The sequence below is a fragment of the Pseudonocardia acidicola genome (assembly GCF_012911935.1).
Classification (GTDB): Bacteria; Actinomycetota; Actinomycetes; order Mycobacteriales; family Pseudonocardiaceae; genus Pseudonocardia; species Pseudonocardia acidicola.
Map to the genome: position 1 here is coordinate 1 of NZ_JAAXLA010000038.1, position 56169 is coordinate 56169.

The 56169-nt window shown below is 72.5% G+C and carries 55 protein-coding genes and 1 tRNA gene; 23 read left to right on the forward strand and 33 right to left on the reverse strand.

The window, feature by feature from the left end; genetic code table 11:
• Positions 1 to 230: 230 nt before the first annotated feature.
• Together HF526_RS19765 and HF526_RS19770 are read left to right on the forward strand one after the other, a co-directional pair.
• Positions 231 to 1199 (forward strand): threonine ammonia-lyase, encoded by a 969-nt coding sequence (locus HF526_RS19765; protein ID WP_338051606.1) that lies wholly within the window; start codon positions 231 to 233, stop codon positions 1197 to 1199.
• 72 nt (positions 1200 to 1271) lie between these two features.
• A complete protein-coding gene (locus HF526_RS19770) occupies positions 1272 to 2393 on the forward strand; it encodes an NAD(P)-binding domain-containing protein (RefSeq protein WP_169383021.1) in 1122 nt (373 codons plus the stop codon).
• Here HF526_RS19770 and HF526_RS19775 read toward each other — a convergent pair.
• The 9 genes from HF526_RS19775 to HF526_RS19815 all read right to left on the reverse strand — a co-directional run bounded on the left by HF526_RS19775 (position 2332) and on the right by HF526_RS19815 (position 10070).
• A complete protein-coding gene (locus HF526_RS19775) occupies positions 2332 to 2832 on the reverse strand; it encodes a DUF2127 domain-containing protein (protein WP_169383022.1) in 501 nt (166 codons plus the stop codon). The genes HF526_RS19770 and HF526_RS19775 overlap by 62 nt on opposite strands.
• Positions 2829 to 4028, reverse strand: coding sequence for a YncE family protein (locus HF526_RS19780; protein WP_338051607.1), 1200 nt, complete (start codon positions 4026 to 4028; stop codon positions 2829 to 2831). Before HF526_RS19780 ends, HF526_RS19775 begins: the two co-directional genes overlap by 4 nt.
• A 13-nt stretch (positions 4029 to 4041) precedes the next feature.
• A complete protein-coding gene (locus tag HF526_RS19785; protein ID WP_169383023.1) occupies positions 4042 to 4818 on the reverse strand; it encodes a polysaccharide deacetylase family protein in 777 nt (258 codons plus the stop codon).
• Positions 4819 to 4858: 40 nt separating this feature from the next.
• Positions 4859 to 6415, reverse strand: a complete 1557-nt coding sequence (locus tag HF526_RS19790) for an AMP-binding protein (RefSeq protein WP_169383024.1) — start codon at positions 6413 to 6415, stop codon at positions 4859 to 4861.
• Between the two features lie 79 nt (positions 6416 to 6494).
• Entirely contained in the window at positions 6495 to 6986 is a 492-nt protein-coding gene (locus HF526_RS19795) for a GNAT family N-acetyltransferase (RefSeq protein WP_338051608.1), read from the reverse strand.
• A 347-nt stretch (positions 6987 to 7333) separates the two neighbouring features.
• Entirely contained in the window at positions 7334 to 7618 is a 285-nt protein-coding gene (locus HF526_RS19800; protein ID WP_169383026.1) for a YciI family protein, read from the reverse strand.
• Entirely contained in the window at positions 7618 to 8478 is an 861-nt protein-coding gene (locus HF526_RS19805) for an alpha/beta fold hydrolase (RefSeq protein WP_169383027.1), read from the reverse strand. The genes HF526_RS19800 and HF526_RS19805 overlap by 1 nt, the downstream gene beginning before the upstream one ends.
• Positions 8475 to 9089, reverse strand: a complete 615-nt coding sequence (locus HF526_RS19810) for a cysteine hydrolase family protein (RefSeq protein ID WP_169383028.1) — start codon at positions 9087 to 9089, stop codon at positions 8475 to 8477. Before HF526_RS19810 ends, HF526_RS19805 begins: the two co-directional genes overlap by 4 nt.
• Positions 9090 to 9125: 36 nt before the next feature.
• On the reverse strand, positions 9126 to 10070 hold the full coding sequence (locus tag HF526_RS19815) for a 3-carboxyethylcatechol 2,3-dioxygenase (RefSeq protein ID WP_169383029.1): 945 nt from the start codon (positions 10068 to 10070) through the stop codon (positions 9126 to 9128).
• Between the two features lie 116 nt (positions 10071 to 10186).
• Between HF526_RS19815 and HF526_RS19820 the strand changes: the two genes are divergently transcribed.
• On the forward strand, positions 10187 to 10927 hold the full coding sequence (locus HF526_RS19820) for a GntR family transcriptional regulator (RefSeq protein WP_169383030.1): 741 nt from the start codon (positions 10187 to 10189) through the stop codon (positions 10925 to 10927).
• Positions 10928 to 10945: 18 nt separating this feature from the next.
• Here HF526_RS19820 and HF526_RS19825 read toward each other — a convergent pair whose 3' ends face one another.
• Genes HF526_RS19825 through HF526_RS19835 form a run of 3 tightly spaced genes read right to left on the reverse strand, consistent with a single transcriptional unit; the run spans position 10946 to position 14216 of the window.
• Positions 10946 to 11812, reverse strand: a complete 867-nt coding sequence (locus HF526_RS19825; RefSeq protein ID WP_169383031.1) for an LLM class flavin-dependent oxidoreductase — start codon at positions 11810 to 11812, stop codon at positions 10946 to 10948.
• Positions 11805 to 12896 carry an LLM class flavin-dependent oxidoreductase gene (locus tag HF526_RS19830; protein ID WP_169383032.1) on the reverse strand — a complete coding sequence of 364 codons (1092 nt, stop codon included), beginning with the start codon at positions 12894 to 12896 and terminating at the stop codon, positions 11805 to 11807. The genes HF526_RS19825 and HF526_RS19830 overlap by 8 nt, the downstream gene beginning before the upstream one ends.
• 48 nt (positions 12897 to 12944) lie before the next feature.
• Positions 12945 to 14216 carry an LLM class flavin-dependent oxidoreductase gene (locus tag HF526_RS19835; RefSeq protein ID WP_169383033.1) on the reverse strand — a complete coding sequence of 424 codons (1272 nt, stop codon included), beginning with the start codon at positions 14214 to 14216 and terminating at the stop codon, positions 12945 to 12947.
• 161 nt (positions 14217 to 14377) lie between these two features.
• Between HF526_RS19835 and HF526_RS19840 the strand changes: the two genes are divergently transcribed.
• Positions 14378 to 16096 carry an MFS transporter gene (locus tag HF526_RS19840; protein ID WP_169383034.1) on the forward strand — a complete coding sequence of 573 codons (1719 nt, stop codon included), beginning with the start codon at positions 14378 to 14380 and terminating at the stop codon, positions 16094 to 16096.
• A gap of 58 nt (positions 16097 to 16154) precedes the next feature.
• Entirely contained in the window at positions 16155 to 17378 is a 1224-nt protein-coding gene (locus HF526_RS36465) for an alpha/beta hydrolase-fold protein (protein WP_169383035.1), read from the forward strand.
• Positions 17379 to 17393: 15 nt separating this feature from the next.
• On the opposite strand, the gene gndA is transcribed toward HF526_RS36465, so the two are convergent.
• Positions 17394 to 18854 carry an NADP-dependent phosphogluconate dehydrogenase gene (gndA, locus tag HF526_RS19850; protein WP_169383036.1) on the reverse strand — a complete coding sequence of 487 codons (1461 nt, stop codon included), beginning with the start codon at positions 18852 to 18854 and terminating at the stop codon, positions 17394 to 17396.
• A 129-nt stretch (positions 18855 to 18983) separates the two neighbouring features.
• Between gndA and HF526_RS36470 the strand changes: the two genes are divergently transcribed.
• From HF526_RS36470 to HF526_RS19885, 7 genes are all read left to right on the forward strand, one after another.
• Positions 18984 to 19610, forward strand: coding sequence for a methyltransferase (locus HF526_RS36470; protein ID WP_169383037.1), 627 nt, complete (start codon positions 18984 to 18986; stop codon positions 19608 to 19610).
• The gene (locus HF526_RS36475; RefSeq protein WP_169383038.1) at positions 19607 to 19855 is read left to right on the forward strand and encodes a methyltransferase; all 249 of its coding nucleotides are present in this window, start codon (positions 19607 to 19609) and stop codon (positions 19853 to 19855) included. The genes HF526_RS36470 and HF526_RS36475 overlap by 4 nt, the downstream gene beginning before the upstream one ends.
• A 124-nt stretch (positions 19856 to 19979) precedes the next feature.
• Positions 19980 to 20813 (forward strand): polysaccharide deacetylase family protein, encoded by an 834-nt coding sequence (locus HF526_RS19865; RefSeq protein ID WP_169383039.1) that lies wholly within the window; start codon positions 19980 to 19982, stop codon positions 20811 to 20813.
• Between the two features lie 171 nt (positions 20814 to 20984).
• Positions 20985 to 22445: a 4-hydroxyphenylacetate 3-monooxygenase, oxygenase component gene (gene hpaB / locus HF526_RS19870; RefSeq protein WP_169383040.1), complete on the forward strand. Its 1461-nt coding sequence runs from the start codon at positions 20985 to 20987 to the stop codon at positions 22443 to 22445.
• Positions 22442 to 22972, forward strand: coding sequence for a flavin reductase family protein (locus HF526_RS19875; RefSeq protein WP_169383041.1), 531 nt, complete (start codon positions 22442 to 22444; stop codon positions 22970 to 22972). The genes hpaB and HF526_RS19875 overlap by 4 nt, the downstream gene beginning before the upstream one ends.
• A gap of 34 nt (positions 22973 to 23006) precedes the next feature.
• Complete coding sequence (locus HF526_RS19880; RefSeq protein ID WP_169383042.1) at positions 23007 to 24080, forward strand: LLM class flavin-dependent oxidoreductase; 1074 nt, start codon at positions 23007 to 23009, stop codon at positions 24078 to 24080.
• Between the two features lie 102 nt (positions 24081 to 24182).
• Complete coding sequence (locus HF526_RS19885; protein WP_169383043.1) at positions 24183 to 24974, forward strand: histidine phosphatase family protein; 792 nt, start codon at positions 24183 to 24185, stop codon at positions 24972 to 24974.
• Between the two features lie 5 nt (positions 24975 to 24979).
• Here HF526_RS19885 and ygiD read toward each other — a convergent pair whose 3' ends face one another.
• The 6 genes from ygiD to HF526_RS19915 all read right to left on the reverse strand — a co-directional run bounded on the left by ygiD (position 24980) and on the right by HF526_RS19915 (position 29408).
• Complete coding sequence (gene ygiD / locus HF526_RS19890) at positions 24980 to 25837, reverse strand: 4,5-DOPA-extradiol-dioxygenase (RefSeq protein ID WP_338051609.1); 858 nt, start codon at positions 25835 to 25837, stop codon at positions 24980 to 24982.
• Positions 25838 to 25846: 9 nt separating this feature from the next.
• The gene (locus HF526_RS19895; protein WP_169383044.1) at positions 25847 to 26206 is read right to left on the reverse strand and encodes a DoxX family protein; all 360 of its coding nucleotides are present in this window, start codon (positions 26204 to 26206) and stop codon (positions 25847 to 25849) included.
• A gap of 226 nt (positions 26207 to 26432) precedes the next feature.
• Entirely contained in the window at positions 26433 to 27227 is a 795-nt protein-coding gene (locus HF526_RS19900; RefSeq protein ID WP_169383045.1) for an SCO1664 family protein, read from the reverse strand.
• 9 nt (positions 27228 to 27236) lie between these two features.
• Positions 27237 to 27806, reverse strand: a complete 570-nt coding sequence (locus HF526_RS19905) for a DUF3090 domain-containing protein (protein WP_169383046.1) — start codon at positions 27804 to 27806, stop codon at positions 27237 to 27239.
• Between the two features lie 56 nt (positions 27807 to 27862).
• Positions 27863 to 28561, reverse strand: coding sequence for an MSMEG_4193 family putative phosphomutase (locus HF526_RS19910; RefSeq protein WP_169383047.1), 699 nt, complete (start codon positions 28559 to 28561; stop codon positions 27863 to 27865).
• Positions 28562 to 28586: 25 nt separating this feature from the next.
• Complete coding sequence (locus HF526_RS19915; RefSeq protein ID WP_338051611.1) at positions 28587 to 29408, reverse strand: undecaprenyl-diphosphate phosphatase; 822 nt, start codon at positions 29406 to 29408, stop codon at positions 28587 to 28589.
• A gap of 82 nt (positions 29409 to 29490) precedes the next feature.
• Between HF526_RS19915 and HF526_RS19920 the strand changes: the two genes are divergently transcribed.
• Together HF526_RS19920 and HF526_RS19925 are read left to right on the forward strand one after the other, a co-directional pair.
• Positions 29491 to 30435, forward strand: coding sequence for an aldo/keto reductase (locus HF526_RS19920; protein ID WP_169383049.1), 945 nt, complete (start codon positions 29491 to 29493; stop codon positions 30433 to 30435).
• A 168-nt stretch (positions 30436 to 30603) separates the two neighbouring features.
• The gene (locus HF526_RS19925) at positions 30604 to 30834 is read left to right on the forward strand and encodes a DUF5703 family protein (protein ID WP_420821645.1); all 231 of its coding nucleotides are present in this window, start codon (positions 30604 to 30606) and stop codon (positions 30832 to 30834) included.
• A 69-nt stretch (positions 30835 to 30903) separates the two neighbouring features.
• Here the strand turns inward: HF526_RS19925 and HF526_RS19930 are convergent, their stop codons facing one another.
• Genes HF526_RS19930 through HF526_RS19940 form a run of 3 tightly spaced genes read right to left on the reverse strand, consistent with a single transcriptional unit; the run spans position 30904 to position 33988 of the window.
• Positions 30904 to 31887: an NADPH:quinone oxidoreductase family protein gene (locus tag HF526_RS19930; RefSeq protein ID WP_169383050.1), complete on the reverse strand. Its 984-nt coding sequence runs from the start codon at positions 31885 to 31887 to the stop codon at positions 30904 to 30906.
• Positions 31887 to 32657 carry an SDR family oxidoreductase gene (locus HF526_RS19935; protein ID WP_338051612.1) on the reverse strand — a complete coding sequence of 257 codons (771 nt, stop codon included), beginning with the start codon at positions 32655 to 32657 and terminating at the stop codon, positions 31887 to 31889. The genes HF526_RS19930 and HF526_RS19935 overlap by 1 nt, the downstream gene beginning before the upstream one ends.
• A gap of 14 nt (positions 32658 to 32671) precedes the next feature.
• On the reverse strand, positions 32672 to 33988 hold the full coding sequence (locus HF526_RS19940) for a M20/M25/M40 family metallo-hydrolase (RefSeq protein WP_169383051.1): 1317 nt from the start codon (positions 33986 to 33988) through the stop codon (positions 32672 to 32674).
• 88 nt (positions 33989 to 34076) lie between these two features.
• Between HF526_RS19940 and HF526_RS19945 the strand changes: the two genes are divergently transcribed.
• Positions 34077 to 34160 (forward strand) — tRNA-Leu (locus HF526_RS19945).
• A 47-nt stretch (positions 34161 to 34207) separates the two neighbouring features.
• On the opposite strand, the gene HF526_RS19950 is transcribed toward HF526_RS19945, so the two are convergent.
• Entirely contained in the window at positions 34208 to 35533 is a 1326-nt protein-coding gene (locus HF526_RS19950; RefSeq protein ID WP_338051613.1) for an ABC1 kinase family protein, read from the reverse strand.
• Between the two features lie 785 nt (positions 35534 to 36318).
• On the opposite strand from HF526_RS19950, the gene HF526_RS19955 reads away from it, so the two are divergent.
• Positions 36319 to 36642, forward strand: a complete 324-nt coding sequence (locus HF526_RS19955) for a hypothetical protein (protein ID WP_169383053.1) — start codon at positions 36319 to 36321, stop codon at positions 36640 to 36642.
• A gap of 219 nt (positions 36643 to 36861) precedes the next feature.
• On the opposite strand, the gene HF526_RS37485 is transcribed toward HF526_RS19955, so the two are convergent.
• A complete protein-coding gene (locus HF526_RS37485) occupies positions 36862 to 37110 on the reverse strand; it encodes an FDXHR family putative zinc-binding protein (protein WP_420821646.1) in 249 nt (82 codons plus the stop codon).
• A gap of 118 nt (positions 37111 to 37228) precedes the next feature.
• On the opposite strand from HF526_RS37485, the gene HF526_RS19960 reads away from it, so the two are divergent.
• The 5 genes from HF526_RS19960 (at position 37229) to HF526_RS19980 (ending at position 42701) form a co-directional block, all read left to right on the forward strand.
• Positions 37229 to 37975, forward strand: coding sequence for an SDR family NAD(P)-dependent oxidoreductase (locus HF526_RS19960; RefSeq protein WP_169383054.1), 747 nt, complete (start codon positions 37229 to 37231; stop codon positions 37973 to 37975).
• Positions 37976 to 38002: 27 nt separating this feature from the next.
• On the forward strand, positions 38003 to 38773 hold the full coding sequence (locus tag HF526_RS19965; protein ID WP_169383055.1) for a Mut7-C RNAse domain-containing protein: 771 nt from the start codon (positions 38003 to 38005) through the stop codon (positions 38771 to 38773).
• 245 nt (positions 38774 to 39018) lie between these two features.
• Positions 39019 to 40365: a metal-dependent hydrolase family protein gene (locus tag HF526_RS19970; RefSeq protein ID WP_169383056.1), complete on the forward strand. Its 1347-nt coding sequence runs from the start codon at positions 39019 to 39021 to the stop codon at positions 40363 to 40365.
• Positions 40362 to 40562, forward strand: a complete 201-nt coding sequence (locus tag HF526_RS19975) for a hypothetical protein (protein WP_169383057.1) — start codon at positions 40362 to 40364, stop codon at positions 40560 to 40562. The genes HF526_RS19970 and HF526_RS19975 overlap by 4 nt, the downstream gene beginning before the upstream one ends.
• A 120-nt stretch (positions 40563 to 40682) precedes the next feature.
• A complete protein-coding gene (locus tag HF526_RS19980; RefSeq protein ID WP_169383058.1) occupies positions 40683 to 42701 on the forward strand; it encodes an acyltransferase family protein in 2019 nt (672 codons plus the stop codon).
• Here the strand turns inward: HF526_RS19980 and hutI are convergent.
• From hutI to hutH, 5 genes are all read right to left on the reverse strand, one after another.
• The gene (gene hutI / locus HF526_RS19985; RefSeq protein ID WP_169383059.1) at positions 42688 to 43854 is read right to left on the reverse strand and encodes an imidazolonepropionase; all 1167 of its coding nucleotides are present in this window, start codon (positions 43852 to 43854) and stop codon (positions 42688 to 42690) included. The genes HF526_RS19980 and hutI overlap by 14 nt on opposite strands.
• Positions 43851 to 45164, reverse strand: a complete 1314-nt coding sequence (locus HF526_RS19990) for a formimidoylglutamate deiminase (protein ID WP_169383060.1) — start codon at positions 45162 to 45164, stop codon at positions 43851 to 43853. The genes hutI and HF526_RS19990 overlap by 4 nt, the downstream gene beginning before the upstream one ends.
• Before the next feature lie 88 nt (positions 45165 to 45252).
• A complete protein-coding gene (locus tag HF526_RS19995) occupies positions 45253 to 46437 on the reverse strand; it encodes an allantoate amidohydrolase (RefSeq protein WP_211177509.1) in 1185 nt (394 codons plus the stop codon).
• Positions 46434 to 48089, reverse strand: a complete 1656-nt coding sequence (gene hutU / locus HF526_RS20000) for a urocanate hydratase (RefSeq protein ID WP_169383061.1) — start codon at positions 48087 to 48089, stop codon at positions 46434 to 46436. The genes HF526_RS19995 and hutU overlap by 4 nt, the downstream gene beginning before the upstream one ends.
• A gap of 33 nt (positions 48090 to 48122) precedes the next feature.
• Positions 48123 to 49661 carry a histidine ammonia-lyase gene (gene hutH, locus HF526_RS20005; protein WP_169383062.1) on the reverse strand — a complete coding sequence of 513 codons (1539 nt, stop codon included), beginning with the start codon at positions 49659 to 49661 and terminating at the stop codon, positions 48123 to 48125.
• Between the two features lie 93 nt (positions 49662 to 49754).
• Here hutH and HF526_RS20010 point away from each other — a divergent pair, with 93 nt between their 5' ends.
• Entirely contained in the window at positions 49755 to 50807 is a 1053-nt protein-coding gene (locus tag HF526_RS20010) for an LLM class flavin-dependent oxidoreductase (RefSeq protein WP_169383063.1), read from the forward strand.
• Positions 50808 to 50830: 23 nt separating this feature from the next.
• Entirely contained in the window at positions 50831 to 51328 is a 498-nt protein-coding gene (locus HF526_RS20015) for a SixA phosphatase family protein (RefSeq protein ID WP_169383064.1), read from the forward strand.
• A 198-nt stretch (positions 51329 to 51526) separates the two neighbouring features.
• Here HF526_RS20015 and HF526_RS20020 read toward each other — a convergent pair whose 3' ends face one another.
• From HF526_RS20020 to HF526_RS20035, 4 genes are all read right to left on the reverse strand, one after another.
• A complete protein-coding gene (locus HF526_RS20020) occupies positions 51527 to 51871 on the reverse strand; it encodes a hypothetical protein (RefSeq protein WP_169383065.1) in 345 nt (114 codons plus the stop codon).
• 26 nt (positions 51872 to 51897) lie between these two features.
• Positions 51898 to 52182 (reverse strand): hypothetical protein, encoded by a 285-nt coding sequence (locus tag HF526_RS20025; protein WP_169383066.1) that lies wholly within the window; start codon positions 52180 to 52182, stop codon positions 51898 to 51900.
• A gap of 153 nt (positions 52183 to 52335) precedes the next feature.
• Entirely contained in the window at positions 52336 to 55017 is a 2682-nt protein-coding gene (ppdK, locus tag HF526_RS20030; RefSeq protein ID WP_169383067.1) for a pyruvate, phosphate dikinase, read from the reverse strand.
• Between the two features lie 154 nt (positions 55018 to 55171).
• Positions 55172 to 56074 (reverse strand): alpha/beta fold hydrolase, encoded by a 903-nt coding sequence (locus HF526_RS20035; RefSeq protein WP_169383068.1) that lies wholly within the window; start codon positions 56072 to 56074, stop codon positions 55172 to 55174.
• Between the last annotated feature and the right edge of the window lie 95 nt (positions 56075 to 56169).

Consider the following 56169-nt stretch of genomic DNA (forward strand, 5'->3'; position numbering starts at 1 on the left):
GCTGCTGCAGACCGACGGCGAACACGACACCCCGCTCGCCCACGACCTCGCCCGCCTCGGCCACGGCCGCCTCGCCCCGGTGCACACCCACCGCGACGTCGCCCCCGCCCTCAACCGCCTCCTCGCCGGCTGACACCCGCCCGCCCCACGGGATCGGGGTGGCTTTGCTGGCGCTCGATGTCAGCAAAGCCACCCCGATGGCGTGCGGGGGTGGGGCTAGCGTGCGGGGTGTGGGTGAGCTTGTCGGCATTGACGCGATCACGGCGGCGGCGGAGTGCATCGCGGGGTTCGTACTGCGTACCCCGACGCTGCCGAGCCCGGGATTGACCGCGCACCTGGGGGTGCCGGTCACGGTCAAGCTGGAGTTGCTCCAGCGCACGGGGTCGTTCAAGCCGCGGGGCGCGGTGGCGAAGCTGCTGTCGCTGTCCGACGCCGAGCGGGCGGCCGGGGTCGTCGCGGTGAGCGGCGGCAACCACGGGGTCGCGCTGGCCGACGTCGCCGGCTCGATGGGTGTGGCCGCGACCGTGGTGATGCCGGAGTCGGCGCCGTCGCGGTCGATCGAGACGGCCCGGGCGGCGGGCGCCATCGTGCGGTTGACCCCGGACATGACCGGCGCGTTCGCGCTCACCGAGCAGCTCGTGCTCGACGGGCTGACTCTGGTGCACCCGTTCGACGACCCGGTGGTGATCGCGGGCCAGGGCACCGTCGGGGCGGAGTTCGCCGCCGACGCCCCGGACGTCACCGACGTGCTGGTCAGTGTCGGGGGCGGCGGGCTGATCTCCGGTGTCGCCGCGGCGTTGCGGGCGCTGGTCCCGGGGGTGCGGGTGTGGGGCGTCGAGACCGAGGGCGCCGACGCGATGGCGGCGGCCCGGGCGGCGGGTGGCCCGGTGCCCGTCACGCTGTCGTCGATCGTGAGCACGCTCAGCGCGCCTGCGGTCTCGCAGCTGACCTACGATCACGTGACGGCGCTGGTCTCCGACGTCCTCGTCGTCTCCGACGCCGACGCCGTGCGCGGGGTGCTGACGCTGGCCGAGCGGGCGAAGGTGTGGACCGAGCCGGCCGCCGGGTGCCTGGTCCCGGCGGCGCAGCGGGTGCTCGAGCGCGTCGGCCCGGACGCGCGCCTCGGCTTCGTGCTGTGCGGCGGCAACGCCACGCCGTCCGACGTGACCGCCTGGGCGCAGCGCTTCGACCTGCTCTGATCCGAGTCCCGCCGCCTCGTGACGACATCGAGACCGTGGATTGCCGCAGCGGGCTGCGGTGTTGCACGGGGTGTGCGCACGGACGTGGTGATCATCGGGGCCGGGCAGGCGGGGCTCTCGGCTGCGTACGGGCTGCGTCGCGCCGGCCTGGAGCCCGGGTCCGGCTTCGTCGTGCTCGACGGCGAGGACGGACCGGGCGGGGCGTGGCGGCACCGCTGGCCGACGCTGCGGGTCGACGACGCGCACCGCATCCACGACCTGCCCGGGCTGGCCTTCGAACCGGACGATCCGACCCGGCCCGCCGCCGAGGTCGTGCCCGCGTACTTCGCCGCCTACGAGCAGGCCTTCGACCTGCAGGTCCGCCGGCCGGCCCGGGTGCACTCGGTCCGTGACGCGTTCCCCGACCTGCTCGTCGAGACCGGCGCCGGCGCCTGGACCACGCGCGCGCTGATCAACGCGACCGGCACCTGGACTCGCCCGTTCCGCCCGCGCTACCCGGGCGCCGAGACCTTTCGCGGCCGCCAGCTGCACACCGCCGACTACCGCGGGCCGGCGGCCTTCGCCGGAGCCCGGGTCGTCGTGGTCGGCGGCGGCACGTCGGCGGTGCAGCTGCTGCTGGAGATCGCCCCGGTCGCGGCGGCGGCGACGTGGGCGACCCGCCGTCCGCCCGAGTTCCGGGAGGGCCCGTTCGACGACGCCTCCGGTCGCGCCGCGGTCGCCCGCGTCGAGGAGCGGGTCCGGGCCGGGTTGCCGCCGGCGAGCGTGGTCAGCGTGACCGGGCTGCCGCTCACCCCGGCGATGCGCGCGGGTCTGGACAGCGGGGTGCTGCACCGGCGGCCGATGTTCTCCAGGATCATCCCCGACGGCGTGGCGTGGCCGGACGGGACCGTCGAGCCCGCCGACGTGATCCTGTGGTGCACCGGGTGGCGCCCGGCGATCGGGCACCTCGCGCCGCTGCGGCTGCGCGGCCCGGGTGGCGGGATCGTCCTCGACGGCACCGCCGCCGTCGCCGATCCGCGGGTTCACCTCGTCGGCTACGGTCCCTCGGCGAGCACGATCGGCGCCAACCGGGCCGGGCGCGCCGCCGCCAGGGCCGTGGTGGACAGGCTGGACGGGCAGGCCGGCGCCGGGGTCAACCGCTCCGGCCGACCGCTTCCGCACGCTCCCGGCGCAGCAGCCGGTACTCCCGGATGATCAAGACGATGATCGCGATGTCGATCGCGGCCAGGAACGGCAGCAGCACCGAGTGCGTCTGCGTCGCCCGGTAGATCTCGTAGGCCACGAACACACCGAGGACCACGACCGCCACCGGGTAGGCGGGCATGACCTTGCGCAGCAGCGCCCACACCAGGGCCAGCTTGATCAGCCCGTGCAACCCGAGGTAGAGCACCGCGAAGGTCCGGTGCCCGGAGGCGAACTCCGCCGTGCCGGCCACGAAGTGGCGGGTCAGCGAGCCGTCGGGCGGTCCGAGCAGGTCACGGCTGATCACAGCGTTGATCAGCCGTTGCACGGTGGCCCCGGAGATCAGCAGCAACGCGACCGCGCCGACCAGTTCCGCGGCACCGTCGATGCCCTTGATCAGCAGGGCGATCTTGAAGAGGCGTTCGGTACGGCGCGTACCCGCGTCGCTCATCGAGTGATCCCCGTGTGTCCGAGGGAGTAGCGGCCCGGTTGCGGCCACACACACAACCCGTGCGGCCCGTTGCCCACCGGGATCTTGGTGATCAGGTGGCCGTCGGTGGTCGAGAGCACGTAGACGACCCGGTCGTAGCGGCCGGACAGCCACAGCTGCCTGCCGTCGGCGGTCACGTTGCCCATGTCCGGGCTGCCGCCACCGGGGATCCGCCACTTCGTGATCACCGCGCCGGTGTAGGCGTCGAGCACACTCACACTCCCCTCGCGCCGGTTGGTGACGAACAGCCGGGTGGCGTCGCGGCTGAGATAGAGCCCGTGCGCCCCGAGCCCGGTCGGGATCTCGCGGAGCACCCTGGTCGCTGCGCCGTCGAGCACCCAGACTCCGTTCTGCTGGCTGTCGGCGATGTAGAACACCGAGCCGTCCGGGGCGAGCTTGATGTCCTGCGGACCCATCATGGTGTTGCGGGTCGGCAGGTCGATCATGCGCAGCAGCTTGCGGTTCGCGATGTCGACGACGGCGACCCGGCCGGCGAACTCACAGGTGAACACGGCCGTGCGGCCGTCCGGGGTGAAGTCGGCGTGGTCGATGCCGGCACAGTCCGGGGTGAGCAGTTCCTGCTGCTCCTTCCAGGTGTGCGGGTCGTAGAAGACCAGCCGCTTGCGCTCCTCGGCAACCGAGATCGCCGACGTCCCGTCGGGGGTGAAGTACATGTTGTACGGGTCGGTCACCGGGATGTTGGCGCCCGGCTTGCCGGTCGTCGGGTCGAACGGCGTGACCTTGTTCGTCGTGTCGTCACTCGCGTAGAGCGTCTTCATGTCGTACGACGGGACGACGTGCTGCAGTTCCCCGCCCAGGCGATACTTGCCGACCACCGCGAACGTGGCCGGGTCGATCACCCACACATCACCCGACTTCGTATGCGGGACGTACACCAGCGGCTTCGCCGCTTTCGCGGCGTCGGAGAGCATGCCGGCGCCGGCGTCGGCGTAGACGTTGTGCGAGTTGGTCACGGGCGGCATGCCCGGCAACGGCGAGCCCGCGCCCGGGCCGGCCGCGGCCGGCGCGACCGGGCCCGGCGGCGGGGCGGGCCCGGGGTCGGCCGAGCATCCGGCCAGGCCGGCGAGGGCGACCAGCAGCGCGGCGGCGACCGGCCGCCACGCCCGTGGTCCCCCCGCCCTCAGGTGTACCGACACGTGCCGCTCCTCCTCAGGCGAACAGGCGCCCAGCGGTCACCGGGGTGAGCCCCCGGGCCGCCAGGTCGTCGAGGATCCCCGGAACTGCGGCAAGCGTCCCGGGATGTCCGAGGTGCATGCTGACCACACTCCCCGGACCTGCGGCTGCGATGTAGTGCCGAATGGCCGTAACACCCGGATCGGTGAAGTCCCGGGAGTCGACGTCGTAGGACAGCACCTTCGGATAGCCGGCCGCGCCCGCGAGCTTGCGGACCTCTGCGGTGGCGTGCTGAGCCTGGGACGGGCGGAAGAAGTCGCCCGGTCCCCCGGTGAGCGCGGCGATCCGGTCCCGGCACTTCTCGATCTCCGCGCGGATCCCCGCCTCGCCCAGCGCGGCGAGGTCCGGATGCGACCAGGTGTGGTTGCCCAGCTCGTGGCCGAGATCGGTGACCATCTTGGCGGCGTCCGGGTACTGCTGCAGCCAGGTGCCGACGGCCAGCACGGTGACCGCAGCACCGCGGTCGTGGAACTCGGTGAGCACCTTGCGGGCGAGGTCGAGATCGCCCGCACCGTGGAAGGTCAGCGCGACCTCGGGCCGGCCCGAGCCGGCACGCTCGATCTCGGTGGCCGGACCGGTGCGGGCCGGTGTCGGCGTGGGGCTCGGGCGGGGCGTCGCCGCCGCCGGCGCGGCGGGCGCGGCGGACGGGACCGCCGGGGCGCTGCAGCCGGCTGCCGCGGCCGCCCCGATCGTCGCCAGACCGGCCCGCAACAGCCCCCGCCGGGACAGCCTCGTCTCGTCGCCCCCACCCATGACCCGAAAGCGTAGTACGTCCCCTGACCTGGGGTTTTCTTTACCTACGCGATTCCTGGCCATGGGGAGACGCGGCGTGTTCGGCGCGCAGTGCTCGCTTGAGCAGTTTGCCGGACTCGGTGCGTGGCAGCTCTGCCCGCTCCGTCCAGGAGCGGGGGCACTTGTAGCCGGCAAGGTGGCGCCGCACGTGCGCGTCGAGGGCGGCCAGGTCGAGGGTCCGGCCCGGGCGCGGCACCACGACCGCGTGCACGGCCTCCCCCCACTCCGCCGACGGCACGCCGAACACCGCGGCGTCGCCGACGTCCGGGTGGGCGTGCAGCACCGCCTCGATCTCGGCCGGGTAGACGTTCATCCCGCCGGTGATGATCATGTCGTTGCGGCGGTCGCAGATGTGCAGGTAGCCCTCGTCGTCGAGATGGGCGACATCGCCGACCGTCTTCCAGCCGCCGTCGCGCTGCTCGACCGGGCCCCGCCGGTGGTAGCCCTCGTAGGTCGTCGACGAGCGCACGTACAGCTCCCCCGGCATCCCCGGCGCAGCGGGCGCCCCGTCCTCGCCGAGCACCAGCACCTCCACACCCGGCACCGGCCGCCCACAGGACCCCGGCTTGCGCAGCTGGTCCTCGGGCGGGAGGACCGTGTCGACGCCGAGCTCGGTCGAACCGTAGATCTCGAACAGGAACCCGTCGCCCAGCGTCGCGATGACCTCCCGTTTCAGCGCGTACGGCATCGGGGCCGCGTTGACGACCAGTGAGCGCATCGAGGACAGGTCGGCGCGGCCGAGCACCTCGGCGGGCAGCGAGACGATCCGCTTGAGCGGCGTCGGCGCGGTGAACGTGTTCGTCACCCGGTGTTCGCGGACCAGGTCGAGCCAGCGCGCGGCGTCGAAGCGGCGCATCAGCACGATCGTGCCGCCCAGGGCGTGGTTCAGGCTGGCCCAGGCGAGCGGCCCGGAGTGGTAGAGCGGGCCGGTCGTCAGATGCACCTCCTCGCCGGGGCGCAACCGCAGCGTCTCGACCAGCGCCGCGGTCATCGCCGGATCCGAGCGGGTCCGCAGCGCGCCCTTGGGCCGGCCGGTGGTCCCGGAGGTGTAGATCATGGTGCCGCCGACGCCGTCCGCGGGCGGGGCCGGTGGCTCCTGCGGCCGCCCCGCGGCGAGAACGTCGGCCCAGGCCAGCGCCCCGTCGAAGGGCTGCCCGCCGTGGACGACGACATGGCGCACCCCGGGCAGCGCGGCCCGGATCTGCGCGATCCGGCCGGCCTGCTCCGCGTCGACCACGACCAGGGCGGCCTGGCTGTCGTCGATCACGTAGTGCATCTCGTCGGCGGCGAACCGGTAGGCCAGCGGCACGGCGAGCAGCCCGATCTTGCGGGCCGCGTGCAGGAAGGTGAGCACCTCACGGCTGTTGGGCCCGCACCACACGGCCCGGTCCCCCGCGCCGATCCCGTGCGCCCGCAACCCGTGAGCGAGCCGGTTCACGGTCTCGTTGAGCTGCCCGAACGCGACGGTCCCGGCGTCATCGACGATCGCGGCCTTGCCGGGGGTGGCGTGTGCGTGCGCGGCGAGCACGTCGACGGGTGTCTCGGGCGCGGCGGTCATCGACGAGGCTCCACGGTCACGCAGCGACGGCAAGGATGTGCGCCCACTCTCGCCCATCGCCGGGCCCCGCGGAAGGGGATCAGAGCGGGGGCAGCGGCGGCAGCTTCTTCTCGAAGGCGTGCTCGCCGACCTGCTCCGCCGGCAGCGTCACCTCGTAGAGCGGGGTGTAACCGCTGGCCAGGTAGAGCGCGGTCGCCTCCGGCTGCCGCGGCCCCGTCGCCAGGTGGACCCGGGTGTAGCCGCGGCGTCGGGCCTCGCCCTCCAGCTCGACCAGCACGCGGCGGGCCAGCCCGCGACGGCGGTGCGCGGCGGCGGTCCAGATCCGCTTGAACTCCGCGGTGTCGTCGTCGTGGCGGCGGAACGCCCCGCCCGCCACCGGCGCGCCGGCGTCGACCAGCAGCACCAGGCCTCCACCCGGGCGGCGGAAGTCCTTGAGCGAGTAGCGGGTCATCTCGGGACTGACGTCCTCGGCGCTGCCGTAGCGGCTGCGGTACTCGTGGTCGAGCTCGGCGAACATGGGAACGACCAACGGGTCGAACGGTGCGACGTGGCGGACTTCGAGGACGTACACGCCTTCATGGATAACCCGAGCCGGGACCATCCGCCCACCCGTTCCGATGTGGTATCAGGCACCCTCCGGCCTCCCACCATCGTGCATTGCCGCAGGCCGGCGAGGTCTGAAGATCCCCCGTGCGAGGGGAGTTGGCGTTCCGGGCTGGCCCGCGACGCGGGACGCGCCCGAAGATGATCAATATGGGCAAGGGCCTGCGGTGATCGCGGCCGCTACACCGTGGCCCCCGGACCCGGCGGCGCGAGCATCGCCCGCGCCGTGCTGGAGGCCGGCCGCGGTCGGGTCGAGGGGTCCTGACCGCGGCTGACCGCAGCGCAGCATCGCCCGGCGGCGCCGCCGGGAGGTCATCAGCTCGCGGCCATCGGGCCCACCACCGGCGTCCACGGCCAGGAGCGGCTCTCCGCGATCACGCCGTGGACGCTGAACGGATCCTCGTCGATCCACTTCGCCAGCTCGTCCTCGTCGGCGACGTCGTAGATCAGCAGGCCACCGGAGCCGTCACCGAACGGGCCCGCCTGCTTCACCACGCCCTGACGCACCATGTCCTGCAGGTACGCCCGGTGCAGCGGGCGTACCTCGTCGAGCAGCCCGGTGTCGTCGGTGTAGCGCCAGACCACCGCGAACAGCGCCATCAGGACTTCCCCCCGGTCAGGAACTCCAGCGCCAGGGCGTTGAACACCTCGGCCTGCTCCCACTGCGGCCAGTGCCCCGCGTCCTTGATCACCTCGAAGCGGGCGTTCGGCATCTTGGCCGCCATGTCCATCCCCGCGGCGGCGGGACCCGACGGGTCGTCACTGGTCCAGACGACCATGGCCGGGGCGACGACGGCGGCCAGCTCGGCGTCGGTGACCAGGTTGCGCGCGCGGATCTGCGGGTCCTGCAGGCACAGGATGTGCCGCATGGACCCGGCGAAGCCGGGGCGGGCGTAGATGGCGCGGCGGATGTCGACCAGCTCATCGGTCACCGAGGACGGGTCGGCCATCAGCCACTCCAGCCGGGCCCGGATCCGTTCCTCGCTCGGGTCGTCGGCGGCGGCCTGCGACAGGCTGCGGATGCGCTCCATCACCTCGGGGGTGGCCATCGTGCCGCCCGGGGTGTTGAGCACGACCCGGCCGGTGCGCTCCGGGTGCGCGGCCGCGTACTTGATCGCGAGCCAGCCGCCCAGCGACTCCCCGGACAGGTGGGCCTTCTCGATCCCCAGCGCGTCGAGCAGCCCGTCGAGGTGCGCGACGTAGTCGGGCAGCTCGAGGTCGCGGGTGGCGTGGGTGGTGTAGCCGTGCCCCGGGTACTCGTAGGCGATCACGCGGAAGTGCTGCGACAGCGGCACGATGTTGTGCGCGTAGGCCTCCAGGTGCCCGCCGGTGCCGTGCATGAGCACCAGCGGCTCGCCGGCGCCGGCCTCCAGGACCCGGGTCCGCCACTCGCCGACCTGCACGTACCGGACGCCGAACTCGAGGCCGGCCAGCGCGGACCAGACCGACGGCCTGCTCATACCGAGACCCCCGTGCCCTTCAGCGCGGCCAGCACGTCGGCGCTGGTGGCGACCTCGCCGAGCAGGCCGAGGGTCTCCAGCGACGCCTGGTGGATCTCCGGGCCGGCCGCGCTGCACGCGTCGGACACCACGATCGTGCGGTAGCCGAGGTCGCCGGCCGAACGGGCGGTGCTCTCCACCGAGATGTTGGTCGCCACGCCCGTGATCATCACGGTGTCGATGCCGCGGCCGCGCAGCACGGTGTCCAGTTCACTGCCGACGAAGCCGCTGACCCGCTGGTGGGTGACGACGATGTCGCCCTCGGCCGGGGCGAGCGCGTCGACGATGCCGGCCGCCGGGGTGCCGTCGACCAGACAGCCCTGCTGACCGACCATGGCCAGCAACGGGAAGTTGCCCACGAGGTCGCCGTAGCCGGGCTGGAAGGCCACCCGGGTGTAGACGACGAGCGCACCGGCCGCGCGGGCCGCCTCCTGCAGCGCCGCGGTGGTCGGGACGACGCCGGCCGCGGCCGCCTGCTCGGCGAACAACGCGCCGAAGGCCCCCTCGGGGGTGATCACGTCGTTCTGGAAGTGCACCGCGATGATCGCGGTCCGGCGGGGATCGAGCTCCATGACTGCCTTTCTCCGGGGTGGCGCGGGGGTGGGGACTCAGGCCGGGACGGTGCGTGCGGTGGTCAGCCCGAATCCGGCGATCCACTCGGGAATCGCCTCGTAGAAGGAGGTCTCGACCTGGTAGCGGCCGCCGGCGGCGAGCGCGGCGTAGGCCGCGATCCAGGTGCGGACCTCGTGCGCGGAGTGCCCGCCGTTCTCGACGAACCAGTCCACCGCCCAGTCGTCCACCCGCTCGAGGTCCCCCGCGGCGAGCACGCCCATGACCTCGGTGTCCCACTGCGGGTTGAGCGGCATCAGGTCCGACGTTCCCGCCGCGAAGCCCGCGATGGCGTCGATCACCCGGGCCTCCCGGACCGCGCGTTCGGACGGGGTCGGGTTGCGCCCGGCGATCAGGCGCTCGGCCACCGGCGGCGGGGCGCCGTCCAGCCGTGGCACGGGCGGGTCGTGCGACAGCCCCCCGGAACCGACCACCAGCACCCGCCTGCCGGTCGCCGCGGCGCCGCGGCCGACGGCCTCGCCGAGCAGGCGGATGCGGGACACCGGGCCGAGTGGCTCGGCGACGCAGTTGATGAACACGGGCACCAGCGGGACCGCGTCGATCGCCCCGAACAGCAGTTCCAGGGGCTGGCCGAAGCCGTGGTCGACCTGCATGCGTTCGGACACCGCGACGTCGATGCCGGAGGCGAGGACCTCACGGGCGATTGCGCGCGCCGCCTCGGCGTCGACCGGCAGCGGGCCCGTGGGCAGTCCGTAGTCGCCGACCGACTCGGCCGCCGCGCCGATGCAGAACGGCGGCATCACGTCGTAGAAGAACCCGTTGTAGTGGTCGGGTCCGAAGATCACGACCAGTTCGGGGCCGTAGTCGCGGATGAATGCGCGGGCCCGGTCGAAGGCGGACTCCACGCGGTCGACGACCTCCGGCGCGGGCTCCGCCCGGCCCATCAGCGGGGTGTGCGAGGTGGTGCAGAGTGCCAAGGACATCGTCGGCTCCTAGCATTCTAGCGTTCCAACGATCGTAGGGTGGGTGGTGTGCGCGGGCAAGACCTCTCCCCGGCGGTCGGGGCGCCGGTACCGGCCCACCCCGTTACGCTGGAAGGATGACCATGACCGACGGCTTCGGGCTCCGGCCCGGCGCGGGCCCTGCCCGCTCGTCGTCCGTACGCCTCGGCTCGCTGGTCTACGAACAGCTCAAGGAGCGCCTGCTCGAGGGCGTCTACGCCGCCGGAGAGCGACTGCAGGTCGAGGCGCTCAAGACGCAGTTCCAGGTGAGCAAGCAACCGGTGATGGAGGCTCTGCGGCGGCTCTCCGGCGAGGGACTCGTCGAGATCATCCCGCAGGTCGGCTGCCAGGTGTGCAGCTACCCGGCACAGGAGGTCGACGACTTCTTCCGGCTCTTCGGGGGTGTAGAGGGCACGATCGCCGAGGTCGCAGCGGCCCGGCGCACCGACGCCCAGCTGCAGCGGCTCGTGCTGGTGGAGGACCGCATCGCGAGCCTGCGCGCGGTCACCGACCCCGAACGACGCAGCCACGGCTACCGGGTGCACAACCGCGAGTTCCACGCCGTCGTGCACGAGATGGCCGGCTCGGAGGTCATGGCCACCACCAGCCGCCGGATGTGGGACCTCAGCGACTTCCTGATCAACACGACCGGCATCCCCACCCCGCTGTCGGAGGCGCTCGACCGGCGCCACGCCGACCACCAGCGGATCGTCGAGGCACTGCGCGCACGGCACGGCGCCGCGGCGCGCCGCGAGATGGAATCCCACATCGCGGGCACCGTCGACATCATCCGGCTGGAGGCCAGGGCGGCCGGTCTGGCCGCCCACGGCGGCAGCTGACCGACCCCGCTCCCGGCGTCACGCCAGCGCCGCCGCCAGCAGGTCGACCTGCCCGGGGTCGGCCCGGCACGGGAAGAGCACCAGCTCGTCGCAGCCCGCTTCAGACATCGCGGCCACGGTGTCGCGCACGGCGCCGACGCTGGTCAGCGCGGCGTCCGCCACCGCGGCGGCCCCGGCGCCGACGAACGCGTAATAGTCGGCCAGGTACTCCCGGGCGTGCCGAGGCCCGTCGTCACCGAGCGCGAAGTAGGCCACCACCATCAGCCGCGGCGCGCCGTCGCGACCGTGCCGCCCCCACGCGGCACGCACCGCGGCCGCGCCCTCCGCGAAGAACCCCGTGCTGCCGGCTATCCAGCCGTCGCCGAACCGGCCCACCCGCTCCAGGGCGGGGGCCGACCGGCCCCCGAGCACGATCCGCGGCCGGCCGTTCGACGGCGCGGGACCCACCCGGCCCGGCCCGGGCGGGCCGGCCCAGGTCTCGTGCAGCTCGGTGAGCACCTGGTCGAGCCGCCGGCCCCGGGTGCGGAAGTCGGCGCCGGCGGCGCGGTAGTCGTCCGGCCGGGTGCCGACGCCGAGCCCCAGGGTGAACCGGCCGCCCGACAGCCGGTCGAGCGTCGCGGCCTGGCTGGCCAGCAACGCCGACGGCCCCCGGCTCGGCGCCAGCAGCACGTAGCTGCCCAACCCGATCCGTTCGGTCACGGCGGCCGCCGCGCCGAGCGTGATCAGCGGCTCGTAGTTGTCGTAGACCAGCCGGTCCAGCGTGGCCAGCGAGGCGAACCCGGCGGCCTCCGACCGCCGGGCCCACTCCACGATCTGGCCCGGCCGTGCGCCCGGGATCGCCGCGGGAAGCCCGATCCCGACGCGCGTTCCTGCCGTGTCAGCCAAGCTCCAGCCCCTTCAGTGCCGGGATCACCTCGCGCCCGTACAGCTCGTAGGAGCGCAGGGTCTGCTCACGGGTGAGGGTGCCGAACGACCCCCAGAAGATGATGTTGCCGCACTGCAGCGTCTTCGCCTGCTCGGCCAGCTGGTCACGTACCGTCTCCGGCGAGCCCACGCAGATGACGCCCGCCTCCTGGAGGCCCTCCCAGCTGATCGGCCCCGAGGTGAACGGCCGGAAGAACGACTCGTAGTACTCGTAGCCGGCCGGGACGTTGTCCAGGTCGTCGAAGATCGCGGCTTCCTTGAACAGCGCGAACAGGTGGTCGAGCGCCGGCTCGGCGATGTCGCGGGCCTGCTCGTCGGAGTCGGCGATGAAGATGTTGCGCATCACCGCGAGCTGGTCCGGGCTCGTCGAGTTCCCGGCCTCGGCCGCCGACTTGCGGTACCGGTCGAACATGTCCTTCGTCTGGCCGGTCGGCAGGAACGTGTGGCCCATCTTGTAGCCCTGACGGCCGGCCCATTCGACGGTCTCGGGGCTGAGCGCCGTGATCCACACCGGCGGGTTGGGCTGCTGCAGCGGCCGCGGCCAGATGGTGACGTTGTCGTAGTTCCAGAACCGGCCCTTGTGGCTGAAGACCGGGTTGCGCCACGCGGTGTGGATGAGCTCCATGCCCTCCTCGAAACGGGGCCGGGTCTCCTCCATGGGGACGCCCTGCTTGAGGAACTCCTGCTCGTCGACGCCACGGCCCAGGCCGACCTCGAGCCGGCCGCCGGTGAGGTAGTCGAGCATCGCCGCCTCCTCGGCGAGCCGGCGCGGGTCGTGGAACGGGATGATGTTGGCCATCACGCCCAGCCGCATGTTCTTCGTCAGCTTCGCAACGGTCGCCACCAACAGGTTGGGCGAGGGGCTGACGTTGTACGCGGTGAAGTGGTGCTCGCTGAAGAAGATCCCGTCGAAGCCCTGCTCGTCGGCCTTCAACCACGACTCGAGGTGCCAGTCGTAGAGCTCGGCACACTTGGCCGGATCGAACTTCGCCGGGTCCGGGTCGTACGGGTAGTTGAAGATGTCGAAGATCCAGCTCTTGACCATGGAACGCTCCTTTGCGCTCGAGGGCCGGTGCGGGTCGGACGGACGGGTTCAGTGGGTGGGTGCGTTCCAGACGGGGGTGTCGAACTCCGGGCGCAGCGTCGGCTCGAACCGGTCCAGCTTGACGCCGATCTTCGGCAGCACACGCTCGACCAGCAGCTCGTTGCTGCGCAGCAGCTTGTCGATCGGGGCGGGGCCGATGCCCATCCACAGCACGAGCAGCTCGATGCCGAACATCTCGATCGCCTGCTCGAGCTTGCGGGCCACGGTGTCGACCGAGCCGGTGATCGAATACCCGCGGTCGACCATGGTCCGGTAGTTGTTCGCGATCGGCCCCTCCTCGCCGGGATAGCGCAGGGCCTCGTTGAACCCGAAGTGGTCGTGCCACTCCGGCCAGATGAAGCCGAGCGCGTCGGAGCCGATCGCGAAGGCCTCCTCGTCGGTGTCGGCCACGACGATCTCGCGGAAGTGCCCGACGTTCTGCCCCCAGCCGATCGACGGGTCGCGCCGCTTGGCCTCCTCGTGATAGGCGTCCAGGCAGGCCTTCACCGTCTCCTCGATCGGGGAGAAGATGATCGGCCAGCCGCCCTCACGGGCCGCCCAGCGGATCGTGTTGGGGCTCAACGTGAACGGCACCATCAGCTCGATGGTCGACGGGTCCTGCAACGTGTTGGGTGCGATCCCGATCTTGGCGAGCTCGCCGTCGGGGCCGAGCGTGCCGGGCGCCATCGCCCGGGTGCCCGGGTGGTCCCAGGAGATCCCGGGCGGCGGGACCTGCCAGTGCTTGCCCTGGAAGGAGAACTCGCGGTTCTCCCAGAGCCCGCGCACGATCCGGTACGCCTCCTCGAACAGCTCCCGGTTCACCGCGTCGTGGGTGGCGTACTCGGGGTCGGTCGCGTAGGTGGCGACGGCGTTGTTCTTCTGTCCGATCGTGGTGACGTGCCGGCTCTGGTAACCACGGGCGAACCCGGCGAACATCCGGCCGCCGCTGAAGTGGTCGAGCATCGCCAGGTCCTCGGCCACCAGGACCGGATTGCGGGCGGGCAGCACGGTCGCCATCTGGCCGACGCGCAGCTTCCTGGTGATCCCGGCCGCCCAGGAGCCGAGCAGGATCGGATTGTTCGACATCTCGAGGCCCTCGAGATGGAAGTGGTGTTCGGAGAACGCCGCGAAGTCGAAGCCGAGGTCGTCGAGTTGGCGGAGCACGGCGGCGTTCTCGAACAGCGCCCGCTGGTAGAAGTTCGGGTTCGCGCCGGCGTAGCCACCACGGAACTCCTCCGGGGTCGCCGCCGCGCTGGGCAGCAGGAACGTTCCCAACCTCATGGTGGAAGAACCTCCGGGAGCGTCAGAAGGCCCTCATTGGCCTCCTAGCATGCCAGCATGCAACACGTGCCTCAGATCACTGTCAAGGTACCCGGAGAGAGTGATCACTCCGACGGGCGACGCGTGGACGAGGAACGCACCGCGGAGTAATTTAGTTGTCTATGCTAAGCACTTCGATCGGACAGTTGCCGTCCCGCTACAAGTGGGTCGCGCTGTCCAACACGACCATCGGCGTGCTGATCGTGACCATCAACATGTCGATCCTGCTCATCGCGTTGCCCGACATCTTCCGTGGTATCGGCATCGACCCGCTGGCCCCGGGCAACATCAGCTACCTGCTGTGGCTGATCATGGGCTACCTGGTCGTGACCGCCGTGCTCGTGGTGAGCTTCGGCCGGCTGGGCGACATGTTCGGTCGCACCCGCATGTACAACCTGGGGTTCGCGGTGTTCACCGTGTTCTCCGTGCTGCTCGCCGCCACCTGGATGCACGGTGACGCCGCGGCGATCTGGCTGATCGTCATGCGCGTGCTGCAGGGCATCGGCGGGGCACTGCTGCTGGCCAACTCCACCGCGATCCTCACCGACGCCTTCCCCACCCACCAGCGCGGCCTGGCCCTGGGCATCAACTCCGTCGCGGCCATCGCCGGGTCGTTCCTCGGCCTCGTCGTAGGTGGCGTGCTCGGCCCGCTGAACTGGCATCTGGTGTTCCTCGCGTCGGTCCCGGTCGGGGTGTTCGGGACCGCCTGGGCCTACCTCAAGCTGCACGACACCGGCGTCCGCAAGCCGGCGAAGCTGGACTGGTGGGGCAACATCACCTTCGCCGTCGGGCTCGTCGCGGTGCTGGTCGGCATCACCTACGGCATCCAGCCCTACGCCGGGCACACCATGGGCTGGACCAGCCCGGCGGTGCTCACCCTGATCGTCGGCGGGATCGTCGTCCTCGGCGCATTCGCGGTCATCGAGACCCGGGTGGCCGAGCCGATGTTCCACCTGTCGCTGTTCCGGATCCGGGCCTTCACCGCCGGCAACCTGGCGAACCTGCTCGCCGCGCTCGGCCGCGGTGGCCTGCAGTTCATCCTGATCATCTGGCTGCAGGGCATCTGGCTGCCCGAGCACGGGTTCGCGTTCGAGCGGACACCGCTGTGGGCCGGGATCTACATGGTCCCGCTGACCATCGGCTTCCTCGTCGCCGGGCCGATCTCCGGAGTGCTGTCCGACCGGTTCGGCGCCCGCCCGTTCGCCACCGGCGGCATGATCGTCGCGGCTGCGAGCTTCCTGCTGCTCGACGTGCTCCCGGTCGACTTCGACTACCGGCTGTTCGCGCTGCTGCTCGCCGTGAACGGGCTGGCCATGGGCCTGTTCAGCTCGCCCAACCGCGCCGCCATCATGAACAGCCTGCCGCCCGGCCAGCGCGGCGTGGGCGCCGGGATGACCTCGACGTTCCAGAACGCCGCGACGGTGCTGTCCATCGGCGTGTTCTTCTCCATGCTCATCCTCGGGCTGTCGCAGACGTTGCCCGGCACGATGTTCAACGGCCTGGTCGCCCAGGGCGTACCCGCCGACGCCGCAGCCAGGGTGGCCGCGCTGCCGCCGGTCGGGACGCTGTTCGCCGCACTGCTGGGCTACAACCCGATCCAGACCCTGCTCGGCCCCGGCGTGCTCGCCGGGCTGAGCCCGCAGCAGGCCCAGTTCCTCACCGGGCGGACCTTCTTCCCCGAGCTGATCTCCGGACCGTTCGCCGACGGGCTCACCCTGGCCCTCGGGTTCGCGGCCACAGCCTGCCTGATCGCCGGGATCGCCTCGGCCCTGCGCGGCGGCAAGTACCTGCACCAGGAGGCCGAAGCGGCGACACCGGACCCCGCCCCGGCCCGCGCCTGAACCGTTTACCTGCAGATCGAGGGCGCTTTACCGATCACAGTCTGCAATCCTTGCGCCCGTGTTCGGGCTGCACGCGTCGACCGTTCGGCTGGATTCGGTTCCCGCACTCGTCGTCGCAGCGGTCCTGGCGTTACTGCTCGTCGCACTCGTGCCGTGGCGATGGGACGCGTGGAAGCGGCGCCGGACCGGCCGGACGGTCACCGTGCTGCTCGCCGTGGTCGGCGTCGCGCTGGCGTGCGGCGTCACCGCCAACCGGCTCGGTAGCTTCTACCCCACGCTCGGGTCGTTGATCGGCTCCTCGCCCAACCCCGGCGAGGGCACGGTCGCCGAGATCGGCGAGAACGGCGTCGGACTGGCCGCGGCGCTGCCCGTGCTCGCCGCCCGGGCCGCCGCAGGCCACGGTTCGACGGTGCACATGACGCTGCACGGCGCGCGCTCCGACGTGTTGCGCGACGCCGACGTGTACCTGCCCGCCGGCTACACCGACCCGGCGCAGGCCCACGTGCGCTACCCGGTGATCGAGTGGCTGCCCGGCTTCCCGGGGGAACCCCGCGAGGTCGCCGCTCTGTTCGGCGTGCCCGACCTGATCGACGCTGCGATCGCCGCACACCGGATGCCGCCGGCCATCCTGATCATCCCGGACATCAACGGGGAGCCCCGGTTCGGCCACGACGAGGAATGTGTCGACGCCCGTCACGGCGTCGCCGACGACACCTACCTGACCACCGACCTGCGGAACTGGGCGATGACCGCCCTGCGGGTGCGCCCGGAGCGCTCGGCGTGGGCGCTGTCGGGCTGGTCCTCGGGCGGCTACTGCGCGATGAACCTCGCGCTGCGCCACCCCGATCTCTACTCGATCGCGGTCAGCCAGAGCGGCTACGACATCACCCCGGACGACATCGTGACCGGTGACCTCTTCGGCGGCCGGGCCGACCTGACCGCCGCCAACGACGTCAGCCGCCAGTTGCGCGAGCATCCCGTGCCCCTGGCGATACTGGCCACCGCCGGCTCCGACGAGACCGACGAGCAGGCCGCGCTGGGCCGGATCCGCGCCGCCGCCACGCCCCCGGTCCGGCTCGACACCCTGACCTTCCCCGGGGGCGGGCACAACCAGGTCACGGTGCGCGCGCAGCTGCCGGCGCTGGTGAACTGGCTCGGCCAGCACATGGTGGGCCCGTGCGCGGACGCACCCGCCCCGCGCGGCGTGGTCGTCACCGACCCGCCCGGGGTGCCGGCCCGGATCCTGCCCGACCCGAACACCCCGGGACCCACGGCCGGCTGACCGGCCCGCCGGGCCTCACCCGTCGCTGCGGACCTCGGTGCCGTCCTGCGCCCAGCGGGTGTGGAACGCGCCCTCGGCGTCGGTGCGCCGGTAGGTGTGGGCACCGAAGTAGTCCCGCAGCCCCTGGATCAGGTTGGCCGGGCCGCGCTCGCGGCGGTACCCGTCGTAGTAGGACAGCGACGAGGAGAACGCCGGGATCGCGACGCCCTGCTCGGTCGCCTTCACCACCACCCGCCGCCACGCGTCCTGCGCGTTCGCCACGGCCTCGGTGAAGTACGGGACCATCAGCAGGTTGTCCAGGTCCGGGTGCTCGGCGTAGGCGTCGCGGATCCGGTTGAGGAACCGCGCACGGATGATGCAGCCGCCCCGCCAGATCGTGGCCATGGCACCCAGGTCGAGGTCCCAGCCGTGCGCGACCGACGCCGCGCGCATCTGCGCGAAGCCCTGCGCGTACGCGACGACCTTGCTCGCGTACAGCGCCTGCCGGATGTCCTCGACGAGACCGGTCTCGTCGGCGCTGCTCTCCGGGGTGGGCCCGGCCAGCGTCGTCGACGCGGCCTTGCGCTCGTCGCGCAGCGAGGACAGTGTGCGGGCGAACACCGCCTCGGTGATGCCGGTCAGCGGGACGCCGAGCTCGAGGGCGTCCTGCGAGGTCCAGCGGCCGGTGCCCTTCTGCTCGGCCTGGTCGACGATGACGTCGACCAGCGGGCCGCCGGTCTTCTCGTCGGTCTTCCCGAGCACCTTTGCGGTGATCTCGATGAGGAAGGACTCCAGGTCGCCGGAGTTCCACTCCTCGAAGATCTTCGCTATCGCCGGCACCTCGAGCCCGGCGACGTTCCTGAGCAGGTCGTAGGCCTCGGCGATGAGCTGGATGTCGGCGTACTCGATGCCGTTGTGCACCATCTTGACGTAGTGCCCGGCACCGTCCGGACCGACGTGCACGCAGCACGGCGTGTCGTCGACGACCGCGGCGATGGAGGTCAGGATCTCCTCGACCTCGGCGTAGGCCGCGGCGTCGCCGCCGGGCATGATGCTCGGCCCCAGCAGCGCGCCCTCCTCACCGCCGGACACCCCGATGCCCATGAACCGCAGGCCACGCTCGGCGCACTCCTCGGTGCGGCGCTTGGTGTCCGCGAAGTGCGAGTTACCGGCGTCGATGATGATGTCGCCCTCGTCGAGCAGCGGGGACAGCTCCTCGATCACGCCGTCGACCGGGGCGCCCGCCTTGACCATCACGATGATCCGGCGCGGGCGCTCCAGCGCGGCCACGAAGTCGGAGAGGCTCTCGGTGGCGGTGAACGCACCCTCGTCGCCGTACTGCTCCATGAACTCCTTGGTGCGGGCGGCCGTCCGGTTGTGCACGGCGACCGGGACACCGCGACGAGCGATGTTGCGGGCCAGGTTGGCCCCCATCACGGCCAGCCCGGTGACGCCGATGCGGCTCTGCCCGGTCGGCGGTGTCGTCGAAGCGGTCATCGACACTCCCTTGCTGCTGTCTGTCGGCTCGTGGGCCGTACCGGGCGACGTCGCCCGGTACGGCACTCGATCGTGCGGTCGGGCACTTCGACCCTTCGACCGCGACGTCGGGGTCCCTACGATCCTGTCATGGCAACGCCGCCGGCAGGCCCCGTCCAGGCGCCGGCGCTGCAGTTGGCGATGAGCGGGCTGCTCGCGCGGGCGCTGTTCTCCGTCACGGAGCGTGGGATCCTCGATCTGCTTCCCGAGGGGCCGCTCGGGTCCGCCGAGATCGCCGGAAAGACCGGCGCGCACCCGGCCGCGATGCACCAGGTGGCCGATCCGTTCCCCGAGACCCTGGACACCGGATGGTCCGGCGTCGAGCCGGCATTCGGGGAGCCATGGTTCGAACACCTGCACGCTCGCTCTGAGCAGGCCGCATCCTTCAACCGGATGATGGTCGGCATCCACGGCACCGAGCCGGCCGCGGTGGCGCAGGCCTCCGACTTCACCGGGATCGGGCATCTCGTCGGCGTCGGCGGCGGGATCGGCACGTTGCTGCGCGCGGTGCTGGAGGCCAACCCCGGCCTGCGCGGCACCCTGTTCGACCTGCCCGGCGTGGTCGACCAGGCGCGGGAGAACCCGGCCGGGCTCGGCGAACGGAGTGCGGTCGCCACCGGCGGTTTCTTCGACGGCGTGCCCGCAGGCGCGGACGCCTACCTGCTCTCGCACGTCGTGCACGACTGGGACGAGGCCGAGTGCCGGACGATCCTGTGAGCCACTGTCGCGACGCCCTCACCCCTGGCGGGCGGGTGCTGATCGTCGAGATGGTGCTGCCGGAGGGTGACGAAGCACACCCGGGCAAGGTGCTCGATCTGGCCATGCTGGCCCTGGTCGGCGGCCGGGAGCGGACCGGCGAGGAATACCGGGAACTGCTGGCCGACGCCGGGCTGGAGCTGACCCGGATCGTGCCCACGGCGCCGGCAGTGAGCGTGGTAGAGGCTGCGCGGGCCGGCGGCTGAGCCCCCCTCGGCCGTCCCGGCGCCCGGCCCGCCACCGAACCGGGGGACGCGAGGGAGATCGGGCGGACAGGCCGTTCCGAGGAGGAAACGGCGCGGGCCCGAGGCGGCGCTAGCCTCGGCTGCGATGGATCATCAGTGCCCCGCGCGAACCGGTCTGTCCCGGCGTGCATTCCTCGGAATGCTGGGAGTCGGAGCGGCCGCAGTCGTGTCGGGCTGCGCAGGCCAGCCCGACGGCCTGATCTCGGGTGCACCGGGTCTGCCGCCCGCCGGTGCCGGACCCGGGCACCCCGCCGCCCTGCCGCCGGTCCCGGCTGCGCGTCCCGGGCCGACGACCGTGCTGCGCGGCGGCCCCACGACCGGCAGCCGCATCGCCCTCACCGTCGACGACGGGACCTGCGCGGACTGCGTCGCCGGCTACGCCGAGTTCGCGCAGCGCACCGGGGTGCACATCACGTTCAGCCCGAACGGCACCTACGCGCGGGAGTGGCAGCCGCACACCGCGGCGCTGAGACCACTCGTCGCGGCCGGCCAGGTGCAGATCATGAACCACACGTTCTCGCACCCACGCCTGACCAAGATCCCGGAGGCCAAGGTCCGCGAGGAGCTCGAGCGCAACGACGAGTGGGTCGTGAAGAACTTCGGGATCACGACCCGGCCGTACTACCGGCCCCCGTACGGCCTGCACAACCCTGCGGTGGACGCCGTCGCGGGCGGCCTGGGCTTCACCCGCACGGTGCTCTGGGACGGGTCGTACTCCGATTCGACCGTGATCACCCCGGACTTCCTGATGAGCCAGGCGCGGCTCTACCTCAAGCCCGGCGTGATCATGCTCGGGCACGCGAACCACCCGACGGTGCTGGGCCTGTTCGACCAGATCATGGCCCTGATCAAGGAGCGTCAGCTGCAGCCTGTCACCCTCGACGAGATGTTCGGCACCAGCCGCGCCGTCGGCGCCTGACCGTCCGCATCCGCCGCCATCGGGGTGGCCCTACTGGCGTTGAGCGCCAGCAAAGCCACCCCGATGCGTGCGCGAGCGCGGCGGGCCGGGCCTCTTGTGGTCTGCGACACCGGGCGGCTACCGTCGTGCGGCACGCTAGCATTCCAGATCGCGGAAGAAGGGACGTCCGGCATGCCCGTCCGCACCGGTGCGCAGTACATCGAGAACCTCCAGAAGCACCCCCGAGAGGTGTGGCTGCGCGGCGAGCGGGTGGACGACGTCACCCGGCACCCGGCGCTCACGCGGCCGATCGAGCAACTCGCCCGGCTCTACGACATGCAGCACGACCCGGCGCTGGCGCCCGTCCTCACCGGGCCCGGCCCCGACGGCACGCCGGTCGGCCGTGCGTTCCTGCCCTGCCGCACGCCCGCGGACCTGGCCACCCGGCGCGCCGCGTTCCGGGCCTGGGCCGAGCCGACGCTGGGCCTGATGGGCCGCTCGCCGGACTTCCTCAACACCACGCTGATGGCGTTCACCGAGTCCCCCGGTGTGTTCGCCAGGCTCGGGCAGCGCTACGCCGACAACATCGCGCGCTATTACGAGTACGTCCGCGACAACGACCTGTTCCTCACTCACGCCCTGATCACCCCACAGACCGACCGGTCCCGGACCGCGTCGGAGCAGCAGGAGGAGTTCCTGCACATGGGTGTGGTCTCCGAGACCGCCGACGGGCTCGTCGTCCGTGGCGCCCGGATGCTCGCCACGCTGGCGCCGATGGCCGATGAGCTGATCATCTACAGCCTGCCCGGGCTGCGCCCCGGCGACGAGAAACACGCGGCCTGCTTCGCGATCCCGATCGACACCCCGGGCCTGCGGTTGATCTCCCGCGCCCCGTTCGACGACGGCACCCGCAACCCGTTCGACCACCCGCTGTCGTCGAACTTCGAGGAGGCCGACTGCCTCGTCGTGTTCGACGACGTGCTCGTGCCGTGGGACCGGGTGTTCCTCCACGGCGACGTGTCGCTGGCCAACGCGCTCTACGCCGAGACCAACCTGCGCCAGCACACCGCGCACCAGACCGGGGTCCGCGGCCTGGTCAAACTACAGTTCGTGACCGGCCTGGCGATGAAGCTCAGCCAGTCGGTGAAGATCGACGGCTTCCTGCACGTGCAGCAGAAGCTCGGCGAGTGCATCGTCGCGGTCGAGCAGGCGCACGCACTGCTCGTCGCGGCCGAGGCCGAGTACGAGACCACCGCGGCCGGGACCGTGCGGCCGCGGTTCAACTCGCTGCAGACGCTGCGGGTGCTGCTGGCCACCCAGTACCCGAAGCTCGTCGAGATCCTGCAGACCCTCGGCGCCGGCGGGCTGCTGATGATGCCCTCGGCCGAGGACTTCGACTCCCCCATCGCCGAGGACATCGCCCGCTACTACCGCGGGGCCCAGATGTCGGCGGTGGACCGGGTCCGGCTCTACAAGCTGGCCTGGGACCTGTGCGGGGACGCGTTCGGCCAGCGCGCGCTGCAGTACGAGCGCTACTACGCCGGCGACCCGGTCCGCATCCTTGCCACGAACTACCTCAGCTACGACAAGGACGCGTGTTTCGCGCTCGTCGACCGGGCCCTGGCCCTGGCCGGCGACCCGACAGCGCGATGATCGAAGCGGCCGAGTTCCGGCGGGCACTGGGCCAGTTCGCCACCGGGGTCACCGTGATCAGCACGACCACCCCGGACCGCAGGCCGGTCGGGTGCACGGTGAGCGCGTTCTGCTCGCTGTCGCTCGACCCCCCGCTGGTACTGGTGTGCCTGAACCGGGACCGGGCGATGCACCACGTCCTCGCCGGCGCGCCCGGCTACGCGGTGAGCATCCTGGCCTCCGACCAGGGTGAACTGGCCCGGGACTTCGCCCGCCCGCAACCCGACCGGTTCGCCGGCGTCGCGCACTCCGCCGGCCGCTACGGCCCGCACCTGCACGGCGCCATCGCGCACCTGGACTGCGGCCGCCACGAACTGCTCGACGGCGGCGACCACGTGATCGTCGTCGGCCGGGTGGAGGCACTGCGGGTGCACGAGGGCGAGCCGCTGCTCTACGCCCAGGGCGCGTTCCTGGACCTGCCCGGGCCCGACTGGCGGCGCGCCACGGCGACCGCCCCGCACGAATGGCTGCTCTCCGCCCCCTGGTGAGCCACCCTCGTCCCCACTCTGCAAAGGAGCAGTGATGGAGTTCTTCATAGGTTCGTGCGCCAAGATCGACCAGGTCGGCATCGTCAAGCAGGCCGAGGACCTGGGCGTCACCCACTTCGGCGTCGGTGAGGGGCCGCTGCTGTTCAGCGACCCCTACCAGTTCCTGGCCCTGGCGGCGCGCGAGACGTCGTCGATCAACCTGGGCACCTGGGTGACCAACCCGCTGACCCGGATCCCCGCGGTCACCGCGAACTCGCACGCGACCCTCAACTCGCTCGCCCCGGGCCGGGTGTTCATGGGCATCGGGACGGCGAACAACGCGTTGCGCTCGATGGGCCACCGGCCGGCGACCATCAACGAGCTCGACGACGCGCTGCGGGTCAGCACCGGGCTACTGGCCGGCGAGCGGGTCACCCAGAGCTGGATGGGCAAGGAGCGCGAGCTGGAGTTCCTCGACCAGACCGGCACCTGGTACAACATCGCCGACCCGATCCCGGTCTGGATGGCCGCGGGCGGTCCGCGCGGCATCACGGTGGCGGCGCGCTACGCCGACTACGTGGCCTACTGCCTCGGACCCGACCCGGAGATGATCAAGCTGGTCCGCCGGGAGCTGGACAAGGCCGTCGCCGATGCCGGGCGGGCGCCGGGCTCGGTCAAGCTGGTCGCGGTGAGCTGGTTCTACCAGCTACGCGACGGCGAAACCTGGGAGGACGGCATCGACGCCGGATTCGGCTCCGGCCCGATCAGCTCGTGTCTGACCAACGTCGGATTCATGCAGGCGCACGCCGCCGAGCTCGACCCGCGGATCGTCGACGCCACGACGAAGGCGGCGATGGCCTATCTCGGCGACCCGACCGCCGCCGACGCCCCCCACTACCTGGATACCTGGGCCAAGTACCTGCGCGGCCTCGACCCGGCGCACCGGCCCCTGATCACCAAGGAGCTGTGCGACTACTGGTGCCTCTACGGGTCGCCGGACGAGATCTGGGAGAAGACCCAGGGCATGCTCGAGGCCGGTGTGGACATGATGAGCGTGTTCCTCTCCAACCCGTTCACCGCCGAGCGCGACATCGCCGACATCGGATCGTCGATCCTGGCCCGCGCCTGATCTGCCGGATTCCGGAACGGCGTTCCGGAATCCGGCACGCTGCATCGATCATCGCGGACAGGCCCCGTAGGTTGAGGAACCGGTCGAACAGCGGAGGTGGGCATGGGTGCAGCGCAGAACGCGGGGCAATCGGGACGCGGCGAGTACGACGTGGTGCTGCTGCGCCACGGCGAGACGGTCGGCTACGACGCGGACCACGGGCTCACCCCGCTGGGCGAGGAGCAGGCCCGGGCCCGCGGCGCCGCCCTGGCCGCCGAGCTCAAGCCCGGCACCACCGTCGTGATGCCGCACGCCCGCAGCGCACGGGGAACCGCCACCGCCGTGACGCTGCGGGCCGCCCTCGTCGAGGCGCTCGGCGGCGAGCACGTGGACGGCACCGACATCGGCCCGCTGTACACCGAGCCGTGGTTCGACAACCTGCGGTTCAACCTGCACGGCGAGGCCGTCGACACCGCGGTCGCGGTGATCACGCGGCTCGGGCTGCCCGACGGTGAGCTCCCGGACTGGGCGGCCGAGTACGACCGGTTCGACACCGACTACCGCGCCTTCGCCGGCGGGCCGATCGAGTACTGGCTGCACAACCCGACGCTGTTCTTCGAGCCGCCGCACGTGGCCGCGCACCGGTTCTGGCGTGGCATCACGACGCTCGGGGCGGACCGCCCGGAGAACCTCGTCGCGATCGTGTGCACGCACTCGGCACCGATGCGGGCGTTCGTCGCCACCGCGATCGGGCGCGACCCCGGGGAGCCGCAGAACCTCGAGGAGATCCGGGTCCGGGTCGGCCCCGACGAGTCCGCGACGATCACCTACCGGGACCACGTCGTGCACATGCGCGTGCCCCCGCAACCGCCGCCGTGGATCGACCGCGCCTGGTTCGAATCCTTCGGGCGCTGACGCGCTCACACATTGGTGGCGTCCGGCGGGACGTCCTGGGGCAGCTCCCCGGCGGGGCCGGATCCGTGCGCTCCCGCCCCGGGCAGGTCCAGGGTGTACGCGGTCATCGACAGCGAGCCGTAGGCGTAGCCGTCCACCAGCACGTCGGCCGGGCGCCCGGAGGCCCCGGCGAGCCCGGCCAGGTACAGCAGCGGGATGAAGTGGTCCGGGGTGGGCACCGCGGCCCGGAAGTCCGGCGAGTTCTGCAACCGCAGCACCGCGTCCGGGTCGCTGGTCATCGCCTCCTTGGCCGCCTCGTCGAAGCGCTGCGCCCAGTCGAAGCCGGTGTCGGTGAGCCGCCAGTCGATCCCGCCCAGGTTGTGCACGACGTTGCCGCTGCCGACGACGAGCACCCCGCTGTCGCGCAGCGAGGCCAGCTTCGCGCCCAGCTCGAGGTGGTAGTCGAACGGCTTCACCCCGTTGATCGACAGCTGCACGACCGGGATGTCGGCCTGCGGGAACATGTGGGCGAGCACCGACCACGTGCCGTGGTCGAGGCCCCAGCTGTCCTCGTCCATCCCGACCCAGGTCGGTTTGACGATCTCTGCCAGTTCCGCCGCGACCTCCGGTGCGCCCTGCGCCGGATAGTCCACAGCGAACAGCTCGGGCGGGAAGCCGTAGAAGTCGTGGATCGTGCGTGGCCGCGGCATCGCGGTCACAGCGGTGGCGTTGATGTACCAGTGCGCGGAGACGACCACAATGGCGCGAGGCCGGGGCATCGTCGCGCCCAGAGCTCGCCAGGACTCGGTGTAACGGTTCTGCTCGATGGCGTTCATCGGGCTGCCGTGCCCGATGAACGCCGCCGGCATCGTCGGAGCGGTCACCTGCCCACCCTAGAACCGGTAGAACGCAACGAGCGCGGCGAGAATCAACAGCACGACGTTGATGCCGATCATCTGGTTCTCCTTGCGCCGCGCGTGCACCACGGCGGCCCCGATCATGATCAGCGCCAGGCCCAGCGCCGCCAGTGGGGTCAGCACCGGCGCGATCCCGGTGGCCCAGGGAAGCACCAGACCGATCGCGGCCAGGACCTCGAGTGCGCCGATGGTCTTGATCGCCCCGTCGGAGAAGTCCTCGACGTAGCCCATGCCGCTCGCGGCGAGCGCCGTGCGCGGCCGGGAGAGCTTCATCGCGCCGGCGGCCAGGAAGGCCACGGCGAGCACGATCTGCAGGATCCAGACGAACACGTTCATAACCGGTCACTCCGTCGAACGCGAGGGGTCCGGCCACCGCCGGACTTGAACATTCAACAAGATAGACTACAAAGGATGAGAGTTGAAGTATCTCGGTGCATCGTCACCGGAACGTGATGACTATCCGGTCTCGCCTCCCGCGAGTCGGCAGATATCCGCGCGAGTCGCGGTCCGCGCGTGATCGGAAATGCGGCGACTCACCCTCCAGAAAAGGGCGACTCGCGGACTAGAAGGCGGGCCAGGGGATGGCGGGGCCGTAGCCGGAGGGCTCGGGATAGCGGCGGCTGGCCAGGAGCGCGTCGACCCGGCGGGAGAGCGCGGCGACCTCGCGGCGGGTGACGTGCTCGCCCAGCGCCGCGCACAGCCCGCCGTCGAGCTCGGCGCGCAGCCGGCGCAGCGCACCCTGCACGTCGTCCGGCAGCTTCTGCCCGACCCAGCCCCACAGCACCGTGCGCAGCTTGTCCTCGGTGTGCAGGGTCAGCCCGTGGTCGACGCCGTAGACGCGCCCGTCGACCCCGGCGAGCACGTGCCCGCCCTTGCGGTCCGCGTTGTTCGCGACGACGTCGAACGCCGCCATCGCACGCAGTTCGGGCCGGTCGGCGTGCGCCAGCACGGCGGGCTCGCCGAACCCGTCGCGGGCCCGCAGCACGCCCAGCCAGCCCTCGGGCACCTCGGACGGCGCGCACACGTCGACCAGTTCGCGCTCGTCATCGGTGTCCACCCAGGCCTGCACCATGCCCGGCCCGAACGGACCGTCCCGCAGCACCGTCGGCGGGACGACGTGCCAGCCTGCGGCCTCGGAGATCAGGAAGCTGGCCACCTCCCGGCCGGCCAGGGTGCCGTCGGGGAAGTCCCACAGCGGGCGCTCGCCGCGCACCGGCTTGTAGACGCAGCGCATCTCGACACCGTCGATGGAGACGGTGCCGAAGAGGGTGGCGTTCGAGGCGTCGACCAGCCGCCCGGTGATCTCGATGCGGCCGTCACGCAACAGTCCCGGCACAGCCGGGTCGCGAGGCTCCAAGGTCGTCGGTCAGTCCGCGACCGGGGACCGCTGGTGGTACCCGTTCAGCCGGACGCACACGTGACCTTGCGGATCGAGCGGCTCGGCGCACAGCGGGCACGGCGCACGGCCTGCGGACACGACCTTCTCGGCCCGCTCGGCGAACGCCTTGGCCTGCACCGGGGAGAGGAACACGCGCAGCGCGTCGGGCCCCTCCTCGGTGTCGTCGAGCACGACCGACTCGTCGATCTCCTCCTCGGTGACCGCGAGCAGCTCGACCACGATCGAGCGCGAGTCCGCGTCCCAGCCCAGCCCCATGGTGCCGACCCGGAACTCCTCCTCCAGCGGCACGGCGAGGGGATCGGTGTCGGTCTCCTCGTCGGTCTCGGGAGCGAGCTCCGAGCCGAACCGGCGGGCGACCTCCTGGAGCAGGGCGCTGATGCGCTCGGCCAGCACGGAGACCTGTTGCTTCTCCAGCAGAACGCTGATCGTGCGCGCGTCCTCGATGGCCTGCAGGTAGAACGACCGGTCGCCGGGCTCGCCGACGGTCCCGGCGACGAACCGCTCGGGCTGGCGGAAGACATGGATGACGCGTGACATGGCAGTACGAGACTAGGCCAATGGAGCGCGTCGGGCACGTCCGCGGGCCGCGAGCATCACGTCGAACCGCCGACCACCGCCTCCGAGCTGCGCCTCGCCGGGGCCCGGCGCCGCTTGGGCTTGGGCGGGATCAGGCTGGTCAGGTCGCCGCCGAGGTCGTTGACCCGGGCCACGAACGGCCGCGTCTCGGTGTAATGGACGACGCTCACCGAGCAGGTGTCGACCACGATCCGCTGGAAGTTGTCGAGGTGCGTGGCCAGTGCGTCGGCGAGCACGGCCTTGATGACGTCGCCGTGGCTGCAGGCCAGCCAGACCGCGGTGGGGCCGTGCTCGGCGGCGATGCGGGCGGCGTTCGCGCGCACCGCGGCCACCGCCCGGGCCTGCACGGCGGCCAGCCCCTCGCCCTCCGGGAACACCGCCGCCGACGGGTGCGCCTGCACCACCTTCCACAGCGGTTCCTTGGCCAGGGTCGTGAGCACGCCGCCGGTCCACGTGCCGTAGTCGACCTCGGAGAGTCCGGGATCGATCACCGGGGTGAGCCCGCGGGCGGCGGCCAGCGGGGCGACGGTCTGCTGGCAGCGGGTCAACGGAGAGCTGACGATCTCGGTCAGCGGCAGCGGGGCGAGCCGCTCGATCACCTTCTCCGCCTGCGCGCGGCCGGTCTCGTCCAGCTCGACGCCGGGGCTGCGGCCGGCCAGCACGCCGGCCGTGTTGGCCGACGACCGTCCGTGCCGCAGCAGGATGAGGGTGGTCACGTTGATCGAGCCTACGTGCCGTTGCTCAGTACGCCGACACGGCGCCGATCGACAGCGCGGCCAGCAGTGCGGCGCCGAGGGCGATCCGGTACGCCACGAAGACGTACACGCTGTGCTTCTGCACGTAGCGCAGCAGCCAGGCGATCACCGCGTACCCGACGAGGAACGCGATGAGCGTCGCGACGAGCATCTGCAACCCGCTCGGACCGTCGCCGGCGAACACGTCGGGCAGCTGGAACAGCCCCGCCGCGACGACCGCCGGGATGGCCAGCAGGAACGAGTAGCGCACCGCGGCCGGGCGGGTCAGGCCGAGGAACAGCCCGGCGGTGATCGTCCCTCCGGACCGGGAGACACCCGGGATCAGGGCCAGCGCCTGGGCGAAACCCAGCAGCACGCCGTCGCGGACGGTGAGCTGCTCGATCGGGCGGCGCTGCGGGCCGTAGCGCTCGGCGAGCCCCAGCAGCAGACCGAAGACGATCAGTGTCGTGGCGATCAGCCACAGGTTGCGGGCCACCGTCTCGATCTGCGGTTTGAACAGCACCCCGAGGATGCTGATCGGGATCGTTCCGATGATCACAAGCCAGGCGACCCGGTAGTCCGGCGTCGCCCGCACCTCCGGGTCGCGGAAGCCGCGGAACCACGTCATGACGAGGTTGCCGATGTCCCTGGCGAAGTAGATGAGCACCGCGAGTTCGGTGCCGAGCTGGGTCACCGCGGTGAACGCCGCGCCCGGGTCGTTGCCGAAGACGGCGCCGGAGACGATCCGCAGGTGCCCGGAGGACGAGATCGGCAGGAACTCCGTCAGGCCCTGGACGAGCCCGAGGACGAGGACCTCGAGCCAGCTCACGGCGCGATGCTCTTCCGGGTCTGATTCACGGCGCGCACCGTACCGGGGCTTGGGCAACCCTTTACGCATAGGCTGTCGCCTCGTGCGGCGCAGACAGGTCGGGACCAGCGGACTGCAGGTGTCCCGGATCGGCTTGGGCACCATGACCTGGGGCGAGGACACCGACGCCGAGGCCGCGACCGAGCAGCTCACCACCTTCGTCGACGCCGGGGGCACCCTGGTCGAGACCGCCGACGTCTACAGCGACGGCAAGGCCCAGGAGATCCTCGGCGAGGTGATGAACACCGCCGTGCCGCGCGACTACCTCGTGCTGACCGGCCGCGGCGGGCTGCCCACCGGCGTGCTGGGCGACGGCGCCGCGCGCGGCGCGCTGCTGGGGGCCCTGGACGCCATGCTGAGACGGCTGGGCACCGACCACCTGGACCTGTGGCAGCTGCCCGGCTGGGACGCCGCCGTCCCGCTCGAGGAGACGCTCAGCGCCGTGCAGGTGGCGGTGATGTCGGGCCGGGTGCGCTATGCCGGCGTGGTCGGCCCCGCCGGCTGGCAGCTCGCGACCGTCGCGGAGCGGGCCCGCACGCTGGGCAACATCGCCATGCCGGTGTCGGCGCAGGTCGAGTACTCGCTGCTGTCCCGGGTGGCCGAGGCGGATCTGGTGCCCGCCGCCCGGCACCACGGCGTCGGGCTGCTGGCCTGGGCGCCGCTGGGTCGCGGCGTACTCACCGGCAAGTACGCCGACGGCACCCCGGCCGATTCCCGTGGCGCGTCCCCGGTGCTGGCCTCGTACGTCGAGGCGCGGCGCAACGAGCGCTCGGCCCGCATCGTGCAGGCCGTGCTGACCGCCGCCGACGGGCTGGGCACCTCACCGCTGGCGGTGGCCCTCGCCTGGGTGCGCGACCGGCCCGGGGTGGCCGCCGCCATCGTCGGGGCCCGGGACGCGGCCCAGCTCTCCGCGTCGATGGCGACCGAGGCCGTCGAGCTGCCGGCGGAGATCCGTTCGGCGCTCGACGACGTGAGCGTGCCGATCTGACCGCCCCGGTCGGCGTGCGTGCGGACACCTCCGGCCCCGATCGGGCCTGGCACGGGCCTGCGGCCACGCATAGTGTGTGAGGAATCCACCCGCCGTTCATCATGTGGGGTGTGCCATAGGGCCGGGTCGAGCGGCACCCGGTCGCACGAACCTGGCAGGAGGTGGCCGGTGGCAGCAACCGGCGTGGCCGAGGGGGACCTGACCGACGGGGAGTGGGAGTACCGCCCGGTACAGCTCCCGGGAGACGTCTCCCGGATGACCGCGGCGGTACGGCTCGCCATCCAGGCCGAGTTCGGCGGCTGGGAACTGTCACGCGTGCGGCTCTACCCCGGTGGGGTCCGCAAGGTGTGGCTGCGCCGCCGGCGCTCGAACCGGATGTTGCCCGAGCTCTCCGTCTGACGACGATCCCCGTCACGAGCGGGCCCTCACGACTGCTCGCGCAGCCGTGAGGGCCGGCTCGGGCACGGTCTACGGGGCCAGCACGACCTTGCCGGTGGTCCGCCGCGACGCCAGCCTGCGCAGCGCCTCGGGGGCCTCGGCCAGCGGCAGCTCGACCCCGACCAGCGGGTCGATCCTGCCCTGCGCCCACAGCTCGCCCAGCGCGTCCTGCCACTGCGGGATCAGACCCGGGTTCATCTGCCGGTAGTAGCCCCAGTGCACGCCCACGACCGAGTAGTTCTTGACCAGGATGTGGTTGGTCGGCGCCTCGGCGAACCGGCCGGCCACGAACCCGATGACCAGGATTCGGCCCTCGAACGCGGCCACCCGCCGGGACGCGTCGAAGATGTCGCCGCCGACCGGGTCGTAGATGACGTCGGCACCGCGGCCACCGGTCAGGTCCTTGACCGCGGCCACGAGGTCGGTATCCCGGTAGTCGATCACCTCGTCGGCCCCGAGCGATTTCGCGACGGCGCACTTGTCCGCGCCGCCCGCGGTCCCGATCACCCGCGCACCGGCCGCCTTGCCGAGCTGCACCGCTGCGCTGCCCACCCCACCGGCGGCGGCGTGCACCAGCAGCGTCTCGCCCTCCCGCAGGTTCCCGCGGTGGTGCAGCGCGCAGTAGCCGGTCTGGTAGGTGATGAACATCCCGGCGGCCTGCCCGGCGCTCATCCCGTCCGGCCACGGCAGCGTCGACTCGGCGTCGAGCAGCACCAGCTCCGCGTAACCGCCCTTGCCCATCGGCGGGGTGCCGAGCACCCGGTCGCCGACCGCGGCCCGGGCACCCTCCCCCGTGGCGACGACCTCACCGGCGACCTCCAGGCCCGGGGTGAACGGCAGCGGCGGACGCTCCTGGTACTTGCCCTGGCAGACGAGGATGTCAGGGAAGTTGCACGCCACCGCGTGCACCCGGACCAGCACCTGCCCGGGCCCCGGCTCGGGGTCCGGCAGGTCGTCGTGCCACGTCAGGACCTCGCTCGGATCACCGAGTTCGGCCACCTGCCAGCCACGCATCAGTGGTTCTCCCAGCTCACGTTCGGGGGTGCGACGCCGCCCTTCGGGCCGGGCACCCCGCGGAATCCGTACGGTCCGGGCTCGCGACCCGGTTGGACGAACCAGCACTCGCCGGGCTCGCCGCGGTCGAGCACCGCCTCGACGGCGTCGGCGACGTCGTCCGCGGTGAGCAGCGGGAAGTCACCGAACTGGTCGCGGGCGTGCGCGAGCAGCGGGGTGTCGGCGAAGCCGGGGCAGATGGCGTTGACCCGGATGCCCTCCGGCGCCAGCGTGGGCGCCGCGGAGCGGACATAGCCGACGACCGCGTGCTTGGTCAGGGTGTACAGCGCGTCGCCGGGCAGCGGCAGCAGCCCGGCCAGCGAGGCGGTGGCGATGATGGTGCCGCCGCCGGCGCGGCGCAGCGCCGGTACCGCGGCGTTGAGGCCGTAGACGACGTGGTCGACGTTGACGCCCATGATGCGCCGGTAGCCGGCGAGGTCGAGGTTCTCGATACCCGACTGCCCCGAGGTGATGCCGGCGTTGAGCAGCACGATGTTCAACCGCCCGAAGCTGTCCTCGGCGACGTCGACGGCCATCGCCATCGCGTCCGGGTCGGTGACGTCGCCGGGCAGCGCCAGGCCGCCGACCTCCTCGGCCAGCGCGCGGGCGCCCGCCTCGTCCCGGTCCATGACGGCCACGACGGCGCCGGCGCCGGCCAGCCGGCGGACCGCGGCGGCCCCGATGCCGGATGCGCCGCCGGTGACGAGCGCCGCTTTGCCCTTGAGGTCCACGATGACCCTGCCTCTCAGCTGTTCCGCAAGAAGGTGTCCAGCACACGGGTGCCGAACGTCAGCGCGTCCACCGGCACCCGCTCGTCGATCCCGTGGAAGAGCGAGGCGAAGTCGAGGTCCGGCGGGAGCCGCAGCGGCGCGAAGCCGTAGCAGCGCATGCCCAGCTCGGCGAACGACTTGGCGTCGGTGCCACCGGAGAGCATGTACGGGATCGTCGTCGCCTCCGGGTCCTCGGTGCGCAGCGCGGCAGCCATGGCCTCGACCAGCGGACCCTCGAACGGCGTCTCCACCGGCGGCAGGTCGGTCACCCACTCGCGGCTCACGTCCGGGCCGAGCAGCTCGTCGACCTCGCGCAGGAACGCCTCCTGCCGGCCGGGCAGCACCCGGCAGTCGACGACCGCCTCGGCCGTCGACGGGATGACGTTGGCCTTGTAGCCGGCCTGCAGCATCGTCGGGTTCGCGGTGTCGCGGACGGTCGCACCGATGATGCGCGAGAGCGGGCCGAGCTTGGCCAGCGAGCCCTCCAGGTCGTCCTCGGGGAACTCCAGGCCGGTCAGCTCACGCATCCGGTCCAGGAACTGCCGGACCGTGTCGGTGATCACCAGCGGGAACGTGTGGTTGCCCAGCCGCGCGACCGCCTCCGCGAGCTTGGTCACAGCGTTGTCCTCGTGCAGGAACGAGCCGTGCCCGGGCTTGCCGCGGGCCCGCAGCCGCATCCAGGCGATGCCCTTCTCCGCGGACTCGATGAGGTAGACCCGCTGGTTCTCGCCCAGGGTCAGGGAGAACCCGCCGACCTCGCCGACCGCTTCGGTGCAGCCGTCGAACAGGTCCGGCCGGTTCTTCACCAGCCACTGCGCGCCGTACTTGCCGCCGGCCTCCTCGTCGGCGAGGAACGCGAACACGATGTCGCGCGGAGGCACCACCCCGTCGCGTTTGAACCGGCGCGCGACCGCGATCGTCATCGCGACCATGTCCTTCATGTCGACGGCGCCGCGGCCCCACACGTAGCCGTCCTGCACCGCCCCGGAGAACGGGTGCACCGACCACTCGCTGGGCTCGGCCGGCACGACGTCGAGATGGCCGTGCACGAGCAGCGCGCCGCGCTGCGGGTCGGCGCCCTCGAGCCGGCAGAAGACGTTGCTCCGGCGTGGCGCTCCGGACTCCAGGACCTCGACCTCGTACCCGACCTCGGCGAGCTTGCCCGCGACGTACTCGGCGGCCTCCTTCTCCCCGACGACGGTGTCCGGATCGCCGGTGTTGGAGGTGTCGATCCGGATGAGTTCCGAGGCGAGTTCGACGACCTCGTCCTCGGCTGTGCTGGGTCCGGTCATGCGGATCTTCCTACCACCGAGGATCCGGTTTCGGGTGCCCGGTGGGCGTCGGCTATCCTTCCTCCGTCGCGGTTCGGACCGCGGCGATGTCCGAGTGGCGGAATGGCAGACGCGCTAGCTTGAGGTGCTAGTCCCCGGTAAGGGGGTGGGGGTTCAAGTCCCCCCTCGGACACACATCGCTCCTCCATCGGCCATCTCGGCCGGCACGTCTCGAGCGCGTCAGCCGGTCGCGAAACCGGGGATGTTCGCGGCGGCCACCGCGCGGGCCGCCACCGTGCAGTCGAGCTGGGCGAGGATGTTCATCCAGCCCGTCAGTACCCGCACCACCAGCACGTGGTCCGGCGGCAGGTTCAGCGCCCGTCCGGTCCGGGCGAACGCCCGGTTCCCGGGGTTGGCCACCCGCGCTCCCTGCCGGGCCATCCAGGTCCGGTCGAAGTGGAAGACCTCGTGGCGCAGCGGGTCCGCGAGCGCCCCGATCCAGCGCAGGACATCCGCCTCCTCGGCGTCCGCCGCGAGGAAGCCCTCGGCGACCAGCAGCTCGGTCAGTGCCGCGCCCTCACCACGGGCGGTGAGGTTCAGGATCTGCACCAGCACCGGCGGGATCCCGCCGGGCAGCGACGCGACCGCCCCGAAGTCGACCATCCCGAGCCGACCGTCGTCGAGGACGAGGAAGTTCCCCGGATGCGGATCGGCGTGCAACAACCCGATCCGGGCCGGCGAGGCGAACATCGTCTCCACGACGGTGTGCGCGTACCGGTCCCGCGCCCGCTGCTCGTCCGCGTCGGCCGGGGTGTCCAGCTCCGACCGCAGCGGCACCCCGTCGAGCCACTCGGAGACCAGCACCTTCGGCGCCGACGCCACCACCGCCGGGACCCGCAGCCCGGGCGCGTCGGCGAACCCGGCCGCGAAGGCGCGCTGGTGGTCGGCCTCGATCCGGTAGTCGACCTCCTCCATCATCCGCTCGTGCAGCTCGGCGACCAGGGCGCGCGCATCCAACCCCGGCAGCACCGCCCCGAGCAGCCACGAGAACCGCCGCAGCTGGCGCAGGTCGGCGTCCAGGGCGACGTCCGCACCCGGGTACTGGATCTTGACGGCCACCGCGCGGCCGTCCCGCCACACGCCGCGGTGCACCTGCCCGAGGCTCGCCGCGGCCACCGGGTCGTCGTCGAATTCCCGGAACCGCGACGCCCAGCCACGCCCCAACTGCTCGGTGAGCATCCGGTGCGCGTCGCGGACCGGCATCGGCGGCCCCGCGGTCTGCAGCTTCGCCAGTGCCTCGTGGTACGGCCCCAGCAGCTCCGCCGGCACCATCGCGTCGTAGACGCTCAACGCCTGCCCCAGCTTCATCGCGCCGCCCTTGAGGCTGCCGAGCACGGCGAACAGCTGCTCGGCGTTGCGCGCGGCGGTCACCGCCGCCACATCATCACGGTCGGCACCGGACAGGGCCCGGCCCCACCCCGCCACCGCACGACCCGCGAAACCCAGCGGCAGCGACGCCAGCCGCGCCGAGCGGGACAACCCGTTGCGCGGAACCCGACCGGTCACGGTCCCCTCCGGTGAGCTCGACGACCCATGAGCACGAGCCGCCGACGCCGACGTCCCCGCTGCGATCATGACACCTCGGAGCCCGGACGGCGTTGCCGAGGCCCAGCGCCGGACCCGGCCGCCGGGGCGAGCCGCGCCCAGGGGAATGCGGCGTGGCCGGTGACGGTGCGGTGCGAGCCCCGCATTCCTCGTCAGTCACGTCCCGGGCGCGGCCGTGAGCCCGGGCGCACACCCCGACAAACGCCCGACATGGTCACCGATCGGCGATGACCCGCGGAAGCGGCGTGCGATATCGGCACCGGAATCGCCGCAATCGAACGGCTGCAAAAATAGGGTGCCGAGCATTCAGTGGGCACGCCTTGGACCCCGGTTGACCCTCGATGGTCGAATGAGCGAGTTCATTACCTGAAGCACATCCCGGCGGAGCACACCTGCGCAGGTCCGCCCGACCCGGCCACCGGCCCGCAGCCGGGCCCGGCGTCCACACGATCACCTCAGCGGCAGGCGAGAGCAATATCAACACGGCAGCGCCGCAAAGCTCCGCACGCAATGAAACAGGAAACACGAACCCGTGACCCGCAACATCTGCGGTCCACGAGAACGCCGAACAGGGGTGACCCGGGCGGCAATTCCGGCGTACGTTTATCGGTTCGAACACCGAGGGGCCGGGACAGGTCCGAACGGTTCACGGACAGAACGGCGGAGAACCCGCCACGAAGCACATTGTTTCGCGCGAATCAGAACATCCATCCGTTCCAGGATGTGAGGGGAAGAAAGGAAGAAGAATGAACATACGACGTACCGCGGTCGTGGGCCTCGCGACCCTCGGCCTGCTCGCCGGCGGCGGATCGGCCACGGCGTTCGCAGCCACACCCGCACCCGTCACCGCGGCACCCGCGGTCAAGACCGTCGACGACCCCACCGGCAACGGCATGGGTAACGGCACGGGCAACGTCGGCAACGGCGCGGGCAACGTCGGCAATGCCGTGGGCAACATCCTGAGCGACGACGGCGGCAAGAGCATGGGCGACGGCGTCGGCAAGCATCTCGGCCACGGCGCCGTCCTCGTCGTCGGCGTCCTCGTCATCGTCGGCGTGGGTCACCACTGACACCGCAGCGTCCGCAGGTCCCGGTGCCGAACCCGCGGAATGCTGCGGGGCCCGCCGGGGAGATCCTGCGGACGCTGAACCCGGGCCGACGCCACGGGTGAGCCCGCCCACCGCCTCACCCGTGGTGCCGGCCGGGCCCCGGCGGCGGCGCAGCCGGAGAACTGCGGCGCGGGAGAACGGCCGGGTCGAGGCTCGGCGGCAGGAGCAGCGCGGCGACGGTCAGCGGCGGCGTGCGCCACGCGAAGCGCCTGCAGCAGCCGGGCGCCGGGACCAGACGGTGCCGCGCCGCACGAGCCGCAGCGATGACGGGCGCAGGCACCGCCCACCGGCCCGATGGTGATCGAACAGCTCCGCGTCGTCGAAGGTCTGGTGGCAGCCCGGCGCCGCACAGTGGGCCCGAATCGGCCCGAACCAGCTCGCACCGCACGGGCACGAGATCCGCGCATTGCTCGGGTCGTCACGAGGCACGCGCGCACGCTAGACGCGGGGACCGACAGAATCCGGCCCGCGGCACGGGCGCCGGGTGCGATCCGTCGGCGACGATGTCCCCGACCATCGGCATGATCGGGGCGGGAGCGACAGCGCAATGGATCTCGAACTGGGCGGGCGCACCGCCGCGGTGGTGGGCGGGTCGAGTGGCATCGGCGCGGCCACCGCCCGGGTGCTCGCCGAAGAAGGCTGTGACGTCGCGCTGACCTACCGGCGCTCCGTCGCAGGTGCCCAGCAGGTGGCGGATGCGGTGCGCGCGCACGGCCGCCGGGCCTGGCTCGTACCCCTCGACCTCGCTCGACCGGAATCGGTCCGCGCCGCGGCCGACACGCTGGCCGCCGCCGCCGGCGACCTCGACGTGCTGGTGCTCAACGCCGGCCACAACGTCGTGACCCCGTTCGATCGGATCAGTGTGGAGGAGTGGCGCGAGGTGCTCGAGGTCAACCTCGGCGGCGCCTTCTTCACACTGCAGGCACTGGCGCCCCGGGTCCGCCCTGGCGGCGCCGTCGTCACGGTGGCCAGCGTCGCCGCCGAGACCGGGGCCCCGCACCACATGCACTACGCGGCGGCGAAGGCCGGCCTGGTCAACCTCACCAAGTCGATGGCCCGCGAGCTCGCCCCGCAGGTGCGGGTCAACTGCGTCGCCCCGGGGATCACCCTCACACCGATGGGCCGGCAGGCCATCGACAACCTCCCCGAGGACTACGCGGCGACCAGCCTGCTGCTGCAGCGCTTCGCCGGCCCGCAGCGGGTGGCGCAGCTGATCGCGCTGATCGCCAGCCCGGTCACCGAGTACATGACCGGCGCGACCATCGACATGAACAGCGGCCGCTTCCTGCGCTGAGCCGCGGAGACGGGGAACGTTGGGGGCATGGACGTGGACGCGGCGACGCTGTCGGTCCGGCTGGCTCCCGAGCTGTGGCTGTTCGTGGGGCCGCGGCGGCGGCGCGAGCAGTTCGAGATGACCCACGACGGCACCGCCACGCTCGCCCACGTGGTGCCGGCGCTCGGCGTCCCGCTGACCGAGGTCGGTGCGCTGCTGGCCGACGGCGCATCGGTCCCCCCGGCACATCGCCCGCAGCCGGGATCCACCATCACCGTCCGCGCCGTGCAGCGGCCTCAGCGGGTACCCGGCTGGGACGGGCGGTTCGTGCTCGACGTACACCTCGGGGCCCTCGCCCGCCGGCTGCGCATCCTCGGCCTCGACACCGCCTACCGCAACGACGCCGACGACGACGCGCTGGTCCACCAGTCCACGGCGGAGCACCGGCTGCTGCTCACCCAGGACCGTGGCCTGCTCAAACGCCGGGCGCTGTGGGCCGGTGCCTACGTCCGCGGCGCCCACCCGGGCGACCAGCTGACCGACGTCCTGGGACGGTTCGCTCCCCCGCTCGCGCCGTGGACGCGGTGCGCCGGCTGCAACGGCGAACTCGACGCCGTGGACAAGCGCGAGATCGCCGACCGGCTGCCGCCCGGCACCCGGCGCCGCTACGACCGCTTCACCCGATGCCGCGAGTGCGGCCGGGTGTACTGGCGCGGGGCGCACAGCCGTCGCCTCGACGCGATCGTCGCCGCGGCCCGCACGGCGGCCGGCTCCTCCGGAAGGCCGGGCCCGGCGGCCGTTCGGTCGGCACCGCACTAGTCCGACGATGTCCCCGATCCCGATGCAGGAGGTTCGGTCGCCGATGAGCTCGACAACCGAACACGACACGGCCGACGGCGCCCGGGGGGCAGGCGTCGGAGGACCTCGGGGGGCTCGACACCGCACCCGAGGGGTGCGACGACGCCGGGCCGGCGCGGACCGTGTACCGGAAGACGGAACACGATGGTGGTGCAGAGCACACATCCGGCGCAGGATCGTGCGCACCACCACACGTAGGAGTGATCATGCTCAACGCCGAGTCCATGCTCCTCGTCCACTGCCGCATCTTCGACGGCACCGGCGAGGAGGAGATCCCCGACGGTGCGATCTGGGTCGAGGGCGACGAGATCCGCCGGGTCGGCTCGATGGACCGGTTCGAGGACGTCGGCGACGACGTACCCCGGATCGACGTCGGTGGCCGCTTCGTCATGCCGGGGATGACCGAGGCGCACAGCCACCTGTCCTACTTCAACGCGTCCAGCCTGCAGGACCTGGACATGAACTGCACCGCCGAGGCCACCACGATCTACGCGATCACCAACGCGCGCACGATGCTGCGCTGCGGTTACACCTCGGCGCACAGCTTCGGCTCGCTGCACGCGGTCGACGTGGCGGTGCGCAACGCGATCAACTCCGGGGTCGCGCCGGGGCCGCGGTACGTCGCCTGCGGGCGTGACGTGCTGGGCACCGGCGGCATGATCGACTGGAATCCGGACCACCTGCAGCTCGGCATGGACGGGCTGGCCCTGCTCGCCGACAACCCGTGGGAGGTCCGGAAGGTGATCCGCTCGGTCCGCAAGTCCGGGGCCGACACCGTCAAGGTCTACCTCGACGGCGAGGGCATGATCGAGTCCGATCTACCGGGCGAGCTGTCCTACACCCAGGAGGAGGCGGACGCCGCCGCCGACGAGGGGCACCGCCGCAACCTGCGGATGATCTGCCACGCCCGCTCGGCGGATGCGGTCACGATGGCCATGAAGGCGGGCTTCGACGTCATCGGGCACGCCAACTACCTCAACGACGAGGCCCTCGACCGCATGCGCGAGCAGCGGCACCGCATCTTCGTCACCCCCGCCATCCACTGGCAGGTGGGGCTGTACGAGAACGGCGCGGAGTACGGGTTCTCCCAGGACGTGCTCGACTCGATGGGTTACAAGGACGAGATGGTCGAGACCATCGCCAGCGTGGCCAAGATGAAGGCGGCGGGCATCCGGGTGCTGCCGGGGGGTGACTTCGGGCTGGCCTGGACCCCGCACGGCACCTACGCGAAGGACCTGCAGAACTTCGTCGACCTGTTCGGCTACACCCCGCGCGAGGCGTTGATCGCCGCCACCCGCGACGCCGGGGCCATGGTCGACTTCGGCGGCAAGGTGGGCACGCTCGAGGCCGGCAGGTTCGCCGACATCGTCGTGGTCGACGGCGACCCGCTCACCGACATCACGGTGCTGCAGGACCAGGACAGGATCGTCACCGTCATCAAGGGCGGCAAGATCTACCACAACACCCTCCCCTCCGGGCCTCGGTTCGACCTGTCGGCGCAGGCCGGGATCAGTGCCGCCGAGGAGGACCGCGTGCTGTCCGCGGGCCGGTGAGCGCCCTCGACGTCGCCGCACTGCGGAAGCTGGCGGCGGCGAAGCAGGACGCCCCGGGCCCGTGCAACCGGCGGTGCCGCGAGCGCGGCGAGTGCGCGTTCGGCCGGTCCGACCCGCCGGGGACCTACTGCCGGGAACGCCGGCCGCCGCGGCGCGGTGAGTGGGCGGCGCGCGCGGTGGAGGCCGACCGGTCGTGACGCGGGCGGTCCCCGGACGCCGAGGCATCCGGGGGCCGCCCGACCGGGGCCCGCCGGCGTCACCCGACGGTGATCATCCCGCGCTGCGGCTCGGATGCGCGGTGCCCCACAATGCGGGTCATGGCCACGGCGTCGATCTCCGCAAGGCCGGATGTCGCACCGAAGAGCCGTTATCGCCCGGAACTACAGGGGCTGCGCGCCCTGGCGTCCGGGCTGGTGGTCGTCTACCACGTCTGGCTGGGCCGGATCTCCGGTGGCGTCGACGTGTTCTTCCTGATCTCCGGCTTCCTGATCACCGGTCAGCTCTACCGGGCGGGCCTGCGCGGCCCGATCGCGGTGCGGCCCTTCTGGGGCCGGGTGGTCCGCAGGCTGCTCCCGGCCGCCGCGACCGTCCTGCTGGTCACCGTGGCGGCCGGCATGGTCGTGCTGCCCGAACAACGCTGGCTGCAGGCCATCCGCGAGGTCGTGGCCTCGGCGCTGTTCGTCGAGAACTGGCGGCTCGCCGCCGACTCGGTCGACTATTTCGCCCAGCACGACGCCGCGAGCGTCGTCCAGCATTTCTGGTCGCTGTCGGTACAGGGCCAGTTCTACCTGGTGTGGCCCTTGCTGGTGGGCGTCGTGGTGCTCGCCGCCCGGCAGACCGGACAGGAGCTGCGGCCGCTCCTGGCGATCACCCTGCTCGCCCTGTTCGCAGCGTCGCTGCTGTACTCGGTCGAGCTGACCGCGGCCAACCAGCCGCTGGCGTACTTCGACTCGCTGACCCGGGTGTGGGAGTTCGCTCTGGGCGGGCTGCTCGCGCTGGGGATCGACGAGATACGGCTGTCGCGGGCGGTTCGGGTCGCACTCGGCTGGATCGGTGTCGTCGGCCTGGTCAGCTGCGGGCTGGCACTGGACGTCGGCTCCCAGTTCCCCGGCTACGTGGCCCTCTGGCCGATCCTCTCCGCCGCGGCGGTACTCGTCGCAGGCGCCACCGGCAGCCGGCTCGGTGTCGACCGCGCGCTGTCCAGCCGGCCGCTGCGCTACCTCGGTGACCTCAGCTTCGCGCTGTACCTGTGGCACTGGCCCGTCCTGATCTTCTACCTGGTGGGCCGGGACCGCGCGGAGGTCGGCTGGCGCGGCGGTCTCGTGATCATCGGTGCCTCGCTGGTGCTGGCCGCGCTGACGTACCACCTCGTCGAGAAGCCGACCCGGACGGCGAAGCTCGGGGCGCGTGTCCTGCGCGGCGACTACCGGGTGGGGGCACTGGCCCTGGTGCCGGTACTGCTCGCGGCCGGCACCTGGCACATCGTGAGTACGAACACCGCCGAGCAGGTGGCGGTGGTCGGCGACGACGACCATCCCGGCGCCATGGCGCTGGAGGCGGGCGCCGGTGCCGGGGACGACGACGCCGAGCTCATCCCCTCGCTGGTCACGCTGCACGAGGACTTCGCCGGTATCGACGACTGCACCCCGTCGGCTCTGAACGACGAGCTGAAACTGTGCGCCACCCCGACCGCCGGGCCGCCGACGCGCCGGATCGTCATCGTCGGTGACTCGCACGCCGAGCAGTACATCGCCGCGCTACGGCCCATCGCCGAACAACGGAACTGGCAGCTCGTCGCGATGCTCAAGGGGGCGTGCCCGTTCTCCGCGGTCTCCGACACCGTCCCCGGTGACCGCAGGTGCATCGCGTTCAACGCCGCGGCCACCCAGGAGATCGTCCGGATGCACCCGGACGCGGTGTTCACCGTCGGCACCCTGAACGTGCGCAGGGGCCTCAGCGAACACACGCCACAGGGGTTCGTCGACCGGTGGCGTTCCCTCGACGAGGCGGGGATCCCGGTGCTGGCGGTGCGGGACAACCCGCGCTACGACTACGCCCCTGCCGAGTGCCTGCAACGCAGCGGCCGCGGCGCGCCCGGATGCGCGCCGCCACGCGAGGAGTTCCTGGCACCCCAGGCGCCGTACACGGCGCTGCGCGACGTCCCGCCGAACGTGCACTTCCTGGACTTCAGCGACCACATCTGCCCGGGGACGACCTGCCCGCCCGAGATCGGCAACGTGTTCGTCTACCTCGACGACAACCACCTCAGCGCGACGTACCTGACCTCGATGTCACCGATCGTCGGGCGCGCGGTGGTCACTGCTATGGGCTGGTGAGCAGCAGCGCCCGCGCGATCGGGACGCCCGGCCGGTAGGCCAGGTGCAGGTGGCTGGGCGCGTCCAGCACCGCCAGGTCGGCGCACCGGCCCGGGGCCAGCACCCCGACGTCGTCGCGGTGCAGCGCCAGCGCGCCGCCCGCGGTCGCCGACCAGAGCGCCTCGGCCGGGGTCATGCGCAGCTCCCGGACCGCGAGCGAGATGACGAACGGCATCGACGACGAGTAGCAGGTGCCGGGGTTGCAGTCGGTGGCCAGCGCCACCGTGGCACCGGCGTCGAGCAGCCGGCGCGCGTCGGGGTAGGGCGATCGGGTGCAGAACTCGACGCCGGGCAGCAGCGTCGCCACCGTGGTGCCGCCCGCCAAGGCCTCGACGTCGGCGTCGGTGAGGTGGGTGCAGTGGTCGACGCTCGCGGCGCCGAGCTCCACGGCGAGGCCGACCCCGGGCCCGGCTGCGAGCTGGTTGCCGTGCACCCGCAGTCCCAGCCCCGCCGCGCGGCCCGCCTCCAGGACGGTGCGGGCCTCCTCGCCGTCGAAGGCGTGCGGGCTGGCCGGCTCGCAGAACACGTCGATCCAGCGGGCGTGCGGTGCGCAGGCCCGCAGCATCTCGCCGGTGACGAGGTCGACGTAGTCGCCGCGGGCCGCCCCGGCGGGCACCACGTGTGCGCCGAGGAAGGTCGTCTCGGTCGTCACCTCGGCGGCCAGCCGCAGCGTGCGCTGCTCGTCGGCGACGGTCAGGCCGTAGCCGCTCTTGACCTCCACGGTGGTCGTCCCCTGGGCGCGCAGCTCGGCGATCCGCCCGGCGAGGAGCGCACGCAGGGTGTCGTCGGTCGCGGCGCGGGTGGCGGCGACCGTGGTGGCGATGCCGCCGCCGTCGTAGCGGGTGCCGGCCATCCGGGCGGCGAACTCCGCGGCCCGGTCCCCGGCGAACACCAGGTGCGTGTGTGCGTCGACGAACCCGGGGACCACCGCCCGCCCACCGAGATCCGTGCGGGCGTCGGCGGCCGGGGCGCGCGCCGCGGCACCGATCCAGGCGATCGCGCCCTGGTCGACGACGACCGCGGCGTCGGTGACGACGCCGAGCGGCGAGCCGTCACCGGCGGCCGGGTCGTTCGTCGCGAGCTCGGCGATCCCGGTGAGCAGGGTGGAGCTCACGGGTCCCCCCACAGCGGCTCGATCGCGGCCCGCAGCAGCGCCCCGACGTCGCCGAGCCGGTGCCGGCCGTCCTCGACCAGCACCCGGCCGTCGACGAGCACGGTGTCGACGTCGGCCGCGGTCGCGGTGAACAGGACCTGCTCCGGGGCACACCCGGCGGTGCGCGGGGAGTCGAGCCGGATCGCGACCAGGTCCGCGCGCGCACCGGCCTCGAGGCGGCCGGCGCCGGCCCAGCCGAGACTGGTGTGCTCGGTCGCGGCGTCGAGCAACTCGGCCGGGGTGAACCGGCCGCGCCGGCCCGACATGAGCCGCTCGTGCATCTCGCACACCCGGGCCTCGCAGAACAGGTCGATCACCGCGTGCTGGTCGCTGCCGAGCGAGAGCCTCGTGCCGGCGTCACGCAGCGCCCGGGCCGGTCCGATGCCGTCCGCGAGATCGCGTTCGGTGGTCGGGCACAGGCACGCGGTGCCACCCGCGCCGCCCAGCACGGCGACGTCGGCGGCGGTCAGGTGGGTCGCGTGCACCACCGTCGTGGCGGGCCCCAGGACGCCCTCGCCCGCGAGCAGCCCGGTCGGGGTGGCGCCGTACCAGGCGAGGCAGGCGTCGTTCTCGGCGGGCTGCTCGGACACGTGAACGTGCAGCGGCCGCCCGGCCGCGACGCCGGCCACCACCCCCAGGGCCGCGCGCGGGACCGCGCGGATCGAGTGCACGGCGGCACCCACCCGCATCCCGTCGTCGCCCCCGAGGTCAGCGACCCGGGCCGCCCACGCCTCGACGTCGCCGTCGGAGAACCGCTGCTGCACCCCGTCGAGCGGCAGGTGGCCGTCCGGACCGAGCCCCCCGGCCAGGTAGCACGCGTCGATGAGGGTCAGCCGGATACCGGCATCGGCCGCGGCCTGGCGCAGCGCCACGGCCATCGCGTTCGGGTCGGTGTACGGGCGCCCACCCGGGCCGTGGTGCAGGTAGTGGAACTCCCCCACCGCGGTGATCCCGGCCAGGGCCATCTCGGCGTAGGTGGCCCGGGCCAGCGCCAGGTAGGAGTCCGGATCGAGCCGCTGCGCGACCGCGTACATCCGTTCGCGCCAGGTCCAGAACGTGCCGCCGCGGTCGTGGGTGTGCCCACGCAGCGCGCGGTGGAACGCATGGCTGTGCCCGTTCGCGAACCCGGGCAGCACCACCCCGGGCAGCCGCGCCGCGCCCGCCGGGTCCGTCCCGGCCGTGACCGCGACGAACCGCCCGCCGGCGACGTCGAACGTCACATCCCGCGCGACCCCTCCGGGCAACACCGCCCACCCCGCCCACCACCTCACCGCTCAACCCTGCCCCGCACGTTGTGGAGACATGACGCGATCGGGCGCGGTGCGGGGGCGCATTGCGCAGACATCGCGCGGGGGCGGGTCACCGGGTGAGGTCGGTGATGACGGTCGCCAGGGCGGCGACGCCGGACAGGCAGTCCGCGTGGTCGGCGTGCTCGGCGGGCGAATGCGAGACGCCGGTGGGGTTGCGGACGAACAGCATCGCCGCCGGGACACCGGCCGCGGCCAGGATCCCGGCGTCGTGCCCGGCCCCGGTTCCCAGCACCGGCACGTCCCCGAGCACCCTGGCGAGCCGGTCGGCCAGCGCCGGGTCGAACGGCGTCAGATCCGTCCAGGACTCCTCGGCCACGATGCCGCCGTGCCCGGTCACGACCTCGGCCGTCTCGGCGACGATCGCACGCACCTGCGCGGCGCTTGGCCCGCGCGCGTCCAGCCAGCCGGTCACCTGCGACGGGACGGCGTTGACCGCGTTCGGGTCCACCCGGACCTTGCCGCAGGTCGCCAGCGCGTCGTTGCGGACCGCCGCCACCCGCGCGGCGAGCACCACCGAGGCGAACGCGAGCATCGGGTCGTGCCGGTCGGCCAGCCGGGTCGTGCCGGCATGGTTCGCCTCGCCGGGCAGCTCGACGCGCCAGCGGCCGTGCGGCCAGATCCCGGAGCCGACCGCCAGCGGCGCGTCGAGGTCGACCAAGGCCCTGCCCTGTTCGACGTGGAGTTCGACGAAGGTGCCCACCCGGCCCAGCGTCTGCGCGTCGCGGCCGAGGTGCGCCGGGTCGTGCCCCGCCTTGGTCATCGCCTCGGCCATCGAGATCCCGTCTGCGTCGGTCAGGCCGCGGGCCCGGCCGGGGTCCAGCGCGCCGGTGATGATCCGCGAGCCGGCGCACGCGACCCCGAACCGGGCGCCCTCCTCGTCGCCGAAGTTGACCACGGCGATCGGCCGGCCGGGTGCGACGTCCCGGTCCCGCAGCGCGTCCAGGGCCGCGAACGCGGACACCACCCCGAGCGGGCCGTCGAACGCGCCGCCGTCGGGGACCGAGTCCAGGTGCGAGCCGATCGCCAGCCCGGGGGTCGCGTCCGGGTCGCCCCACCACGCCCACTGGTTGCCGGCCCGGTCGGTGGTCAGGTCCAGGCCGCGGCGCGCCGCCTCGCCGGCGAACCAGTCGCGCAGCGTCGCGTCCTCGCCGGTCCAGGCGTAGCGCCGGTATCCGCCGGTGCCGGGGTGCCGCCCGACCGGTTCGAGGGCCGCCCACATCCCGTCGAAGCTCATGACTGCGCCATCGGGATCCGCACACCCCGCGCGTGTGCCACCTCGCCGGCGGTCTCGTACCCGGCGTCAACGTGCCGGATGATGCCGGTGGCGGGGTCGTTGGTCAGCACCCGTTGGATCTTCTCCCCGGCCAGGTCGGTGCCGTCGGCGACGGTGACCTGCCCGGCGTGCAGCGACCGGCCGATGCCGACCCCGCCGCCGTGGTGGACCGACACCCAGCTGGCGCCGGAGGCCGTGCTGACCATCGCGTTGAGCAGCGGCCAGTCGGCGATCGCATCGGAACCGTCGGCCATCGCCTCGGTCTCGCGGTAGGGCGAGGCGACCGACCCGCAGTCCAGATGGTCGCGGCCGATCACGATCGGGGCGGACAGCTCGCCGGCGGCGACCATGTCGTTGAACCGGACCCCGGCCCGGTCGCGCTCGCCGTAGCCCAGCCAGCAGATCCGGGCCGGCAGGCCCTGGAACGGGACCCGGTCCTGGGCGGCCCGGATCCAGCGGTGCAGGTGATCGTGGTCGCCGAACAGGTCGAGCACGGCCTCGTCGGTGGCGTGGATGTCCTTCGGGTCACCGGACAACGCGGCCCACCGGAACGGGCCCTTGCCCGCGCAGAACAGCGGGCGGATGTAGGCCGGGACGAACCCGGGGAACGCGAACGCCCGCTCGAAGCCGCCCAGGCGCGCCTCGCCGCGGATCGAGTTGCCGTAGTCGAACACCTCGGCGCCGGCGTCGAGGAAGCCGACCATCGCCGCCACGTGCTTCGCCATCGACGCCCGGGCCCGGTCGGTGAACTCCACAGGTTTGCGCTGTGCGTAGTCGTGCCAGTCGGCCAGGGCGACGCCCTCCGGCAGGTACGACAGCGGATCGTGCGCGGAGGTCTGGTCGGTGACGACGTCGGCCGGCACGCCGCGCCGCAGCAGCTCCGGCAGCACCGTCGCGCAGTTGCCCACCACGCCGACCGACAGCGCGCGGTGCTGCGACCGGGCGCGCTCGCACCGGGCGACGGCATCGTCGAGGCCGGGGGCCAGCTCGTCGAGGTAGCGCTGGTCGAGCCGGCGGCGCAGCCGCGCCTCGTCGACGTCGACGGTCAGGCAGGCGCCCCCGTTGAGGGTGACGGCCAGTGGTTGCGCACCGCCCATCCCGCCGCAGCCGCCGGTCACGGTCAGCGTGCCGGCCAGGGTGCCGCCGAATCTCTCGGCGGCGACGGCCGCGAACGTCTCGTAGGTGCCCTGCAGGATTCCCTGGGTTCCGATGTAGATCCACGACCCGGCGGTCATCTGGCCGTACATGGTCAGGCCGAGCTGTTCGAGGCGGCGGAACTCGGGCCAGGTCGCCCAGTCGGGCACCAGGTTCGAGTTGGCGATCAGCACCCGCGGCGCCCAAGGGTGGGTACGCAGCACACCGACCGGTTTCCCGGACTGCACGAGCAGGGTCTCGTCGTCGGCCAGCGTGGTCAGCGTACGCACCATCGCGTCGAAACAGGCCCAATCGCGCGCCGCCCGCCCGGTCCCGCCGTAGACGACCAGGTCGTCAGGGCGTTCGGCGACCTCGGGGTCGAGGTTGTTCATCAGCATCCGCAGCGGCGCCTCGGTCTGCCAGGACCCGGCGGTCAGCGTGCTGCCGCGCGGGGCGCGGACGGGGCGGGCGCCTTCCATGGCCGATCCCTTCTCTCTCAGGCGGCGGGACGCTCAGCGCAGCGGGCCGGTGACCGACTCGGCGGCGGCCACCGCACCGCCGGAGGCGACGTACGCCACCGCCGCATCGATCTCCGGGTCGAGGTGGCGGTCCGGGCCCGGGCCGGCGACGGCGGCGCGCAGCCCGTCGCGGACCGCGGCGGTGGCCGGGGCCGGGGCGAGGGGCCGGCGCAGGTCGAGCCCACGGGCGGCGGTGAGCAGCTCGATCGCGACGACCCGGGTCAGCCCGTCCACGGCGCGGCGCAGCTCCCGGCCTGCCGACCAGCCCATCGAGACGTGGTCCTCCTGCATCGCGCTGGACGGGATCGAGTCCACCGACGCGGGGGTGGCCAGCCGCTTCAGCTCGGAGACGATCGCGGCCGCCGTGTACTGGGCGATCATGTGGCCGGAGTCGACACCGGGGTCGTCGGCCAGGAAGGCGGGAAGCCCGTGGCTGCGGGCGACGTCGAGGAACCGGTCGGCGCGCCGCTCGGAGATCGACGCGACGTCGGCGGCCGCGATCGCGAGGAAGTCGAGCACGTAACCGAGCGGGGCGCCGTGGAAGTTGCCGTTGCTCTCCACCCGGCCGTCCGGGGTGATCACCGGGTTGTCGATGGCACTGGCCAGTTCCCGGGACGCGACCAGCTCGGCGTGCTCGACGGTGTCCCGCGCGGCCCCGTGCACCTGCGGGGCGCAGCGCAGCGAGTAGGCGTCCTGCACTCGCGTGCACTCCGGACCGCGATGGCTGTCCATGATCGCCGAGCCGGCCAGCAGTGCCCGCAGGTTCGCCGCGGCGTCGGCCTGCCCCGGGTGCGGGTGCAGCGCCTGCAGGTCCGCGGCGAACACCGCGTCGGTCCCCAGCAGCGCCTCGACGCTCATCGCCGCGGCGACGTCGGCGGCCCGCAGCACCCGCCGCAGATCGTGGCAGGCCAGCACCAGCATGCCGAGCATGCCGTCGGTGCCGTTGATCAGGGCCAGGCCCTCCTTCTCGGCCAGCACGATCGGCTCGATGCCGGCCACGGCCAGCGCCTCGGCGGCGGGACGCGGCACTCCGCGGGCGTCGCGCACCCGGCCCTCACCCATCACGGCCAGCGCGCACTGGGCCAGCGGCGCGAGGTCGCCCGAGCAGCCGAGCGAGCCGTACTCCCGGACCATCGGTGTGATGCCCGCGCCGAGCACCGCCGCATACGCCCGCGCCGTCTCCAGCCGGACCCCGGTCCGCCCCGTCGCCAGCGTCCGCAACCGCAGCAGCATCAGTGCCCGCACGACCTCGCGCTCCACCTCGGGGCCCGAGCCCGCCGCGTGCGAGCGCACCAGGCTGCGTTGCAGGTCCCCCCGCAGCTCCACCGGGATGTGCCGGGTCGCGAGGGCGCCGAACCCGGTGGACACCCCGTAGTGCGGCTCGGCGTCGGCGGCCAGCGCCTCGACCACCGTGCGGCTGCGGCAGATCTCCGCCTCCGCCTCGGCCGACAGGGCCACCGCGGCCCCGTTCCGGGCCACCGCGACGATCTCGTCGCGGGTCAGCGGGCCGATGCCGACGGTCACCTGGTGCATCGCTCAATGGGACACCCGCCCCACCTCCCCGGCATAACCGCTTTCACACCGGATCGTGGAATTCTCCAGGACCGTCGGGGTATTGGTCCAGACATGACTGCACCATCCGCACCGTCCCCGTCCCGTGATGCCCCGGCCGAGCACGTCCCGCTCTCCGTGCTCGACCTGGCGCCCATCTCGAGCGGGCACGACGCCGCGGAGGCGATCGAGGCCACCACCCGTCTCGCACGGACGGTGGACGCCCTGGGCTACCGCCGCTTCTGGCTTGCCGAGCACCACAACACCGACACCTTCGCCAGTTCCGCGACGGCGCTGCTCATCGAGCGGGTCGCCTCGGCCACGTCGCGCATTCGCGTCGGCTCGGGCGGCATCATGCTGCCCAACCACGCGCCGCTCGCCGTCGCCGAGCAGTTCGGGACGCTCGCAACCCTGCACCCCGGCCGGATCGACCTGGGTCTGGGCCGCGCCCCGGGAACCGACCAGCGCACGGCCCACGCACTGCGCCGCGGATCCGCCGCCACCGAGAGCTTTCCGCAGGACGTCCGGCAGCTGGCCGCCTACATGGCGCCGCCCGGACCGGGGCAGGGGCCGGTGCGAGCCATTCCCGGGCAGGGGACGCAGGTCCCGCTGTGGATGCTCGGTTCCTCCGTCTCGAGCGCGCAACTGGCCGCGCGACTCGGGCTCCCCTACGCCTTCGCCTCCCACTTCGCCCCGCCCCAGCTGATGGATGCGCTCAGGATCTACCGGGAGAACTTCGATCCCGACGGGCCGCTGGCGCAGGTCGACAGGCCGACGGTGATCGCCGGGGTCAACGTCGTCGTCGCCGACGACCAGCAGGAGGCCGAGGCGCAGTTCACCACGATCCAGCAGATGTTCCTGCGCATCGCCTCCGGCGCCCCGGCGCCGCTGGACCCGCCGCTGCCCGAGCTGCGCAGCATGCTCGACGCGCAGCAGGCGGCCGCCGTGGACGCCCCGCTGGGGTACTCCTACGTCGGCACCCCCGACGTGGTGCGGGAAGGCCTGGAGCAGTTCGTCGACCGGACCGGCGCCGACGAGCTTCTCGTCGTCACCTATACCCACGACCCCGCGGTGCGCCGGCGCTCCTACGAACTCCTCGCCAAGGCCTGGGGCATCAGCGGGGAGTGACCCGGTCCTGGCAGTCTCTGCCCATGGCTGCCACGAACCGCCGGCTGGTGATCGTCCGGCATGCGAAGTCGGCGTGGCCGGAGGGCGTGCCCGACGTCGAACGGCCGCTGGCACCGCGTGGGCGCCGGGACGCACCGGCGATCGGGCGGTGGCTGCACACCCATCTCGACGACACCGACGGCATCGACGCCGTCGTGTGCTCCCCGGCGCTGCGGGCCCGCCAGACGTGGCAACTGGCCGCCACCGAGCTCGGCGACCCGCCCCCACCGCGCTTCGACGACCGGGTGTACGCAGCAACGGCCGACGAGCTGCTCGCCGTGGTCCGGGAGCTGCCCGGCACCGGCACCACGGCGGTGCTGATCGGTCACAACCCCGGCCTGGAGGACCTCGTCGAGCTGCTCAGCGGCCGGGAATGCGTGCTCAAGACGTCGTCGGTCGCGATGGTGAGCCTGCCGGGGCCCTGGGCACAGGCCGGGCCCCGGCGCGCTCACCTCGACGCGCACGCCACCCCACGGGGCTGACGGGCCGCTACCGGCGCCTGCCCCGGTTCCAGCCCGCGAGGGCGCCGACTGTCTCGATCAGGCCGTTGAACAGCCTGCCGATGGAACGGCCGATCCGCTTCACACGATCTCCTCGATGGACGGCAACCGGGCGAAGCACCCACCTTCGCAGATCCTCCCCGCCGATTCAGCGTGGAACGGGCGCCGATGCGGGCCGGGTCAACGGCCGGTGCGTGCGGCGAGCAGGGTCTCGGCGAACGCGACGGCCGCGGTGGTGGCGGGGTCTCCGGCGGCGGCGGTGTCCGCCGTCGCGCGCAACCAGCGCACCAGGTGCGGCGCCGTCGCCGGGGACAGCGCGACGATCCAGTTCGCGGTGCCGGCCCTGGCCTCGGCGACGTGTTCGGTGCTGCCGTCCTCGTGGTGGGCGATCACCTCGGGCCGGGTGGCGAGCAGCCCGCTCGCGGTCCAGCGGCCGGCGGTGGTCCGGGCGGCGAGTCGCTCCAGGACGTCCGCCGCGGCGCGCAGCACGCTCGCGGCACCGGTCTGCTCCGCGGGCCCGTCCATACCCGCGAGTCTCGCATCCGCAGGACTCAGCAGAACGGCGAGCACCCGGTGTAGAAGGTGCGCCCGTACTCCCCCCGCTTCTGATTGATGCGGTCGATCATTCTCTGGAGCTCCCGCTGGACATCCGATTTCTGCAGCGGATGCGCCGGCGGTTGCGCGCAGATCGAATCACAGCCGGAGGGACCGTCGGCGGATGCGGTGTTTGCCATCGGGGTCGGCGTCGCGGGCGCGGCGAATGCCGGGGCCGCGCCGGCCAGGAGAATGATCCCTGCGAGGACGGCGCAGCTGAGCAGCCGGAAGAATGACGCCATCACGAGGTCCCCTCAACCATGGACGGCACAGGCGACCAAGGGTAGGGACAGCGGCGACATACGGGCAACGGCCCTGCGGTCGCACGTCCGTGCGCTGAATGCGCGACGATTCGCGGCGATCGCCGTAATCGGGATCCGATGATTCCGGCCCGCTCACACGTCCGCGACGGCGGCGCGGCCGGCTTCGAGCCGGGCGACCGGTACCCGGAACGGCGAACACGAGACGTAGTCCAATCCGGCGTCGTGGAAGAAGTGCACGGACGCGGGATCGCCGCCGTGCTCTCCACAGATGCCCAGCTTGAGGTCGGGGCGGCTGGCGCGTCCCTCGTCGACGGCCAGCCGGACGAGCCGGCCGACGCCGTCGGCGTCGATGGTCTCGAACGGGGAGATGCCGAAGATGCCCCGTTCGAGGTAGCGCGAGAAGAACGAGCCCTCGACGTCGTCGCGGGAGAAGCCCCACGTCGTCTGCGTGAGGTCGTTGGTGCCGAAGGAGAAGAAGTGCGCCGCCTCCGCGATCTGCCCCGCGGTCAGCGCGGCGCGCGGCAGTTCGATCATGGTGCCGATCAGCGCGTCGAGCGGTACCTCCGAGCGCCGGGACTCGTCCGCGAGCACCGCGTTCGTCTCCTCGGCCACGGTCTGCAACTCCTGCACCGCACCCACCAGCGGGATCATGATCTCCGGTTGGACGTCGGCGCCGTCGCGGCGCAACTGCGCCACGGCCTGCGCGATGGCCCGGACCTGCATCCCGAACAGCCCCGGCACGAGGATGCCCAGCCGCACCCCGCGCAGCCCGAACATCGGGTTGTGCTCGTTCAACCGGCGCACCGCCGCCAGCAGCGCGACGTCCTTGGCGTCGGGCTCGCCGCGCTCCTCGGCGAGCGCCACCCGCACCGACAGCTCGGTCAGGTCGGGGAGGAACTCGTGCAGTGGCGGATCCAGCAGCCGGATCGTCACCGGCAGCCCGTCCATCGCGGAGAACAGTGCGATGAAGTCGGCCCGCTGCAACGGCAACAGCTCGTCCAGTGCGGCGCTGCGCTCGTCGTCGGTCTCGGCCAGCACCAGTCGCTCGACGTGCTCGCGCCGCTCGCCGAGGAACATGTGCTCGGTGCGGCACAGGCCGATGCCCTCGGCCCCGAACCGCCGGGCCCGGGCCGCGTCGGCGTCGGTGTCGGCGTTGGCCCGCACGCCCAGCCTCCGCCGGGCGTCGGCGTGGGTCATGATCCGGTGCACCGCCCGGATCAGCTCGTCTGCGGCCTCGTCGTCGGGGCCGAGGACGCCCTCGAAGTACTCGACGACCGGCGAGTCGACGACCGGCACCTCGCCGAGGAACACCTCGCCGGTGCTGCCGTCGATCGACAGCATGTCGCCCTCGGCCACCTCGACCCCGCCGGGGCCGACCAGCCTCCGGGCCGCCACGTCGATGTCGAGTTCCTCGGCACCGCACACGCACGTCTTGCCCATCCCGCGGGCCACCACCGCGGCATGGCTGGTCCGCCCGCCGTGGCTGGTCAGCACCCCCTGTGCGGCGATCATCCCGTGCAGGTCGTCGGGGTTGGTCTCCCGGCGCACCAGGATCACCCGCTCACCCGCGGCGGCCCGGGACACCGCGGCCGCGGAGTCGAACACCACCGCACCCGTCGCGGCCCCCGGTGACGCGTTCATCCCCACCGTCAGCGGGTCCTTCGCCGCGTCGGCGTCGAACCGGGGGAACATCAGCTGCGCGAGCTGGCCGCCGGTGACGCGGCGCAGCGCCTCGTCGAGGCCGATCAGCCCCTCGTCGACGAACTGGCAGGCCACCACGAACGCCGCCGCCGCGGTGCGCTTGCCGATCCGGGTCTGCAGCATCCACAGCCGGCCGCGCTCGATGGTGAACTCGATGTCGCAGAGGTCTCGGTAGTGCCGCTCGAGCGTCGCCATGATCTCCAGCAGCCGCCGGTAGGACTCCGGGTCGAGCTGCTCGAGCTCGGCCAGCGGCAGCGTGTTGCGGATACCGGCGACGACGTCCTCGCCCTGGGCGTTGGCCAGGTAGTCGCCGTAGATGCCCTGCGCCCCCGTCGCCGGGTCGCGGGTGAAGGCGACCCCGGTGCCCGAGTCCGGGCCGAGGTTGCCGAACACCATCGCCACGACGCTCACCGCGGTGCCCAGATCACCGGGGATCTGCTCCTGGCGCCGGTAGGTGATCGCCCGCGGGGAGTTCCACGACTGGAACACCGCGCGCACCGTCAGGTCCAGCTGCTCGCGCGGGTCCTGCGGAAACTCCCGGCCGGCGTGCTCGGCGACGACGCCCTTGAACGCGTCCACGACCCGGCGCAGGTCCACCGCGTCGAGATCCAGGTCGCTGTCGGTGCCCCGCTCCCGCTTGACGGCCTCGAACGCGTCGTGGAAGTGCTCACCGTCGATATCCAGGACGGTCTTGCCGAACATCTGGATCAGCCGCCGGTAGGAGTCCCAGGCGAACCGCTCGTCATCGGCCATCCGGGCCAGTCCCGGCACGGACTCGTCGTTGAGCCCGACATTGAGCACCGTCTCCATCATCCCGGGCATCGAGGCGGCCGCCCCGGAGCGCACCGAGACCAGCAGCGGGTCGGCGGCGTCACCCAGGCGCTTGCCCATCGCGTCCTGCAGCGCCGCCAGATGCTCGTCGACCTGCCCGGCCAGCTCCGCGGGTTCGTGTCCCTGCTCCAGATAGGTCCGGCACGCCTCGGTGGTGATGATGAACCCCGGGGGCACGGGCAGACCCAGATTGGTCATCTCCGCCAGGTTCGCGCCCTTGCCGCCGAGAACGTCTTTCATGTCCTTGCTGCCCTCGGCGAACGCGTACACGAATTTCGGCATTGGGAGCCTCCTGGACCTTCGGCGATTCTCGCATCGGTCGTCGCCCGGAGACTGAATTCAACTCGGTGTGCGCGCGATCGGCCAGCGGTGGCGCAGTGCGACATCCGGGCCGTGGGAGGCGGAACAGTCGCCCCCGCCCCCGCCGTCGACGGGACTAGCTCAGCGCCGGGCCCAGGAAATCGGCGATCCGCGCATTGACGACGTCGGGTCGTTCCAACTGGAGGAAGTGCCCCGCGCCCTGGATCAGGTCGACGACGCTGCCCGCCGGGAGCGCGGCCCAGGCCGGGCCCACGAAGCCGGCGCCGATGCATCCGTCGTCGGCGCCGTGCAGGTAGAGCGTCGGGACGGCCGGGATGCCCAGCCAGTCCGCGTGCCGGGCGGCGTAGCGCGGGTCGCCCCTCCCCGGCCGCGGCATCGCCCGGTAGTAGCCGAGGGCCGCGCTGCGCCGCTCGGGCGTGGCCAGCGCCGCCGCCACCCGCGCCACGTCGTCGCTGCCGTCGAAGCCCGGCGACCAAGCCGACCACAGCTGCGGCACGAGCCGCGGCAGCAGGCGCTCGGGGAGCCACGGCAGCTGGTTGAACAGCATGTACCAGCTGCGGCGGAGCTGGCCGGGCATCAGCTTCCAGTCGTAGGGCGGCCCGCCGGGCGCCGGGAGCGCGACCGCGGTGGGCGGCACCGCCAGAGCGACGATCCGGGAGAACGGCGCCGGGGCGTGCGCGCCCAGCGCGTGCACGGTGGCCGCACCCCAGTCGTGCCCGATCACCACGGCCCGGTCGTCGCCGCCGAGCGCCCGGTGCAGCTCGATGGCATCGTCCATGAGCGCACCGACCCGGTAGTCACCGTCGGCGGGCACGTCGGTCGGGGCGTATCCACGGGAGAACGGGGCGACCACCCGCCAGCCGCGGGCGGCGAGGAACGGGCCGAGGTACCGCCAGGTCCAGGCGGTGTCGGGGAACCCGTGCAGGCACAGCGCGAGCGGCCCGTCGTCCGGACCCCAGGACAGCGCGGACACGGTGAGGGCCGGCAGGTCGATCGACAGCTGTCGCGGCGCGTCCACCGCCGGAGGCTAACCGCTGCCGCCGCTGCACCGGCCCGGCCACACCCGAACGGGTGGACCGCGACGCGCAGACCGATCTCGGCCAACCCCGCCGC

What these genes read in the sequence shown, in the direction of transcription:
- HF526_RS19815 (WP_169383029.1), bottom strand. Translation starts at nt 10,070, where the DNA reads ATGTCCTTGGCACTCTGCACCACCTCGCACACCCCGCTGATGGGCCGG.
- HF526_RS19840 (WP_169383034.1), top strand. Translation starts at nt 14,378, where the DNA reads ATGCTAAGCACTTCGATCGGACAGTTGCCGTCCCGCTACAAGTGGGTC.
- HF526_RS19905 (WP_169383046.1), bottom strand. Translation starts at nt 27,806, where the DNA reads ATGTCACGCGTCATCCATGTCTTCCGCCAGCCCGAGCGGTTCGTCGCC.
- HF526_RS19785 (WP_169383023.1), bottom strand. Translation starts at nt 4,818, where the DNA reads ATGGGTGGGGGCGACGAGACGAGGCTGTCCCGGCGGGGGCTGTTGCGG.
- HF526_RS19875 (WP_169383041.1), top strand. Translation starts at nt 22,442, where the DNA reads ATGATCGAAGCGGCCGAGTTCCGGCGGGCACTGGGCCAGTTCGCCACC.
- HF526_RS19835 (WP_169383033.1), bottom strand. Translation starts at nt 14,216, where the DNA reads ATGAGGTTGGGAACGTTCCTGCTGCCCAGCGCGGCGGCGACCCCGGAG.
- HF526_RS19800 (WP_169383026.1), bottom strand. Translation starts at nt 7,618, where the DNA reads ATGGCGCTGTTCGCGGTGGTCTGGCGCTACACCGACGACACCGGGCTG.
- HF526_RS19885 (WP_169383043.1), top strand. Translation starts at nt 24,183, where the DNA reads ATGGGTGCAGCGCAGAACGCGGGGCAATCGGGACGCGGCGAGTACGAC.
- hpaB (WP_169383040.1), top strand. Translation starts at nt 20,985, where the DNA reads ATGCCCGTCCGCACCGGTGCGCAGTACATCGAGAACCTCCAGAAGCAC.
- HF526_RS19805 (WP_169383027.1), bottom strand. Translation starts at nt 8,478, where the DNA reads ATGAGCAGGCCGTCGGTCTGGTCCGCGCTGGCCGGCCTCGAGTTCGGC.
- hutU (WP_169383061.1), bottom strand. Translation starts at nt 48,089, where the DNA reads ATGGAAGGCGCCCGCCCCGTCCGCGCCCCGCGCGGCAGCACGCTGACC.
- hutH (WP_169383062.1), bottom strand. Translation starts at nt 49,661, where the DNA reads ATGCACCAGGTGACCGTCGGCATCGGCCCGCTGACCCGCGACGAGATC.
- HF526_RS19930 (WP_169383050.1), bottom strand. Translation starts at nt 31,887, where the DNA reads ATGCGTGGCTGGCAGGTGGCCGAACTCGGTGATCCGAGCGAGGTCCTG.
- HF526_RS19895 (WP_169383044.1), bottom strand. Translation starts at nt 26,206, where the DNA reads ATGAACGTGTTCGTCTGGATCCTGCAGATCGTGCTCGCCGTGGCCTTC.
- HF526_RS19960 (WP_169383054.1), top strand. Translation starts at nt 37,229, where the DNA reads ATGGATCTCGAACTGGGCGGGCGCACCGCCGCGGTGGTGGGCGGGTCG.
- HF526_RS19790 (WP_169383024.1), bottom strand. Translation starts at nt 6,415, where the DNA reads ATGACCGCCGCGCCCGAGACACCCGTCGACGTGCTCGCCGCGCACGCA.
- HF526_RS19940 (WP_169383051.1), bottom strand. Translation starts at nt 33,988, where the DNA reads ATGACCGGACCCAGCACAGCCGAGGACGAGGTCGTCGAACTCGCCTCG.
- HF526_RS19775 (WP_169383022.1), bottom strand. Translation starts at nt 2,832, where the DNA reads ATGAGCGACGCGGGTACGCGCCGTACCGAACGCCTCTTCAAGATCGCC.
- HF526_RS19880 (WP_169383042.1), top strand. Translation starts at nt 23,007, where the DNA reads ATGGAGTTCTTCATAGGTTCGTGCGCCAAGATCGACCAGGTCGGCATC.
- HF526_RS20010 (WP_169383063.1), top strand. Translation starts at nt 49,755, where the DNA reads ATGACTGCACCATCCGCACCGTCCCCGTCCCGTGATGCCCCGGCCGAG.
- HF526_RS20015 (WP_169383064.1), top strand. Translation starts at nt 50,831, where the DNA reads ATGGCTGCCACGAACCGCCGGCTGGTGATCGTCCGGCATGCGAAGTCG.
- HF526_RS19865 (WP_169383039.1), top strand. Translation starts at nt 19,980, where the DNA reads ATGGATCATCAGTGCCCCGCGCGAACCGGTCTGTCCCGGCGTGCATTC.
- HF526_RS19810 (WP_169383028.1), bottom strand. Translation starts at nt 9,089, where the DNA reads ATGGAGCTCGATCCCCGCCGGACCGCGATCATCGCGGTGCACTTCCAG.
- HF526_RS36470 (WP_169383037.1), top strand. Translation starts at nt 18,984, where the DNA reads ATGGCAACGCCGCCGGCAGGCCCCGTCCAGGCGCCGGCGCTGCAGTTG.
- gndA (WP_169383036.1), bottom strand. Translation starts at nt 18,854, where the DNA reads ATGACCGCTTCGACGACACCGCCGACCGGGCAGAGCCGCATCGGCGTC.
- HF526_RS19980 (WP_169383058.1), top strand. Translation starts at nt 40,683, where the DNA reads ATGGCCACGGCGTCGATCTCCGCAAGGCCGGATGTCGCACCGAAGAGC.
- HF526_RS20025 (WP_169383066.1), bottom strand. Translation starts at nt 52,182, where the DNA reads ATGGCGTCATTCTTCCGGCTGCTCAGCTGCGCCGTCCTCGCAGGGATC.
- HF526_RS19965 (WP_169383055.1), top strand. Translation starts at nt 38,003, where the DNA reads ATGGACGTGGACGCGGCGACGCTGTCGGTCCGGCTGGCTCCCGAGCTG.
- HF526_RS19955 (WP_169383053.1), top strand. Translation starts at nt 36,319, where the DNA reads ATGAACATACGACGTACCGCGGTCGTGGGCCTCGCGACCCTCGGCCTG.
- HF526_RS19995 (WP_211177509.1), bottom strand. Translation starts at nt 46,437, where the DNA reads ATGAGCTTCGACGGGATGTGGGCGGCCCTCGAACCGGTCGGGCGGCAC.
- ppdK (WP_169383067.1), bottom strand. Translation starts at nt 55,017, where the DNA reads ATGCCGAAATTCGTGTACGCGTTCGCCGAGGGCAGCAAGGACATGAAA.
- HF526_RS19820 (WP_169383030.1), top strand. Translation starts at nt 10,187, where the DNA reads ATGACCATGACCGACGGCTTCGGGCTCCGGCCCGGCGCGGGCCCTGCC.
- HF526_RS19830 (WP_169383032.1), bottom strand. Translation starts at nt 12,896, where the DNA reads ATGGTCAAGAGCTGGATCTTCGACATCTTCAACTACCCGTACGACCCG.
- HF526_RS19970 (WP_169383056.1), top strand. Translation starts at nt 39,019, where the DNA reads ATGCTCAACGCCGAGTCCATGCTCCTCGTCCACTGCCGCATCTTCGAC.
- HF526_RS20020 (WP_169383065.1), bottom strand. Translation starts at nt 51,871, where the DNA reads ATGGACGGGCCCGCGGAGCAGACCGGTGCCGCGAGCGTGCTGCGCGCC.